The organism is Streptomyces sp. NPDC002574 (assembly GCF_042889545.1).
In the GTDB taxonomy this organism is placed as follows: domain Bacteria; phylum Actinomycetota; class Actinomycetes; order Streptomycetales; family Streptomycetaceae; genus Actinacidiphila.
In genome coordinates, this window is sequence record NZ_JBIARB010000016.1 from 1 (window position 1) to 55,857 (window position 55,857).

The 55,857-nt window shown below is 73.1% G+C and carries 50 protein-coding genes (1 of these 50 only partly in view); 26 read left to right on the forward strand and 24 right to left on the reverse strand.

The window, feature by feature from the left end:
* A partial coding sequence (locus ACFYXS_RS32630) for an electron transfer flavoprotein subunit alpha/FixB family protein (RefSeq protein ID WP_389254778.1) occupies positions 1 to 771 on the forward strand: 771 nt, incomplete at its 5' end.
* A gap of 137 nt (positions 772 to 908) precedes the next feature.
* Positions 909 to 2,189, forward strand: coding sequence for a DUF6986 family protein (locus tag ACFYXS_RS32635; RefSeq protein WP_389254780.1), 1,281 nt, complete (start codon positions 909 to 911; stop codon positions 2,187 to 2,189).
* A gap of 37 nt (positions 2,190 to 2,226) precedes the next feature.
* Here ACFYXS_RS32635 and ACFYXS_RS32640 read toward each other — a convergent pair whose 3' ends face one another.
* The 3 genes from ACFYXS_RS32640 to ACFYXS_RS32650 form a co-directional block, all read right to left on the reverse strand.
* Entirely contained in the window at positions 2,227 to 3,069 is an 843-nt protein-coding gene (locus ACFYXS_RS32640; protein ID WP_389254782.1) for a hypothetical protein, read from the reverse strand.
* 62 nt (positions 3,070 to 3,131) lie between these two features.
* On the reverse strand, positions 3,132 to 4,121 hold the full coding sequence (locus ACFYXS_RS32645) for an acetylxylan esterase (RefSeq protein ID WP_389254784.1): 990 nt from the start codon (positions 4,119 to 4,121) through the stop codon (positions 3,132 to 3,134).
* Between the two features lie 148 nt (positions 4,122 to 4,269).
* A complete protein-coding gene (locus tag ACFYXS_RS32650; protein WP_389255070.1) occupies positions 4,270 to 5,256 on the reverse strand; it encodes a LacI family DNA-binding transcriptional regulator in 987 nt (328 codons plus the stop codon).
* An 86-nt stretch (positions 5,257 to 5,342) separates the two neighbouring features.
* On the opposite strand from ACFYXS_RS32650, the gene ACFYXS_RS32655 reads away from it, so the two are divergent.
* Both ACFYXS_RS32655 and ACFYXS_RS32660 read left to right on the forward strand, forming a co-directional pair.
* Positions 5,343 to 6,350, forward strand: a complete 1,008-nt coding sequence (locus tag ACFYXS_RS32655) for an ROK family protein (protein WP_389254786.1) — start codon at positions 5,343 to 5,345, stop codon at positions 6,348 to 6,350.
* A 538-nt stretch (positions 6,351 to 6,888) separates the two neighbouring features.
* Positions 6,889 to 7,929, forward strand: coding sequence for an NUDIX domain-containing protein (locus ACFYXS_RS32660; protein ID WP_389254788.1), 1,041 nt, complete (start codon positions 6,889 to 6,891; stop codon positions 7,927 to 7,929).
* 116 nt (positions 7,930 to 8,045) lie between these two features.
* Here the strand turns inward: ACFYXS_RS32660 and ACFYXS_RS32665 are convergent, their stop codons facing one another.
* On the reverse strand, positions 8,046 to 9,407 hold the full coding sequence (locus ACFYXS_RS32665; protein ID WP_389254791.1) for a dipeptidase: 1,362 nt from the start codon (positions 9,405 to 9,407) through the stop codon (positions 8,046 to 8,048).
* A 101-nt stretch (positions 9,408 to 9,508) separates the two neighbouring features.
* Here ACFYXS_RS32665 and ACFYXS_RS32670 point away from each other — a divergent pair, with 101 nt between their 5' ends.
* Together ACFYXS_RS32670 and ACFYXS_RS32675 are read left to right on the forward strand one after the other, a co-directional pair.
* Complete coding sequence (locus ACFYXS_RS32670; RefSeq protein ID WP_389254793.1) at positions 9,509 to 10,792, forward strand: geranylgeranyl reductase family protein; 1,284 nt, start codon at positions 9,509 to 9,511, stop codon at positions 10,790 to 10,792.
* A gap of 75 nt (positions 10,793 to 10,867) precedes the next feature.
* Positions 10,868 to 11,521, forward strand: a complete 654-nt coding sequence (locus ACFYXS_RS32675; RefSeq protein ID WP_389254795.1) for a DUF4230 domain-containing protein — start codon at positions 10,868 to 10,870, stop codon at positions 11,519 to 11,521.
* On the opposite strand, the gene ACFYXS_RS32680 is transcribed toward ACFYXS_RS32675, so the two are convergent.
* A complete protein-coding gene (locus tag ACFYXS_RS32680; protein WP_389255072.1) occupies positions 11,514 to 11,963 on the reverse strand; it encodes a nitroreductase family deazaflavin-dependent oxidoreductase in 450 nt (149 codons plus the stop codon). The genes ACFYXS_RS32675 and ACFYXS_RS32680 overlap by 8 nt on opposite strands.
* A 136-nt stretch (positions 11,964 to 12,099) precedes the next feature.
* On the opposite strand from ACFYXS_RS32680, the gene ACFYXS_RS32685 reads away from it, so the two are divergent.
* The 3 genes from ACFYXS_RS32685 to ACFYXS_RS32695 are packed head-to-tail and all read left to right on the forward strand — an operon-like array spanning position 12,100 to position 14,823.
* On the forward strand, positions 12,100 to 12,822 hold the full coding sequence (locus ACFYXS_RS32685; protein WP_389254797.1) for a TetR/AcrR family transcriptional regulator: 723 nt from the start codon (positions 12,100 to 12,102) through the stop codon (positions 12,820 to 12,822).
* Positions 12,823 to 12,880: 58 nt separating this feature from the next.
* Positions 12,881 to 14,161, forward strand: coding sequence for a sensor histidine kinase (locus ACFYXS_RS32690; RefSeq protein ID WP_389254799.1), 1,281 nt, complete (start codon positions 12,881 to 12,883; stop codon positions 14,159 to 14,161).
* A complete protein-coding gene (locus ACFYXS_RS32695) occupies positions 14,158 to 14,823 on the forward strand; it encodes a response regulator (protein WP_389254802.1) in 666 nt (221 codons plus the stop codon). Before ACFYXS_RS32690 ends, ACFYXS_RS32695 begins: the two co-directional genes overlap by 4 nt.
* A gap of 57 nt (positions 14,824 to 14,880) precedes the next feature.
* On the opposite strand, the gene ACFYXS_RS32700 is transcribed toward ACFYXS_RS32695, so the two are convergent.
* Positions 14,881 to 16,374, reverse strand: a complete 1,494-nt coding sequence (locus tag ACFYXS_RS32700) for an MFS transporter (protein ID WP_389254804.1) — start codon at positions 16,372 to 16,374, stop codon at positions 14,881 to 14,883.
* Between the two features lie 86 nt (positions 16,375 to 16,460).
* On the opposite strand from ACFYXS_RS32700, the gene ACFYXS_RS32705 reads away from it, so the two are divergent.
* Positions 16,461 to 16,853, forward strand: coding sequence for a MarR family winged helix-turn-helix transcriptional regulator (locus ACFYXS_RS32705; protein ID WP_389254806.1), 393 nt, complete (start codon positions 16,461 to 16,463; stop codon positions 16,851 to 16,853).
* A 36-nt stretch (positions 16,854 to 16,889) separates the two neighbouring features.
* On the opposite strand, the gene ACFYXS_RS32710 is transcribed toward ACFYXS_RS32705, so the two are convergent.
* The 4 genes from ACFYXS_RS32710 to ACFYXS_RS32725 form a co-directional block, all read right to left on the reverse strand.
* The gene (locus tag ACFYXS_RS32710; RefSeq protein ID WP_389254808.1) at positions 16,890 to 17,357 is read right to left on the reverse strand and encodes a DUF4442 domain-containing protein; all 468 of its coding nucleotides are present in this window, start codon (positions 17,355 to 17,357) and stop codon (positions 16,890 to 16,892) included.
* Positions 17,358 to 17,415: 58 nt separating this feature from the next.
* Positions 17,416 to 18,162: a maleylpyruvate isomerase family mycothiol-dependent enzyme gene (locus tag ACFYXS_RS32715; RefSeq protein ID WP_389254810.1), complete on the reverse strand. Its 747-nt coding sequence runs from the start codon at positions 18,160 to 18,162 to the stop codon at positions 17,416 to 17,418.
* Positions 18,163 to 18,210: 48 nt separating this feature from the next.
* Positions 18,211 to 18,567, reverse strand: a complete 357-nt coding sequence (locus ACFYXS_RS32720) for an SCO4225 family membrane protein (RefSeq protein WP_389254812.1) — start codon at positions 18,565 to 18,567, stop codon at positions 18,211 to 18,213.
* An 84-nt stretch (positions 18,568 to 18,651) separates the two neighbouring features.
* Positions 18,652 to 19,893: an MFS transporter gene (locus ACFYXS_RS32725; protein ID WP_389254814.1), complete on the reverse strand. Its 1,242-nt coding sequence runs from the start codon at positions 19,891 to 19,893 to the stop codon at positions 18,652 to 18,654.
* A gap of 17 nt (positions 19,894 to 19,910) precedes the next feature.
* On the opposite strand from ACFYXS_RS32725, the gene ACFYXS_RS32730 reads away from it, so the two are divergent.
* Positions 19,911 to 21,134, forward strand: a complete 1,224-nt coding sequence (locus ACFYXS_RS32730; protein ID WP_389254816.1) for an ROK family protein — start codon at positions 19,911 to 19,913, stop codon at positions 21,132 to 21,134.
* Between the two features lie 19 nt (positions 21,135 to 21,153).
* On the opposite strand, the gene ACFYXS_RS32735 is transcribed toward ACFYXS_RS32730, so the two are convergent.
* Entirely contained in the window at positions 21,154 to 22,050 is an 897-nt protein-coding gene (locus ACFYXS_RS32735; RefSeq protein ID WP_389254818.1) for a DUF2797 domain-containing protein, read from the reverse strand.
* Between the two features lie 149 nt (positions 22,051 to 22,199).
* On the opposite strand from ACFYXS_RS32735, the gene ACFYXS_RS32740 reads away from it, so the two are divergent.
* From ACFYXS_RS32740 to ACFYXS_RS32750, 3 genes are read left to right on the forward strand one after another with little or no spacing between them, the layout of a single operon-like run.
* Positions 22,200 to 22,505 carry an SHOCT domain-containing protein gene (locus ACFYXS_RS32740; RefSeq protein ID WP_389254821.1) on the forward strand — a complete coding sequence of 102 codons (306 nt, stop codon included), beginning with the start codon at positions 22,200 to 22,202 and terminating at the stop codon, positions 22,503 to 22,505.
* Positions 22,502 to 23,272, forward strand: coding sequence for an ABC transporter ATP-binding protein (locus ACFYXS_RS32745; RefSeq protein ID WP_389254823.1), 771 nt, complete (start codon positions 22,502 to 22,504; stop codon positions 23,270 to 23,272). Before ACFYXS_RS32740 ends, ACFYXS_RS32745 begins: the two co-directional genes overlap by 4 nt.
* Entirely contained in the window at positions 23,269 to 25,836 is a 2,568-nt protein-coding gene (locus ACFYXS_RS32750; RefSeq protein WP_389254825.1) for an ABC transporter permease, read from the forward strand. The genes ACFYXS_RS32745 and ACFYXS_RS32750 overlap by 4 nt, the downstream gene beginning before the upstream one ends.
* A 66-nt stretch (positions 25,837 to 25,902) precedes the next feature.
* Here the strand turns inward: ACFYXS_RS32750 and ACFYXS_RS32755 are convergent, their stop codons facing one another.
* Together ACFYXS_RS32755 and ACFYXS_RS32760 are read right to left on the reverse strand one after the other, a co-directional pair.
* Positions 25,903 to 26,454: an ATP-binding protein gene (locus tag ACFYXS_RS32755; protein ID WP_389254827.1), complete on the reverse strand. Its 552-nt coding sequence runs from the start codon at positions 26,452 to 26,454 to the stop codon at positions 25,903 to 25,905.
* Positions 26,455 to 26,656: 202 nt separating this feature from the next.
* On the reverse strand, positions 26,657 to 26,968 hold the full coding sequence (locus tag ACFYXS_RS32760) for a hypothetical protein (RefSeq protein WP_389254829.1): 312 nt from the start codon (positions 26,966 to 26,968) through the stop codon (positions 26,657 to 26,659).
* 113 nt (positions 26,969 to 27,081) lie between these two features.
* On the opposite strand from ACFYXS_RS32760, the gene ACFYXS_RS32765 reads away from it, so the two are divergent.
* From ACFYXS_RS32765 to ACFYXS_RS32775, 3 genes are all read left to right on the forward strand, one after another.
* Positions 27,082 to 28,233 (forward strand): PLP-dependent cysteine synthase family protein, encoded by a 1,152-nt coding sequence (locus ACFYXS_RS32765; protein WP_389255074.1) that lies wholly within the window; start codon positions 27,082 to 27,084, stop codon positions 28,231 to 28,233.
* Positions 28,234 to 28,325: 92 nt separating this feature from the next.
* Positions 28,326 to 29,708 (forward strand): hypothetical protein, encoded by a 1,383-nt coding sequence (locus ACFYXS_RS32770; RefSeq protein WP_389254831.1) that lies wholly within the window; start codon positions 28,326 to 28,328, stop codon positions 29,706 to 29,708.
* Between the two features lie 136 nt (positions 29,709 to 29,844).
* A complete protein-coding gene (locus tag ACFYXS_RS32775; protein WP_389254833.1) occupies positions 29,845 to 31,008 on the forward strand; it encodes a hypothetical protein in 1,164 nt (387 codons plus the stop codon).
* A gap of 71 nt (positions 31,009 to 31,079) precedes the next feature.
* On the opposite strand, the gene ACFYXS_RS32780 is transcribed toward ACFYXS_RS32775, so the two are convergent.
* Positions 31,080 to 31,952 (reverse strand): DeoR/GlpR family DNA-binding transcription regulator, encoded by an 873-nt coding sequence (locus ACFYXS_RS32780; protein WP_389254835.1) that lies wholly within the window; start codon positions 31,950 to 31,952, stop codon positions 31,080 to 31,082.
* Positions 31,953 to 32,335: 383 nt separating this feature from the next.
* Here ACFYXS_RS32780 and ACFYXS_RS32785 point away from each other — a divergent pair, with 383 nt between their 5' ends.
* Positions 32,336 to 34,564 carry a hypothetical protein gene (locus ACFYXS_RS32785; RefSeq protein ID WP_389254837.1) on the forward strand — a complete coding sequence of 743 codons (2,229 nt, stop codon included), beginning with the start codon at positions 32,336 to 32,338 and terminating at the stop codon, positions 34,562 to 34,564.
* Here ACFYXS_RS32785 and ACFYXS_RS32790 read toward each other — a convergent pair.
* The 4 genes from ACFYXS_RS32790 to ACFYXS_RS32805 form a co-directional block, all read right to left on the reverse strand.
* On the reverse strand, positions 34,534 to 36,969 hold the full coding sequence (locus tag ACFYXS_RS32790; protein WP_389254839.1) for a right-handed parallel beta-helix repeat-containing protein: 2,436 nt from the start codon (positions 36,967 to 36,969) through the stop codon (positions 34,534 to 34,536). The genes ACFYXS_RS32785 and ACFYXS_RS32790 overlap by 31 nt on opposite strands.
* Before the next feature lie 111 nt (positions 36,970 to 37,080).
* Positions 37,081 to 37,686, reverse strand: coding sequence for a hypothetical protein (locus tag ACFYXS_RS32795; protein WP_389254841.1), 606 nt, complete (start codon positions 37,684 to 37,686; stop codon positions 37,081 to 37,083).
* A 148-nt stretch (positions 37,687 to 37,834) separates the two neighbouring features.
* Positions 37,835 to 38,671: an MOSC domain-containing protein gene (locus ACFYXS_RS32800; RefSeq protein ID WP_389254843.1), complete on the reverse strand. Its 837-nt coding sequence runs from the start codon at positions 38,669 to 38,671 to the stop codon at positions 37,835 to 37,837.
* A 63-nt stretch (positions 38,672 to 38,734) separates the two neighbouring features.
* Positions 38,735 to 39,265 (reverse strand): DUF6643 family protein, encoded by a 531-nt coding sequence (locus ACFYXS_RS32805; RefSeq protein WP_389254845.1) that lies wholly within the window; start codon positions 39,263 to 39,265, stop codon positions 38,735 to 38,737.
* A gap of 348 nt (positions 39,266 to 39,613) precedes the next feature.
* On the opposite strand from ACFYXS_RS32805, the gene ACFYXS_RS32810 reads away from it, so the two are divergent.
* Entirely contained in the window at positions 39,614 to 40,729 is a 1,116-nt protein-coding gene (locus ACFYXS_RS32810) for a glycosyltransferase (RefSeq protein ID WP_389254847.1), read from the forward strand.
* On the opposite strand, the gene ACFYXS_RS32815 is transcribed toward ACFYXS_RS32810, so the two are convergent.
* On the reverse strand, positions 40,702 to 41,937 hold the full coding sequence (locus ACFYXS_RS32815; RefSeq protein ID WP_389254849.1) for a glycosyltransferase: 1,236 nt from the start codon (positions 41,935 to 41,937) through the stop codon (positions 40,702 to 40,704). The genes ACFYXS_RS32810 and ACFYXS_RS32815 overlap by 28 nt on opposite strands.
* Before the next feature lie 77 nt (positions 41,938 to 42,014).
* On the opposite strand from ACFYXS_RS32815, the gene ACFYXS_RS32820 reads away from it, so the two are divergent.
* Positions 42,015 to 42,809 (forward strand): glutamate racemase, encoded by a 795-nt coding sequence (locus tag ACFYXS_RS32820; RefSeq protein ID WP_389254851.1) that lies wholly within the window; start codon positions 42,015 to 42,017, stop codon positions 42,807 to 42,809.
* A 66-nt stretch (positions 42,810 to 42,875) separates the two neighbouring features.
* Positions 42,876 to 43,403 carry a hypothetical protein gene (locus tag ACFYXS_RS32825; protein ID WP_389254853.1) on the forward strand — a complete coding sequence of 176 codons (528 nt, stop codon included), beginning with the start codon at positions 42,876 to 42,878 and terminating at the stop codon, positions 43,401 to 43,403.
* Positions 43,404 to 43,461: 58 nt separating this feature from the next.
* On the opposite strand, the gene ACFYXS_RS32830 is transcribed toward ACFYXS_RS32825, so the two are convergent.
* Together ACFYXS_RS32830 and ACFYXS_RS32835 are read right to left on the reverse strand one after the other, a co-directional pair.
* Positions 43,462 to 44,862: a GH1 family beta-glucosidase gene (locus tag ACFYXS_RS32830; RefSeq protein WP_389254855.1), complete on the reverse strand. Its 1,401-nt coding sequence runs from the start codon at positions 44,860 to 44,862 to the stop codon at positions 43,462 to 43,464.
* A gap of 83 nt (positions 44,863 to 44,945) precedes the next feature.
* The gene (locus ACFYXS_RS32835) at positions 44,946 to 45,992 is read right to left on the reverse strand and encodes a LacI family DNA-binding transcriptional regulator (RefSeq protein WP_389254857.1); all 1,047 of its coding nucleotides are present in this window, start codon (positions 45,990 to 45,992) and stop codon (positions 44,946 to 44,948) included.
* Between the two features lie 254 nt (positions 45,993 to 46,246).
* Here ACFYXS_RS32835 and ACFYXS_RS32840 point away from each other — a divergent pair, with 254 nt between their 5' ends.
* Positions 46,247 to 46,672, forward strand: coding sequence for a hypothetical protein (locus tag ACFYXS_RS32840; RefSeq protein ID WP_389254859.1), 426 nt, complete (start codon positions 46,247 to 46,249; stop codon positions 46,670 to 46,672).
* Between the two features lie 36 nt (positions 46,673 to 46,708).
* Here the strand turns inward: ACFYXS_RS32840 and ACFYXS_RS32845 are convergent, their stop codons facing one another.
* Entirely contained in the window at positions 46,709 to 47,776 is a 1,068-nt protein-coding gene (locus ACFYXS_RS32845) for an O-antigen ligase family protein (protein ID WP_389254861.1), read from the reverse strand.
* A gap of 164 nt (positions 47,777 to 47,940) precedes the next feature.
* Between ACFYXS_RS32845 and ACFYXS_RS32850 the strand changes: the two genes are divergently transcribed.
* The 3 genes from ACFYXS_RS32850 (at position 47,941) to ACFYXS_RS32860 (ending at position 51,301) form a co-directional block, all read left to right on the forward strand.
* A complete protein-coding gene (locus ACFYXS_RS32850) occupies positions 47,941 to 48,426 on the forward strand; it encodes an NUDIX domain-containing protein (protein WP_389254863.1) in 486 nt (161 codons plus the stop codon).
* 85 nt (positions 48,427 to 48,511) lie between these two features.
* Positions 48,512 to 49,306, forward strand: a complete 795-nt coding sequence (locus ACFYXS_RS32855) for a 3-hydroxybutyrate dehydrogenase (RefSeq protein ID WP_389254865.1) — start codon at positions 48,512 to 48,514, stop codon at positions 49,304 to 49,306.
* Between the two features lie 96 nt (positions 49,307 to 49,402).
* On the forward strand, positions 49,403 to 51,301 hold the full coding sequence (locus tag ACFYXS_RS32860) for a helix-turn-helix domain-containing protein (RefSeq protein ID WP_389255076.1): 1,899 nt from the start codon (positions 49,403 to 49,405) through the stop codon (positions 51,299 to 51,301).
* Between the two features lie 97 nt (positions 51,302 to 51,398).
* On the opposite strand, the gene ACFYXS_RS32865 is transcribed toward ACFYXS_RS32860, so the two are convergent.
* On the reverse strand, positions 51,399 to 52,775 hold the full coding sequence (locus tag ACFYXS_RS32865; protein ID WP_389254867.1) for an MFS transporter: 1,377 nt from the start codon (positions 52,773 to 52,775) through the stop codon (positions 51,399 to 51,401).
* 302 nt (positions 52,776 to 53,077) lie between these two features.
* Between ACFYXS_RS32865 and ACFYXS_RS32870 the strand changes: the two genes are divergently transcribed.
* A complete protein-coding gene (locus ACFYXS_RS32870; RefSeq protein ID WP_389254869.1) occupies positions 53,078 to 55,297 on the forward strand; it encodes an NADP-dependent isocitrate dehydrogenase in 2,220 nt (739 codons plus the stop codon).
* Between the two features lie 93 nt (positions 55,298 to 55,390).
* On the opposite strand, the gene ACFYXS_RS32875 is transcribed toward ACFYXS_RS32870, so the two are convergent.
* Positions 55,391 to 55,857: the 3' portion of an SRPBCC domain-containing protein gene (locus tag ACFYXS_RS32875; RefSeq protein ID WP_389254871.1), read on the reverse strand. Its footprint extends 265 nt past the window's final position; 467 of the gene's 732 nt are visible here — the last part of the coding sequence; its start codon lies off the right edge, out of view; the stop codon is at positions 55,391 to 55,393.

Here is a 55,857-nt window from a genome sequence, read left to right on the forward strand (position 1 = left end):
GCCGAGTATCTGGTGGTGCCGAAGGTGGATGCGCTGGAGGCGGCTGTGAGGGTGGTGGGTCCGGTGGCGGTGTTGGTGCCGTCGTCGGGTGAGGGCAAGGAGGTAGCGGCGCGTTTGGCGTTGCGGCTGGGTTCGGGGTTGATCACGGACGCGGTGGATGTGGTGGCCGGTGAGCGGGGTCCGGTGGTGACGCAGTCGGTGTTCGCGGCGTCGTTCACCACGAGGTCGCGGGTGACGACGGGGGTGCCGGTGATCACGGTGAAGCCGAATGCGGCGCCGGTGGAGGCTGTGGCGGCGGCGGGTGCGGTGGAGGCGTTGGAGGTGGAGTTCGGTGCGTTGGCGGCGGGGACGCGGGTGGTGGCGCGGACGCCGCGGGAGTCGACGGGTCGTCCGGATCTGACCGAGGCGGCGATCGTGGTGTCGGGTGGCCGGGGTGTGAACGGTGCGGAGAATTTCGCGGTGATCGAGGCGTTGGCGGATTCGCTGGGTGCCGCGGTGGGTGCGTCGCGGGCGGCGGTGGATGCGGGGTGGTATCCGCATACCAATCAGGTCGGTCAGACGGGTAAGTCGGTGTCGCCGCAGTTGTACATCGCGGCGGGTATTTCGGGTGCGATTCAGCATCGTGCGGGGATGCAGACGTCGAAGACGATCGTGGCGGTGAACAAGGATCCGGAGGCGCCGATCTTCGAGTTGGTCGACTACGGCGTGGTCGGTGACCTGTTCAGCGTGGTGCCGCAGCTGACCGAGGAGGTCACCGCCCGCAAGGGCTGACCCCCACGAGCACTCCGACGGAGCCCCGTCGTGCCACCAGGCACCGCGGGGCTCCGTGGCGTCGTTGACGGCCCGGCTGGGTGGCCGTAGCGTTGTTTCAACGGTTTGTTGAAGCGCGGAGCACTGGAAGGCGCCAGATGACCCAGGACGGGACCGTCCGCACCTCACTCGGCGACGCGGTGCGCCAGGACATCGGCGCGTCCCTGGCCGGTGTCGACGCCGAACTCGCCCGCCGCTACCCGGGAGACCCCGGCACCCGGCAGCCCGTGCACACGGTCTACGTGCCCGCCGACGCCTTCGCCGCCGACACCGTGCGGACCTGGGGCGACCGCGCCCTCGCAGCCCTCGACGAGCACGCGCCGGACGCCGCCTCGCTCGCCGGGGTGCTCGGCCTTCCGCCGGAGTCCGCGGCGGCGGTCCACGACCGCGTCCGCGCCAAGCTGCGGCGCGAGCCCGTGGAGGACCTGCGCATCGACTTCGAGGACGGCTACGGTCCCCGGCCCGACGCGGAGGAGGACGCCGCCGCGGCCGCCGCGGCACGCCTCGTCAACGCCGCCGTGGCGGACGGCAGCGCGCCTCCGTACATCGGCATCCGCATGAAGTGCCTGGAGGCGGCGGTCCGGGACCGGGGCATCCGTACCCTGGACGTCTTCCTCACCGGCCTCATGGACGCCGGGGACCTGCCGCGGGGGCTGGTGCTCACCCTGCCCAAGGTGACGTTCCCTCAGCAGGTCACGGCGATGGTCCGGTTGGTGGAGGAGTTCGAGAAGGCCCGCGGGCTGGACGCGGGACGGATCGGCTTCGAGATCCAGATCGAGACGACGCAGTCCGTCCTGGGCCCCGACGGCACCGCCACCGTCGCACGGTTCATCGACGCGGCCGGGGGCCGGGTCACCGGACTGCACTACGGCACCTTCGACTACAGCGCCGCCTGCGGCGTCAGCGCGGCGTACCAGTCGATGGACCACCCCGTCGCGGACCACGCCAAGGCCGTCATGCAGGTGGCCGCCGCCGGCACGGGCGTGCGGCTCTCCGACGGCGCGACGAACGTCCTCCCCGTCGGGCCCACCGCGCAGGTCCACGACGCCTGGCGCCTGCACTACGGGCTCGTCCGCCGCTCCCTCGCCCGCGCCTACTACCAGGGCTGGGACATGCACCCCGGCCACTTGCCCAGCCGCTACGCCGCCGTGTACGCCTTCTACCGCGAGGGCCTCCCCGCTGCCGCCGCCCGCCTCGCGGCGTACGTCGCCCGGGCCGGTGGCGACGTCATGGACGAGCCCGCCACCGCCAGGGCACTGAGCGGCTACCTGCTGCGCGGCCTCGACTGCGGCGCCGTCGACCCGGACGAGGTCACCGCCGCCACCGGACTCTCGCGAAGCGACCTCGACACACTGGCGGGTGTGCCCGGTCGGGGCTAGCCGCCGTTCCGGCCGCGGCCGGCGCTCGCGCGTCCCGCTAACCGAGCTCCCGCAGCACCTCGGCGATGTTGGCCCGGTAGGTCCGGAGGGCCCGCAGTCCGGCCGCGTAGCCGTCGCGGTGCCGGGCGATGTCCGCGGCCTGCTTCCGCGCCCGTACCGCGTGCCAGACCTCGGCCGTACGGTGGCGGCGCTTGCAGGTGACGTCGGCGACGGCGGTGGCCCGTTCCCGCTGCGTGTGCCGGGTGTTGCCGTCGCTTGCCCGGTCCCAGGCGGCGTCCGCGAAGGCCGCGACGGGGTCGGGGTAGCGGGTGAATCCCGCGTCCGCCACGCAGCGGGACCACGCGTCCCAGGCCGCGCGGACCCGTGGGTCGCGCTTGACCGCCTTGTCGACCTCGACCGCCCGCTTGCCCGCGTAGAGCCAGTCGTGCTCGAAGTCGATGCCGCGCAGCAGCCGCCGGGCCGCCTCGCTGTCGCACGCGGGCAGGTCCGCGTACTCGGCGGTGGTCATCCGGCGGCCCTTCGGCTCGGCGGTCGGGTGCCGTGCCGGGTCCCAGCCGTAGCCCCATCGGCGGGCGGTCTCGGGATCGAGTACGCCGTAGTCGGTGGTGACCGCGGTGCCCACGACGGTGGCGCCGGGGTAGCGGGGGTCGAGCGGGAAGTCCGGGTGGCCGCGGTCCGCCATGCACCGCCGGACCAGCAACGCCATGGCCCGCTCGTACTGTTGGTTGTCCTCCGGCGTGCTGCCGTACCGCTCGGCCGGGAGGGGGCCGAGGTCCGACGCCGTGCTGATGGGCTCCTGGCGTTCGGCGCCCGAGGCGCAGACCGCCGCCAGCACCGCCGCCCCCGCCGCGGCACCCGGCCGCCACCCCCGCCTCGCCATGCGAACGGATGCTAGCGGGCGGCGGGTACGCGATCGGCGGCGCCCCCTCCGCGGGCGGGTGACTACCGGGCCGGGCCGTCCGGCGCGAGGCCGAGCCCGCTCAGCCAGCGCATCTGCTCCAGGGGCTGCGAGCCACGGCCACCGGCGTGGTCGCCGAACTGCCAGACCCGGATGTCCTTCTCGCCGGCGTAGCGGTTGTACGCCGCGTACACGGTCGAGGGCGGGCAGACCGGGTCCATGAGGCCCACGCTGAACAGAGCGGGGACGCTCGCGCGCGGGGCGAAGTGGACGCCGTCGAAGTAGGAGAGCGTGCCGAACACCTCGTCGGGGTCGACCCGCCGGTGCACCCCGAGGTACTGCGCGAGCTCGGGGTACGGTCCGTCGGCGGCCGTGTCCGCGCCGCGCCGGAAGTGGCACAGGAACGGCACGTCCACGAGCGCCGCCGCGATCGCGCCGCCCGTCAGCCCGGCGACCGCCAGCGCGAGCCCGCCGCCCTGGCTGACGCCGGAGACGACCACGCGCGCCGGGTCGACGCGCGGGTGCTCGCGCAGGGCGTCGACCGCGCGCACGCAGTCCGCCATCAGCCGTCGGTAGTAGTAGTGCTCGGGGTCCTCGATGCCCCGCGTCATGAAGCCCCCGACGTACTGCGGCCCGGGCATCGCGTCCGGGTCGGGGGTGTCGTGGCCCTGGCCGCGGCTGTCCACGACGAGGTGGGCGTACCCGGCGGCACTCCACAGCAAGTGCTCGTGGTGCAGGCCGCGTCCACCGCTGTAGCCGATGTACGTGACGACGCCGGGAAGGGGCTCGGTCGCCCCGCGCGGCAGCAGCAGCCACGCCGCGACGGGCTGCCCGCCCCAGCCGGGGAAGCGCACGTCGAAGACCTCGACGGTCCGCAGCGGTGAATCCGCGACGGGCCGGAACTCGGCGGCGCCGCCCGCCGCCTCCCGGGCGGTGGCGATCGTCTTGGCCCAGAAGACGTCGAAGTCCTCCGGCTCGGCTGTCTCGGGTGCGTAGGTGCGTAGTTCGTCCAACGGCAAATCGGTGAGCGGCATGACGGTACGTCCCCTCCTTGATCGGCGGCCATCGAACCGCTCGGTACCCCCGGTGTCAACGGGCCGTCGTGGCAGCGCAGTCCGAAGCGGGTCGGGTGCCGATGTCCCGGGCCGCCGGGGACGACGGCCCGGGGACGTGGCGAAGCCGTCAGGCCATGGGCGGGAGTTCGCCCGAGCCGCGTGCGACGAGCCGGCAGGGGAGTTCGAGGCGGTCGGGCGCACCGGCGGCGCCGTCGAGCCGCTGGAAGAGCAACCGCGCTGCCGTGCGGCCGAGTTGTGCCGGGTCCTGGGCGACGACGGTGATCGCGGGCCGGAGGAGGTCCGCGAGTTCGAAGTCGTCGAAGCCGACGAGCGCGACGAGCTGCGGGCGGTCCGCCAGTACGCGTACCGCGGTCACGGTGATCCGGTTGTTCCCCGCGAAGATCGCCGTGACGGGTTCGGGCCCGGCCAGCATCCGGTCGAGCTCCGAGCGCACCCGGTCCGGCGCGGTCGTTCCGCAGGAGATCCAGCCGTCGTGGACGGGGAGCCCGGCGTCGGCCATGGCCTCGCGGTAGCCGCGCAGGCGCTCCGCGGCCGTGTGGATGCGGGGGAGGTCACCGATGAAGCCGATGCGCCGATGGCCGTGGGCGATGAGGTGGGCGACGCCTTCACGGGTGCCGCCTGCGTTGTCACTGACGACCACGTCCGCGTTGATGCCCCCGGCCGGCCGGTCGACGAAGACCGTGGCGACCCCTGCCGCTATCTCCGGCTCCAGGTAGCGGTGGTCCTCACTCGCCGGGACGATGACCAGTCCGTCGACACGCCGGGCGCAGAACGCCAGCACCAGCTCCTGCTCGCGGTCGGAGTCCTCCGCGCTGGACCCCGTGAACAGCAGCGTGCCGTGCGCCCGGGCGAGGTCCTCGACGGCCCGGCTGAGCGGGGAGTAGAAGGGGTCGGCGAGGTCCTCGAGGACGAGCCCGATGCTGGCCGTCCGGCCCTTGCGCAGCAGGCGGGCGCTGTCGTTGCGGCGGAAGCCGAGGGCGTCGATGGCGGCCTGCACGCGGGCGATCGTGTCGTCGGTGACCCCCGGCTCCTCGTTGACGACGCGGGAGACGGTCTTCAGGCCGACACCGGCCCGAGCGGCGACGTCCTTCATGGTGGGCCGGGCGGTACGCGGAATATCGGTCACGCCCGGATCCTATGGGCTGGACAACGTTGTCAACAAAGGGCGACACTACGCCCATGCCGTTCGAGAGCACAGCTGAACCCACCGCACCGCCGTTGCAGGCCGCAGACCGGGGTCCCCTGGTCGCCGCCGTGGACGTCGGGGGCACGAAGATCGCGGGCGCCCTGGTGGATCCCCATGGGCGGCTGCTGCTGCGCGCCCTGCGTCCGACGCGAGCCGACCGGGACGCGGAGACCGTGATGGGATCGGTCGCCGAAGTGCTGGACGAGCTGCGCGCGGCGGCCGAGTGGCCGCGCGTCGTCGCCGTCGGCATCGGCAGCGCCGGACCGATCGACGCCTCGCGCGGCACGGTCAGCCCGGTCAACATCGGCGCCTGGCGCGACTACCCGCTGGTGGCTCAGGTCGCGGCGCGGGTGGACGGACTGCCCGTGGTGCTGACCGGCGACGGTATGGCGATCACCGCCGCCGAACACTGGCGGGGCGCGGCTCGCGGCCATGACAACGCGCTCTGCATGGTGGTCTCGACCGGCGTCGGCGGCGGCCTGGTCCTCGGCGGCGCGCTGCACCCCGGACCGACCGGCAACGCGGGCCACATCGGCCACATCAGCGTGGACCTCGACGGCGACCTGTGCCCTTGCGGCGGCCGGGGCTGCGTCGAGCGGCTGGCGAGCGGCCCCAACATCGTGCGGCGTGCCCAGGAGGCGGGCTGGCTCCCCGCGGCGGGGGAGGCTGCCGACGCCGCCGCCGTGGCGCGTGCCGCCCGTGCCGGGGACGCGGTGGCGCTGGCGTCCTTCGACCGCGCCGCGCAGGCGCTGGCCGCGGGCATCGCCGCGACGGCGACGCTGGTGGAGATCGACATCGCCGTGATCGGCGGAGGCGTCGCCGGCTCGGGCGCGCTGCTCTTCGATCCCCTGCGCACTCATTTGCGCCGCTACGCCACGCTGTCGTTCGTGGCCGGGGTGAAGGTCGTGCCCGCGGTGCTCGGCACGGACGCGGGCCTGGTCGGCGCCGCCGCGGCGGCCGGCGAGGCGCTGGGCCTGGAGGCGTTCGGGGCGGTGCGCTAGGCCCAGCACTTGTCCGCGGGCGTCCGGCCGCCCCGATCCGCTGGACGCCCGGGCCGGCGGGCGGCACGCCGCCCCGCCCGGCCGCATGTCGTGGCGCTCACCCGCCGCGCAGGGGCGGCGGGTCCGTACGTCCGGGAGAGTGCGACGGACCCGCCGCCGTGGTGGACGCGGTCGCGTGACGGGCGTCGGCAGCGACCAGGCGCGCGTGGACCCGTGGAACGCGGGACCGCGCGCGGTTCGTCATGCCCCCGGTATGTGCCCTGTCCCGGGACACCCGGAGCGGTCCGGATCGACGTCCTCCGACACGTCCTGCTCGTGGCCGGATCGGTGCTCTTGACACTGTCGGCGGTCCTGGCCGACCCGGTGCCGCGTGAACCGTTCACGGCCCTGCTCACCCGGGATGCCAACAAGAGCTGAGCTCGGGGTACGCGGGTTCCGAGGCCACCGGTATGCGCCGATGGCCGGGTCTGTGCGTTTGCCGACGCCGATGATCCGGGCAATTCGTAGGGGGCTACCGGGCAACGGAAGAGGGGGCACCGTGATCGTCTGGCTCAACGGCACGTTCGGCGCGGGCAAGACCACTGCGGCACGCGAACTGCTCGATCTGCTGCCGGGAAGCGTGCTCTACGACCCGGAACTCATCGGCACCGGGCTGCGGCTCATGCTCCCCGAGAAGCGGTTGGGCGAGGTCTCCGACTACCAGGACCTGCCCTGCTGGCGCCGACTGGTGGTCGACACGGCGGCGGCGCTGCTGAGCGAGATCGGCGGCGGGCCGCTCGTCGTGCCGATGGCCCTGCTGCGCCAGGAGTACCGGGACGAGATCTTCGGGGGTCTGGCGGCTCGCAGAATCGCTGTGCGGCATTTCGTGCTCGATGCTGAGGAAACGGTTCTGCGGGAGCGGATCGAGCAGCGCGCGGACATCCCCGGCGACCCGGCGGCGAGCGCGGAGGTCCGCGGCTGGTGCCTGGAGCATCTCGCCGCCTACCGTGAGGCGCTGCCCTGGCTCACCGCGGACGCCCATGTCGTCGACACCACCGGCCAGAACCCGCGGGCCACGGCGGAGCGCGTCGCCGAGGCGATACGCGAGGGCGCCGGCGTCTGCGACATCGTGCAGACCCCGGAGCCCACCGCCGAGACGCTCGCCGCGGGCGTGCTCCTCTTCGACGAGGAGGACCGCGTACTGCTGGTCGACCCCACCTACAAACCCGGCTGGGAGTTCCCCGGCGGGGTCGTCGAGCCCGGTGAGGCCCCCGCCCGGGCCGGGATGCGCGAGGTCGCCGAGGAGCTCGGCCTGCACCTGCCGACCGTTCCCCGGCTGCTCGTCGTCGACTGGGAACCGCCCCTGCCGCCCGGCTACGGGGGCCTGCGGCTGCTCTTCGACGGCGGCCGCCTCGGGGCCGCCGAGGCCGAACGCCTCCTCCTGCCGGGGGCCGAACTGCGCGGCTGGCGCTTCGCCAGCGAGGACGAGGCCGCCGCCATGCTCCCGCCGGTCCGCCTCACGCGCCTGCGCTGGGCCCTGCGCGCCCGCGAGCGCGCCACCGTCCTCAACCTCGAGGCGGGCGTGCCCGTGGGCAGCTGACCGCGTAGGGCGCGCGGCCTGCCCGGCCGGTCGACCGGCCGGGCAGGCCGCCGGGGCGGCGTGCCGGGGCCGGCCGGGGTGTCAGACGGCCCGGGCGTCGGACGGCGGCCGGGGTGTCAGAGGGCCTTGCTCTCGGCGTAGCCGCGGAGGAACAGCGCCTCGGCGAGCGAGAGCTTCTCCAGTTCCTCGGGGGAGACGCTCTCGTTGACCGCGTGGATCTGCGCCTCGGGCTCGCTGAGCCCGATGAGGAGCATCTCCGCCTCGGGGTAGAGCGTGGCAAGGGTGTTGCAGAGGGGGATGGAGCCGCCCATGCCGGCGATCTCGAGCTCCTTGCCGTAGGCGGCGCGCATGGCGTCGGCCATGGCGGAGTACGCCGGGCTGGAGGTGTCGGCGCGGAAGGCCTGCCCGCTGCCGGTCTGGGTGACCTCGACGTGGGCGCCCCAGGGGGCGGCCGCCTTGAGGTGGGCGATGAGGAGATCGGCGGCTTCCTGGGCGTCCACGCCCGGCGGGACCCGGAGGCTGACCTTGGCGCCCGCGGTCGCCTGGACGGACGGGGTGGCGCCCACGACGGGCGGGGCGTCGATGCCGAGCACGGTGACCGAGGGACGGGCCCAGACGCGGTCGGCGACCGTGCCGCCGCCGACGAGGGAGACACCGTCCAGGACCCTGGCGTCGCCGCGGAAGTCCTCCTCCGGGTACTGCAGCCCCTGCCACGAGGCGTCCATGGCGAGCCCCTGGACCGTGGCTGCCCCGGTCTCGTCGTGCAGGGTGTGCAGGATACGGATCAGGGCGCTGAGCGCGTCGGGCGCGGCGCCGCCGAACTGACCGGAGTGCAGGTTGCCCTGCAGCGTGCTCACCTTCACCTCGACCATCGCCATGCCGCGCAACGTGGCCGTGGCGGTGGGCAGCCCGCAGCGGAAGTTGCCCGTGTCGCCGATGACGATCGCGTCGGCCGCGAGCAGCTCGGGGTGCTCCTCCGCGTAGCGCTCGAGGCCGCCCGTGCCCTGCTCCTCCGACCCCTCGGCGATGATCTTCACGCCCACCGGCACCCCGCCGTTCTCACGCAGCGCGCGCAGCGCCGTGAGGTGCATGATCAGGCCGCCCTTGCAGTCGGCCGCGCCGCGCCCGTACCACCTGCCGTCGCGCTCGGTCAGCTCGAAGGGCGGGGACAGCCAGCCGGCCTCGTCGAGCGGCGGCTGCACGTCGTAGTGCGCGTAGAGCAGCACGGTGGGCGCGCCCTCCGGGGCGGGCAGGTAGCCGTAGACCGACTGCGTGCCGTCCGGGGTGTCGAGCAGCGCGACGTCCTGGAAACCCTCCCCGGTCAGTGCGTCCGCGATCCACTGCGCGGCCTTCTCGCACTCGCTCTTCGGGAACTGCCTGGGGTCCGCCACCGAGCGGAACGACACCAGCTCGGCCAGCTCGGTCCGGGCCCGCGGCATCAGGGCGGCGACGGTTGCGGCGAGTGGTGCGGCGGACATGGGCGCTCCTGGTGGGTGCGTGTTCGGTCGAACGCGTGGTTCGGGTACTGGTGCTCGGGATCGATGGTGCCACAGCCGTGCCCGCGCACCCGCGGATTAGTATGCGGCTGAGCAGGGGTGACAGCAGCCTGCGGGTCGGACGGGAGCGGGAGCACGTGAGCAGCGAGTACCAGGCGCAGGACGGCGGTTCGGCGGACGGCGTCGAGGACGCATCGGTGTGGGATGTCGTCGTGGTCGGGGCGGGGCCCGCAGGGGCGTCTGCGGCCTATGCCGCGGCCGCGGCCGGACGCAGCGTCCTGCTGTTGGAGAAGGCCGAGCTGCCGCGCTACAAGACGTGCGGCGGCGGCATTATCGGGCCGTCCCGCGACGCCCTCCCACCGGGCTTCGAACTTCCGCTCCGTGATCGCGTGCACGCGGTCACCTTCAGCCTCAACGGGCGCCTCACCCGGACCCGCCGGTCCCGGCACATGCTCTTCGGCCTGATCAACCGGCCCGAGTTCGACGCCCAGCTCGTCGACGCGGCCGTGGCCGCGGGCGCCGAACTGCGCACCGGCGCCGCGGTCTCGCGGGTCGAGCAGCACGGCACCTCCGTCCCCGACCGGCGCACGGTCGCGGTGGTCCTCAACAACGGTGAGACGGTGCTCGCGCGGGCGGTCGTCGGCGCCGACGGCTCCGCCAGCCGCATAGGCGCCCATGTCGGGGTCAAGATGGACCAGGTCGACCTGGGCCTCGAGGCCGAGATCCCGGTCCCCCCGGAGGTGGCCGAGGACTGGGCGGGCCGCGTTCTGATCGACTGGGGCCCGCTGCCCGGCAGTTACGGCTGGGTCTTCCCGAAGGGCGAGACCCTGACCGTCGGTGTGATCTCCGCGCGCGGCGACGGCGGCGCCACCAAGCGCTATCTGGAGGACTTCATCGGCCGGCTCGGTCTGGCCGGGTTCGAACCGAGCATCTCCTCGGGGCACCTGACGCGTTGCCGCGCCGACGACTCCCCGCTGTCCCGCGGCCGCGTGCTGGTCTGCGGGGATGCCGCGGGCCTGCTGGAGCCGTGGACCCGCGAGGGCATCTCCTTCGCCCTGCGCTCGGGTCGTCTCGCGGGGGAGTGGGCGGTGCGGATCTCCGAGTCGCACGACGCGGTCGATGCCCGCCGTCAGGCGCTCAACTACGCCTTCGCGGTCAAGGCCGGTCTCGGTGTGGAGATGGGGGTGGGCCGCCGCATGCTCGGCATCTTCGAGAAGCGCCCCGGTGTGCTGCACGCCGTCCTCACCACCCTTCCGCCGGCGTGGAACACCTTCGCCCGGATCACTCGCGGTTCGACCTCGCTCGCCGAGATCGTTCGCACCCATCCGCTGGCCCGTCGTGCGCTAGAGTCATTCGACCGCTCCTGATCTTCATCTGTCCATCTACTGCCTGCCTTAAAGAGGGTGTTGAGGGGCAGACACCTTCTTGGAGGTAGCCCTGACATGCCGTTGAGGAATGAAGAAGGCCGACTGCCCTGGTGGGCCCGGTGGTTGACCGGGCTCATAGTGCTGGCGGGCCTGCTGCTGCTGGTCGCCAAAGCCGACCTGATACCCGGCCTGCCCAACCCCTTCGCCGAGGAGACCAAGGACCGCACCGGCCCCGTGGTGCTCAAGGCGATCCAGGACATGAACCGCTTCGAGGGAGCCAGCGGCGACTTCCAGGTCGTCGTCGACCTGGAGAAGGACGCCAAGTTCCTTCCCGACGCCCTGCGTGGCCGGCGCACGCTCTACGTCGGCGCCGGCAGCGTCGACGCCTATGTGGACCTCGGGGACGTGGGCCCGAAGGGCGTCCAGGTCACCGACGACCGCAAGTCGGCGGTACTGACCTTGCCGCACGCCCAGTTGGAGCGCACCTCGCTCGACCCGGACCGCTCCTACATCGTCGCGGAGGAGCGGGGCTTCTTCGACCGCCTCGGCGACTTCTTCTCCTCGCACCCCGACGACGAGCAGCAGATCCAGCAGCTGGCCGCGAAGAAGATCCAGGACGCGGCCAAGAAGACGGAGCTGGCGCAGCGGGCTGAGACCAACACCCGCGCCATGCTGGAACGTCTGCTGATCTCGCTCGGCTTCGAGCGCGTGGAGGTGCGGTTCAGCTGACGGCCGTGATCCGGAAGACGGGGTGCTTGGGGGCTATCGCCCGCAGCTCCTCGTCCGTGGAATCGGGGCCGACGCCTCCGAAGAACACGCCGACCTCCGCCTTCCAGCGCTTGAGGTAGGCACGGAGCACCTCGGGCTTGGCGTCGTCGCCCACCTCGGCGGCGGTGAACTCCTCGACGCGCTTGCCCAGCAGGAGTTGACCGCCGCCGGCGGCCCGCATGTTGTGGGTCCACTGCACGTGGCCGCGGGGAGCGACGAGAAAGCGCTCCCCGCCCACGGTGAGCAGGTTCACCGGTGTGCGGCGCCACTCCCCGCTCTTGCGGCCCTTGACGGCCAGTACGCGGGAACCCCACACGCTCACACCGCGCCGGGTGAGCCAGGCGACGAAGCGGTTGAAGACGTTGACGGTGAACCAGCCGGGCTTCTTGACGTGCTCCGACATCTCGGACATGGGGACCCCTCCGTAAAGTGTGAGCGGTGCTCTCGCTTGAGAACAGTGTGCGGCATTGAAGGCTCCGAAAGCAAGAGCAGTGCTCTCGATCTTGGTCGGTCACTCCGATCCGCTTACACTGATCCTCATGAGCGTGATCAGGACGGCCAGGGAACGGGCCCGCGGTGAAGTGACCGCAGCCATCAAGGAAGAAGCGCGCCGGCAGCTCGCGGACGAGGGCGCGGCGCGCCTCTCCCTCCGCTCGGTGGCCCGGGAGCTCGGCATGGTCTCCTCGGCCCTGTACCGCTACTTCCCCAATCGGGACGAGCTGCTGACCGCGCTGATCGTCGATGCCTACGACGCGGTCGGCGCCGCCGCCGAGACGGCGTTCGAGGGGGTGGGGGACGCCGACCCCGTCACGAGCTGGATCGTCGTCAGCCGGGCCGTGCGCGGCTGGGCGCTGGAACACCCCCATGAGTACGCCCTGATCTACGGATCCCCGGTGCCCGGGTACAGCGCGCCGCTCGACACCATCGGCCCGGCCTCCCGAGTCGCGCTGGTGCTGCTCACGGTGGCCGAAAGGGCCCACGCCGGCGGCCGCCTGGCCCTGCCCGCGCCGGACGCGCCGCTGGGCGAGGGGGTGCACGCCGACGCGTGGCGGCTCGTCAAGGACCTCGACCAGGAGCTGCCGCCGCAGGCGCTGCCGGCGTTGATCGCCGCGTGGGCGCAGCTCTTCGGCCTGATCGGCTTCGAGCTCTTCGGCCAGTTCAATAATGTGGTCGAAGCACGGGACGAATTCTTCGACCACGCCATGGCAGGCCTGGCGCACCAGGCCGGTCTGCGCCGCGATCCCGTACTCCCGGGGGAGTAGACGAGGTCACCGCCGTGATCGGACGCCGACCGCCGGTCCGCCGTTCTAGCGTGGCCGCATGAATGACGACGCAGCCGGACCCGCGCCGCAGGGCGGCCCCCGCTGGGGTCCGCCATGGGAGCGCCACGGCGGACACGGGCGCGGTGGCGGCGACGGTCTTCCACGCCGACCCTGGATCGCGTCGATCGTCCTCGCGTTCGTCCAGGTGGTCGGCACGACCGCCGCCTCGCACAACGGCACCGGTCATGTCCCGCTCGACCACTTCGGCTACCTGCTGCTGTTCGCCGGCCCTGTCGCCCTGCTGTGGCGCCGGCGGGCGCCCGTCGTGGTCGCCGCCGTCGTGTCCGCGGTGACGCTGGTCTACCTCGCCGCGGGCTATGCCTACGGCCCGGTCTTCCTCAGCGTCGTCGCCGCCTACTTCTCCGCGGTGGCCGCCGGGCGGCGCCGATCCGTCTTCGTCGTCGCGGCCGGCCTGTACACGGCGTATGTGCTCGTCACGCTGTGGCTGTACCGCTACCTGCCGCCCGCCGGGGACGAGCGGGCCTCGTGGGCGCAGGTGTCCGGCGCCGCGGCATGGCTGCTGGCCATCCTCGCCGTGGCCGAACTGTGGCGGCTGCGCCGCGAGCAGTACGTGCGCGAGCGACGGGAGCGGGCCGAGGCCGAGCGCCGCCGGGCCGACGAGGAGCGGCTGAGGATCGCCCGCGAACTCCACGACGTCCTCGCGCACAGCATCTCGGTGATCAACGTGCAGGCCGGGGTCGCCCTCGCCCTCATGGACGAACGACCCGAGCAGGCCCGCCAGGCCCTCACGACCATCAAGGCAGCCAGCAAGGAGGCGCTCGGCGAGGTCCGCCAGGTCCTCGGCACGCTCCGCTCCCCGGGCGAGGCACCCCGTTCCCCGGCGCCGGGCCTGGATCGCCTGCCGGAACTGCTCGATCAGGCCGCCGGCGCGGGTCTCGGCGTCGACGTGACGCGTGAGGGAACCGCTGTCCCCCTGCCTCCCGGTGTCGACCTGGCGGCGTTCCGGATCGTGCAGGAGGCACTGACCAACATCATCCGGCACTCGGGGGCGCGCACGGCACGCCTCGGGATCGTCCACCGCGCGCGGGAGGTCGAGCTGTGCGTCGAGGACGACGGTCCCGCCACGGCCGCCGCAGGGCAGTCCCCGTCCACGGAGACCGGCGGCGGCAACGGGCTGCTCGGCATGCGGGAGCGCGCCGCCGCGCTGGGCGGCGAGGTGGTGGCGGGACCCCGTGCGGACGGGGGCTTCCGCGTGCTGGCCCGGTTGCCCTTCGACGCCGTCGCGGCGACGGCCGTCCTCGACAAGGAGATCCGATGATCCGGGTGGTGCTCGCCGACGACCAGGTGCTGGTACGCGCCGGCTTCGCCGCGCTGCTGGACGCCCAGCCCGACATCGAGGTCGTAGGGGAGGCTCCCGACGGCTCGGAGGCCCTGCGCCTGGTCCGCGAACTGGCCCCGGACGCCGTGCTGATGGACATCCGCATGCCGGTCATGGACGGTCTGGAGGCCACCCGCCGGATCACCGACGACCAGGCGCTCGCGGAGGTCAAGGTGGTCATCCTCACCACCTTCGAGCTGGACGAGTACGTCTTCGAGGCGATCCGTGCCGGCGCCTCGGGCTTCCTGGTGAAGGACACCGAGCCCGAGGAACTGCTGCGCGCGGTCAGGGCGGTGGTGGAGGGCGACGCGCTGCTCTCACCGGGCGTGACCCGGCGCCTGATCGCGGAGTTCGCGGCCCGCTCCAAGGCACCCGCGGTCGCGACGGAGCTGGAACGGCTCACCGAGCGTGAACGCGAGGTGATGGCCCTGGTGGGGATCGGTCTGTCGAACGAGGAGATCGCCCGGCGCCTGGTGGTCAGCCCGCTCACCGCCAAGACGCACGTCAGCCGCACCATGGTCAAGCTCGGCGCCCGCGACCGGGCCCAACTGGTGGTCCTGGCCTACGAGTCCGGCCTGGTGCGGCCCGGCTGGCTCGGCTAGACCGTCCGGACCCGCGCGCCCCCGTTCGCCGCGCGGGTCCGGACGGCGGTCCGGGTCTCAGTCGCCCACGGTGACCCGCTCGGCCTCGGCGGCCTTCCGCGTGCCGTCGGACGAGGCGACGACGAATCCGTACGAGGCCCGGCGGCGCACTCCGGTCAGCGTGATCAGCAGTCCGGCCAGCGCGATGACGCTGACGACGACGAGTCCGGGCCGGAAGCTGTCGAGCACCGCCTGGGGGGTGGCGGCGGCGTGCCCGTCGCCTGCCGTGATCGCCGCCGTCACGACGGCCAGGAAGATCGCGCCGCCCACCTGGAACGAGGTGTTGAGGAGTCCGGAGACCATGCCCTGTTCCTCGTCGCGCACGCCGTTGGTGGCCTGGATGTTGAGCGACGGGAAGACCAGCGCGCAGGCCGCGCCGAGCAGCAGCATCGAGGGCAGGATGACGGCGGCGTAGTGCGGGGTCAGGTCGATCCGCAGGAAGAGCACGTAGCCGATGAACAGCAGGGTGAACCCGGTGGCGATCACCCGGGGCGTGCCGAAGCGGTCCACCAGCCGTCCGATGCGCGTCGAGGCGAGGGCGACGAGCGCGCCCGCGGGAAGGAACGCCAGTGCCGTCTGCAGCGCGGACCAGCCGAGCAGGGACTGCATGTACTGGGTGACCATGAACTGGAAGCCCACGTACGAGCCGAAGAACGCGGCACCGCCGAGGTTGGCGCGGATCTGCTGCGGGGAGCGCAGCACGCCCAGCCGGATCAGCGGGTGACTGCTGCGGTGCTCGATGACGCCGAACGCGGTGAGCAGGACGGCGACGGCGGCGAACGAGAGCAGCGTGCGGGCCGAACTCCAGCCCGCCTCCGGGGCGGAGACGACCGTGTAGACCAGCAGCAGCATCGAGGTGGTGCCGGTGAGGGCGCCCGGCAGGTCGTAGCCCCGGCCGTCGCCCTTCTCCCGCGGACTCGACGGGATCAGGCGCAGTCCCGCGACCAGCGCCAGGATCGCGACCGGGGCGGGCAGCAGCATGGTCCAGCGCCAGCCCACTTCGGTGAGCAGGCCGGAGAGCACCAGGCCCATGGAGAAACCGGTCGCACCGCAGGTGGTGTAGATGCTGAGGGCCCGGTTGCGGACGGAGCCCTCGGGGAAGGTCGTGGTGATGATCGACAGCCCGGCGGGGGCGGTGAACGCCGCGCTCAGGCCCTTGATGAACCGGGTGGCGATGAGCAGTTCGCCGGAGTCGACGAGGCCGCCCAGCAAGGAGGCGGCGGCGAAGACGCCCAGCGCGATCAGGAAGACCCGGCGCCGGCCGAGCAGGTCGGCGGCGCGGCCGCCGAGGAGTAGCAGGCCCCCGTAGCCGAGGATGTAGCCGCTGACGACCCATTGCAGGGACGAGGTGGTCAGGTCGAGGTCGTGGGCGATCGACGGCAGGGCGACGCCGACCATCGAGACGTCCAGGGCGTCGAGGAAGAGCGCGGCGCAGAGCACGAGCAGGGTGCCCCACTGGCGAGCGCTCCAGCGGCCTTCCGTACCGGGGACGGTGGTGTCGGGAGAGGTCATGCCGAGGACAGTACATGCATGTGCATCAAATGCAAATGCATTTAATGTGTGTACATGGATTGGCGGATTTCTGCTATCCTGCGCCCATGACCGGCGTGAAGAGTGAACATGCGCTCGTGGAGCGGTGGCGGGAGGTCCTTGCCCTGCACGCGCGGACCGCGTGCGAGCTCGACCGCGAACTGCACCAGCTGGGCCTCGGCGCGAGCGACTTCGAGGTGCTCGACATCCTCGCGGAAGGCAGCGTGGTCGAGGGCTGCACCTTCCGCGTCCAGGAGCTCGCCGACCGCGTGCACCTCAGTCAGAGCGCCCTGTCCCGCCTGGTCGGCCGGCTGGAGAAGGAAGGGCTGGTCAGCCGCGGGAGTTGCAGCGAGGACCGGCGAGGGGTCCGGGTGGGCCTGACGGACGCAGGGCGCGCACGCCACGAAGAGGCCAGGCCGGTCCAGCGTGCCGTCCTGGAGCGGATCCTCGGCGAGTCCTGACCTCCGGCGCGCCCGCTCGCGGCAGGCCCTCGGGGTTCAGCGGGCGGCGGGCTTGCGCCGGACGTACAGCTGCTTGCGCACCTTCGCCACGATCGTGCCGTCGTCCGCGACCACGTCGTTCTCGAACCACATCAGCGCCTTGTGGCCGTGCGCGGTGAGCTCACGCATCTCGTCCAGCCGGTCCTCGGTGAGCTTGAAGTCGGCGAAGACGTCGCCCCGGCCGGGCGAGACGAACTCGATCTCGGCGGCACGGTCCCACACCAGGTAGTCGCGGCCGAGCCGGTTCATCGTGAGCAGCATCCAGAACGGGTCGGCCATCGAGAAGAGCGAGCCGCCGAAGTGAGTGCCCACGTAGTTGCGGTTGAAGCGGTGCAGGCGCAGGCGGACCCGGGCCGAACTCCAGTCGTCGGCGATGTCGAGCACCCGGATGCCCGCGAAGAGGTAGGGCGGCCACCAGTTGATCGCGCGGCGCAGGCGTGCGGGGGCGAGGGAGCGTCGTGCCATGGACGTGACGGTAGCACGCGAAGTTACCCGCCGGTAATGCCCCTCCTGCAGGCGTCCTTCAGGTGATGGCCCCCGTGCGCCGCCACAGCTCCAGGAGCGAAGAGTCGCCGGTGACCTCGAGCTTCTCGTACGGAGCCCGGTTCCACAGGGCGAGGTACAGGTCGGCGGCGGTGCCGCTCACCGTGCAGTCCGCGTCGTCCTCGACGGCGTGCTCGACCACCAGGGGATCCGCCGACACGTGGGCCAGCCAGTCCCCGCGCTCCGCGGGCAAGTCGACGGCGCGCACGCGGAGCGTTCCCGGTGCCTCGTTGCGCACACGGCTCTTCGATCGCGCGTGGAAGCCGGTCAGCAGTTCGTCGATGCCGTCGGCCGCGAAGACGGGGTCGACAGCGGTGGGCGCGCGGCCCGCCGCGATCTCCGCGTCGACGCGGTGCACGGCGGTCTCGTGCGCCTGCCGCCGCGCCCAGAAGCCCAGCGGGGAATCGGCCCGCAGGAAGTGCCAGCACTCCAGGTCCGGCGGGGCCGACTCCAGTGCGGACACGAGACGCTCGTGCCCGTCCCGGAACCAGCCGAGCAATTCCGCGTCGTCGGCCGGCGTCCCGGCGGCGATCGGCTCCGGCCGCATCCGTCCCTCGGCGACGAACCGGGTCGCCCAGCGGTGCACGATCCCCTGATGAAGGACCAGATCGCGCACCCGCCAGTCCGGGCACGGCGGCACGGCGCCCTCCAGACCGGCCCGCTCCGCCGCGTCGGCCAGCAGTGTGCCGTCCCGGCGGATCGTCTCGATGAACTCGGCGGTCTCCATGAGGTGATTGTGGCACCGGGGTCGGACAACGACGCCGCGCCGCGGTGATCAGCGCGGCTGCGGACGCCGCTTCCTGGCCCGGGCGATGATCCCCAGCACCGCGGCGTTCAGCACGGCCGACAGCAGTGCCGCGAGGACGGCCGTCCACCAAGCGCCCCAGCCGTACGCGGCGTTCGCCGCCTCCTGCCCGCCGGCCTCGGCGAACAACCGCCAGAACATGGGCATCCACGGCAGGGTCAGCAGTACGAGCCAGACTCCGGAGAACGTCGCGTCCTCGTGCGAGACGAAGGCCGTGTCGACGAGCAGGAACACCATGGCCGCTGTCACCAGGCCCAGGTAGACGCGCGAGACGCGCTCTCGGTACACCGACCGGGCCGCTGCCCGGAGCCGGTGAGGAATCGACATGTCTCCTCCGGCGGCTGCGTGCGATCCACAGGGCTGACGACCACCATGGCCCTCCCGGCCGTCCTGATGGGTGGAGATGACGCGTCAGTTTCCGTCGGATCCCGCGAGGTGCCGTGCCGCGCCGGCGATGACGGCCGCCGTCGCGGCGAGCACGGCGACCGTGGTCAGCGCGACGGGCAGACCGAAGGCGTCGGTGAGGAAGCCGATCGCCGGTGGACCCAGCAGGAAACCGCCGTAGCCCAGGGTCGAAGCCGTCGCGACACCGCTCGGGCCGCCCAGGGCACCCGCCCGGGCGATCGCCACGGGGAAGATGTTGGCCAGGCCGAGGCCGGTCAGTGCGAATCCCGCCAGTACCAGCCACACCGCCGTCGCGAGCGCCCCCACCAGCATCCCGGCGCACGCCGTCAGCCCGCCCACGACGACCGCCCGGGTCGGGCCGAGCCGCATCAGCAGGGCCGTTCCCGACAGGCGGCCGATCGTCATGGCGAGCGCCACCGCCGCGTAGCCGGCCGCGGCGAGTGCGGGTCCGGTGTGCAGGTCGTCCTGCAGGTGCAACGGGCCCCACTCGGCGAGGGCACCCTCGCCGTAGGCCGTGCAGAGGGCGATCAGCCCGAACACCGCGACCGGCCAGCCCGTGCGTGCGTGGGACGGCCCGGCGCCCGTGTCGCCCGTGGCGGTCCCCTTCCCGTCGGCCGGACCGTCCGCGGGCCGCACCAGGGGGTACGCAAGCAGTGCCCGCCCGAGGAACGCCGTCGCCACCAGGCCGAACGTCGCGACCGCGAAGAGGTGCTGCACGGGCGTCAGGTGCGCCGCCAGCGGCCCGCCCACGCCGGCACCGATCAACGCGCCGAGGCTGTACGCCGCGTGGAAACCGGGCATGATGGGGCGCCGCAACGCGGCCACCAGGTCGACCGCGAGGCTGTTCATCGCCACGTTCATGCCGCCGAAGCCCACGCCGAGGAGCAGCAGCACCAGGCCCAGCGCCAGAGGGGAGTGGGTCATCGGAGGCAGCGCCACGCTCAGTGACAGGACGACGGCCGTGGCGATCGTGACCGGAGCCGCGCCGAAGCGCCGGCACAGCCACCCGCTCGGGATCATCGTGCCGAGGGCGCCCGCCGATACACCGAGCAGCGCAAGGCCGAGCGCGCCGGCGGACGCGCCCACCTGCTCCTTGACCGCCGGGATGCGCACCACCCATCCGGCGAAGACGAAGCCGTCGAGGGCGAAGAAGGCCGTCAGCGCGACGCGAAGCCGCCGAAGAGGAACCGGGGAGGTTGTGTGATCTTGCCCTGCGAGTACGCTCCGTATTTTGTTTAGGCTCGGCACAAAGTGAGAATAGGACTGTGACCCAGACTCGGACAAGGTTGGAGAGAGGCCGGGGCGCGCTCGGTCCCGCGCTGTCGCTCGTGCACACGGGACGTGCGCCCACCCGCGCCGTCCTCACCGCCGAACTCGGCGTGACGCGCGCGACCGCGGGTGCCGTCGCCTCCGAACTGGAGGCGTTGCGGCTGATCCAGGTCGACACACGGCCGGGCGGTCCGGTCGGTGCCCAAGGCCGCCCCTCGCATCGGCTGGCGGTCAACCCCGAGGGCCCGGTCGTACTGGCCGCGCAGATCCACACCGACGGATTCCGGGCGGCGCTCGTCGGGCTGGGCGGTCACATCGTCGCGACGGCGCCGGTCAGCATGGCCGTGCCCGCCGACCCAGCGCACGTGCTCGCCGACGTGGTCGCGGCCGGCGCGCGGCTGTTGAGCGAGCACGGGCGGATCTGCGTCGGGGCCGGCCTCGCCGTGCCCTCCGCGGTCGCCGAGCCCGAGGGCACGGCGCTCAACCCGTTGCACCTGGAGTGGCCGGCCGGCGCGCCGGTGCTGGACATCTTCAGGGAGCAGGTCGCCCGCGGCGGGATCATCTCGCCCGCGGGCACGCCGCCGTTGTGCTTCGTCGGCAACGACGTCAACGTCGCCGCGCTCGCCGAGCACCGCCATGGTGCGGGGAGCGGCGCCGAGCACCTCCTGGTCGTCGCCACCGGCCACCGCGGCGTCGGCGGCGCCCTGGTGCTGCATGGCAAGCTGCACACCGGAAGCTCCGGGCTCGCCCTGGAGGTCGGGCACCTCACCGTCAACCCCGAAGGACGCGGCTGCCATTGCGGCAGCCGTGGCTGCCTCGACGTCGAGGTCGACCCGCTGGCCTTCCTGGAGGAGGCCGACCGCGCTCCCGGGCCGGAGGTCTCGCTGCTCGAGCAGTCGGTCACCCTGCTCCGTGAGGAGTACGACGACCCGGCCGTCCGCCGTGCCGCACACAGCCTGATCGACCGACTGGGCCTCGGTCTGGCCGGTCTGGTCAACGTCCTCAACCCCGACCGGATCCTGCTCGGAGGCCTCCACCGCTCGCTGCTCGACGCCGATCCCGAACGGCTGCGGGCCGTCATCGCCGACCGCAGCCTGTGGGGACGCAGCGGCAGCGTTCCGGTACTGGCGTGCGCCCTGGACCACAACAGCCTGGTCGGCGCGGCGGAACTGGCCTGGCAGCCGGTCCTCGACGACCCGCTGACGGCGCTCGGCGTCTAGGTCGCGGACCGGGCAGCGGTCAGAAGAGCGGCTCGGGGGGCTCGTCCGCCCTGCTCAGCGGCCGCATCGGCGGGGCGGGCCGGCCCTGGGCCGCGGCCGTGAGGGGCCAGCCCGACACCAAGTGGGCATCCAGGAGCACCACATCACCGGGTGCCCCGGGCGTCCGGACGTAGAGGTCGGCGCCCGCCACCGCCTCCACCGTGCCGCCGAGGGCGGTGCCGGGCTGGAGGCCGGTGACCGCGGCCGTGGCCCGCGGCGGATCGGGTTCCAGCCCGAACACCGCCGCGTGGTCGACCACTTCGAAGGAACAGGGCGTCAACGTGTCGCGCCAGTCGGGCACGGCGAAGGCCGCGTCGCGCACCGCGCGCAGTTCCGCGTGCCGTACCTCCGGCGGTGACAGCACGTCGCGGGCCGTGCGCTTGGTGGCGGCGGCCACCCGGTCGGGCACACCCAGGGCCGTGCCGAGGACGGACTCCGCGCGCCGGGCCGCCATCAGCGGCCCGCGGCCGAGGAACGAGAAGCACACGGCGGCCTGTTCGAGCAGCCGGGCGGAGCCGCGCTCGTCGGCGGTGATGCCGACCTTGCACAACCCGGAACCGAACCAGGCCAGATACAGCGCGTAGGGCCGGGGGTCGTCCAGGCGGGTGTCGGCCGCCACCGACCGCGAGCGGTCCAGCGCCGCGCACTCCTCGCACTGGTCGCGCCGGGCCTGGGGCGGCAGCCTCCGCGCCCGCGGGCACGGCGTCCACCGGCCCGCCCGCCACACCCCTAGGCACACGCGTTCCGCGCCCGGTTCCACCGCGAGGGCCAGCGGATCGCCCAGGCGCACCGGACTGCTCCGCTCGCCGTGGCCCGGGTGCCACCACGCCCAGGCCGGGGCCCCGGACCGCCACCGCAGACCTGTGCACCGCCACATGATCCGCATGCTAGGCGCAGCCACTGACAGCCCGCGTACTCCCCGCGGGGTAGCCGCAGTGCCGCTGGCCGTACGACGACCCGGAGCGCTCCGCCGACCAGGCTCGGAGATGGCACACGATCCCGCCGTCACCAAGGAGATGAGTCCGCATGGACACCACCGCACTGATCCCGCTCGCCGACCACTGGGGCGGCGGCGGTCCCGGCCCCTGGGTGCTGTTCTTCCCCCTCGTCTGGGCGGCCGTCATCACGGGTGTCATCCTGCTGCGCCGCACCCTGTGGCGTACGTCCGGCCGCGGACCGTGGCACCCCAGGGCCGCGCTCACCGAGCACTCGCCCATCGCGGTCCTGGGCCGACGCTTCGCCGCCGGGGAGATCGACGAGGACGAGTACTGGCGCCGCCTGTCCGTCCTGGACGAGCAGTTCGGCCGCAACGCCAAGGGCGGCGACCGATGACCGCCGCCCGCGTCGTCGACGCGGTCAAGACGTACGGAACGGGCGACGCCCGTGTCCGCGCCCTCGACGGGGTCACCGTCGACTTCCCCGCGGGCCGCTTCACCGCGATCATGGGGCCGTCCGGTTCCGGCAAGTCCACGCTCATGCACTGCGCGGCGGGACTGGACACCCTCAGCTCCGGCAGTGCCTTCATCGGCGACACGGAACTCGGCAGCCTGGGCGACCGGCAGTTGACGCTGCTGCGCCGCGAACGGATCGGTTTCGTCTTCCAGGCGTTCAACCTCGTGCCGACGCTCGACGTCGCGGAGAACATCACGCTGCCGCTGGACCTGGCCGGCGCCCGGCCCGACCGCGAATGGGTGGACGCGCTGATCGACGTCGTGGGACTGCGTGACCGCCTTCGGCACCGGCCGGCCGAGCTCTCCGGCGGTCAGCAGCAGCGGGTGGCCGTCGCCAGGGCACTCGCGGGCCGGCCCGACGTCGTCTTCGCCGACGAGCCGACCGGCAACCTCGACTCCCGCTCCGGGGAGGAGGTGCTGCGGCTGCTGGGCCGGGCCGTCCACGAGATGGGCCGCACGGTCGTCATGGTCACCCACGACCCGGTCGCCGCCGGCCACGCCGACGAGGTGGTCTTCCTCGCGGACGGGCGCCTGGTGGACCGTATGCCCGACCCAACCGCGCAGAAGGTCCTGGACCGGATGAAGGCGTTCGACGGCACCAGGGACGCGGCTTCCGGCCTGCCACTGGTCCAGGGAGCGGCGTCATGAGCGGCACCGCACCTGCCGCCCTGCGCCTGAGCCTGTCGTCCCTGCGGGCCCACAAGCGGCGCTTCGCGGGCACCTTTGCGGCGGTCTTCCTCGGCGTCGCCTTCCTCGCGGGCACCATGGTCATGGGCGACACCCTCAGGGCGAGCTTCGACACCCTGTTCGCGACTGCCAACACCGGCACAGCGGTCGTCGTGCGCAGCGCGGACGTCGTGACCGTGCCGGGCGAGGGCCTGGGCACACGGGAGCCTGTCGACATCGCGCTCGTCGATCGGCTGCGCGGCGTCCCGGGCGTGGCCGCCGCGGTTCCCGACATCGAGGGCGCGGGTCAGCTGATCGGCCGCGACGGGGAGCCGATCGGGGGACAGGGGCCGCCCACCCTCGCGGGGAACTGGATCGACGACCCGGGACTCAATCCGTACGCCTTGGCCGAGGGCCGCGCCCCCAGGACGGCCGGAGAAGCCGTGGTCAACCGGGGAGCCGCCAAGGCGGGCGGCCTGCGCGTCGGTGACACCACGGTGCTGCGCACACCGGATCCCCTGCGGGTGAGGATCGTGGGCCTGGTGACGTTCGGCGGTGAGGACGGCATGGGACAGACCACCTTCACCGGCCTCACCCGGAGCGACGCCGAGCGGTATCTGATGCCCGCGCCGGGCAGGGCGTCCGCCATCAAGGTGCGCGCCGGGCCGGGGGTCGGTCAGCAGCAGCTCGCCGACCGGGTGACACGCACGCTGCCCGCAGGCGTGGAGGCGATCACGGGACAGCAGGCGACCGACGAGAACCTCGACCAGGTCTCCGGCCGCTTCCTGTCGCTGTTCACCACGCTGCTCACGGTGTTCGCCGGCATCGCGCTGCTGGTGGCGACCTTCAGCATCCACAACACCTTCGCGATCGTCGTGGCCCAGCGCACCCGGGAGAACGCGCTCCTGCGGGCGCTCGGGGCCTCCCGCCGCCAGGTGGTCGGCGCGACGCTCACGGAAGCCGTCGCCGTTGCCTGTGCCTCGTCCCTGGCCGGGCTGCTCGGCGGGATCGGCATCGCCGCCGGGCTGCAGGCGCTGTTCCCCGCGGTCGGCTTCCCGTTTCCCGACGGGGGACTGGTCGTCCACGCTGCCGCGCTGGCCGTGCCGTTCGCCGTGGGACTGGTCGTCTGCACCGGCTCGGCGCTGGTGCCGGCCGTCCGCGCGGGCCGCACCGCCCCGCTGGCCGCGCTGCGGGAGACCGCTGTGGACCACTCGGGCGCCTCGCGGAGCCGGGCCGTGCTGGGCGCGGTCCTCGGCGCCGCCGGTGTGGCCCTGACGGTGGTGGGGGCGACCGGCGCACCGAACGTGTGGCTCACAGCCGCGGGGGCCTCCTCGGCCGTGGTCGCTTTCGTGGTGCTCGGCCCGGTCGCCTCCTCGTACGCCGTACGGGTCCTGGGGGTCCCGGTGGCCCGGCTGCGGGGCGTGACCGGCGCCCTGGCGCGACGCAACGCGCTGCGCAGTCCGAAGCGCACGGCGGCCACCGCGACCGCGCTCATGATCGGCGTCGCCGTGGTGTCGCTGTTCACGGTGTTCGGCGCCTCGCTCAAGGCGACCATGGACCAGACCGTTTCCCGCACCTTCGCCGGCGATGTCGCGGTGACGGCGTCCGGTTTCGGAGCGGGGGCCAACGGGCTGAGCCCGGGCCTCGCGCCGGCGGTGGCCGCGCTCCCCGAAGTCGCGACCGCGGTCGGGCTCGGCAAGGGTGTCGCCGAAGTCGACGGCGGTGGGCGGCAGCTGACCGTCACCGACCCCGGCGCGCTCTCCCGCGTCCTGGACCTCGGCGCCGTGGACGGCTCGCTCGGCACCCTGGGACGCGACGGCATCGCCGTCTCCCGCCGTGAGGCCGACCGGCGCGGATGGGCGCCGGGCAGCACCACGGTGCTCGCCTTCGCCGACGGCGACCGGCAGACGTTCACGGTGCGTGCGGTCTACCAGGAGGCGGGGCTCACGGGTGACTACGTCATCTCGCGCGCCGCCTGGGCGCCGCACAAGGTGCAGGACTCCGACGACCTCGTCGCGGTCGCCTTCAAGGACGGCGTCACCACGGACCGGGGCAAAGCGGCGGTCACGAGGCTCGCCGACCGCTACGGCAACCCGCGGGCGCAGACCCGCGACGAGTACGCGGACTCCGCCGCCTCGGGGGTCGACATCATGCTCACCCTGGTCTACGCCCTGCTGGCGCTGGCCGTGCTGATCGCGCTGCTCGGCATCGCCAACACACTCACCCTCGCCGTGCACGAACGCACCCGTGAGCTCGGGCTGTTGCGCGCGGTCGGCCAGACCCGGGCACAACTGCGCGCCATGGTGCGCTGGGAGAGCGTGCTCGTCGCCGCCTTCGGCACCGCGGGCGGCCTGGCCCTCGGCGCCTTCCTCGGCTGGGCCCTGGTCAGGGCCTCCGACAGCGCCGGCACCGGGGCCTATGCGGTGCCCCCGGTGCAGCTCGCCGTCGTCCTGCTGGTGGGGCTGGTCGCCGGCGTTCTGGCCGGCTGGCGTCCGGCCCGCCGGGCCGCCCGCCTGGACGTACTGCGGGCCATCGCCGCGGAGTGACTGCGCGGGCGACAGCCTTGTGGTCCACGGCCGCCGTGCCCACCGGGGGTGCGGCGGCCGCGCGGGTCAGACGAGCAGCGGCACGGCGTCCGCGGCCTCGCGCTCGACCTCGGGGGTCCAGCGCTCCGACGGCTCCGGCAGGGCCGTCTCCGCACGCGGCGAGACCTTGCGCGCGGTCACCGACGAGGGCTCGGCGACCTGCCGTGCCGGGACCGTGGCCTCCGCGCGCAGTGTGAACCACACGACCTTGCCGCCGTCGGGCAGCGACTCGGTCCCCCAACTGTCACTCATCGAGACGACCATTGCCAGGCCGCGGCCACAGGTGGCCAGCGGCTCGAAGTCGCGGACCCGCGGCAGGCGCGGATCGTTGTCCGAGACGGCGATGGTGAGCCACCCCGACGCGAAGCTCAGCTCCACGGAGCAGCGCTTGTCCGGCCGGGCGTGCCGGTGGACGTTCGCGAGCAGTTCGGTGATACCCACCAAGGTGGGGTCTATCAGAGGATGCAACCGCCAGTACCGCAGCTGAGCGGCCACGATACGGCGGACCTGCTGGATCCGGGACGGCAGTGCCTCCAGCTCCAGAGCGCACTGCCTTTGGTTTCCTTCGGTGCTGATCACGGCTGCGACTCCCTCCGCGGGAGAGCGCGGCCCCTTTGACCGGGGCCGTGCCCCGCCCCGCATGGAATGGGAACACCTTTGCGGGATTGCTGTGAGTGACTGCTGCAGTGACTCCGTGATGCCCCTACAGGGTCACCCCGATGGATGCGGTCCGCAACTCCGTGTACGCGGAGAGTCCCATTCCGTTCCTGGCGAGTTCCGGTCAGCGCCGACCGGTGACCCTTTGCCTGGCAGTGTGCAGCGCTTCCATGAATCGGCTCGCCGAAGTGGCGCCCTGCTGGCGCAGAGTGAGCAGATACCCCGTTCCGTTGAGCCTGGCCAGGGTCCGGCGCTTCACCGCGAAGCGTGTGGTCAGGGCCCGCACGTCCTCCACCGGGGCGCTGTCGATCTCGCGGCCGCGACTGGTGAGCAGCACCAGCCGGCCGTCGCGGATCAGGACCTGCCCGCCGCGGGTCAGCGAGCGCAGCCGCCGCCCGATGCGCACTCCCGTCGCGGTGAACTCCGCCTCGGCCACGGTGATCCCCCTCCTCGGTCCGATCGCAGTCTGCCCGGCCCGGGCTGCCGCGCACCAGGGGCTGCCTATGATCGGCACACGGGGACCGAGGGAAGGGCGAGCGGGTGAGCACCATCGAGACGGGCGACGAGGGCGCGGGCACGGCGACGGGAGCGGGCGTGCCGTCGGCGTCCACGCTCGATGTGGACCGCACCGATCCCGCGTACCGGGCGTGGCTGAAAGACGCCGTGCGCAAGGTGCAGGCCGACGCCAACCGCTCGGCCGACACGCACCTGCTGCGCTTCCCGCTGCCCGAGGCGTGGGGCATCGACCTGTACCTCAAGGACGAGTCGACCCACCCGACCGGCAGCCTCAAGCACCGGCTCGCCCGCTCCCTGTTCCTCTACGGCCTGTGCAACGGCTGGATCCGGCCGGGCAAGCCGGTCATCGAGGCGTCCAGCGGTTCGACCGCCGTGTCCGAGGCGTACTTCGCGGCGCTGATCGGAGTGCCCTTCATCGCGGTCATCCCGCGCACCACGAGCTGGGAGAAGCAACGGCTCATCGAGTTCCATGGAGGGCAGTGCCACCTCGTCGACGATCCGCGGACGGTCTACGAGGTGTCCGCCCGACTGGCGCAGGAGAGCGGTGGACACTACATGGACCAGTTCACCTACGCGGAACGCGCCACGGACTGGCGCGGCAACAACAACATCGCGGAGTCGATCTACCAGCAACTGCGGCTGGAACGGAACCCCTGCCCCGCGTGGATCGTGGCCACGGCCGGCACCGGCGGTACCTCCGCGACCATCGCGCGGTACGTGCACTACATGCAGTTGGACACCCTGGTGTGCGTCGCGGACCCCGAGAACTCGGTCTTCTTCGACGGCTGGGTCAGCGGTGACGACTCCGTCGCCTGTGAACGCGGTTCGCGCATCGAGGGCATCGGCCGCCCCAGGGTGGAGCCGAGTTTCGTGCCCGGTGCCATCGACCGGATGATGAAGGTGCCCGACGCCGCCTCGGTCGCGGCGGTGCGCACTCTGGAAGCGGCCATCGGGCGCAAGGCGGGGGGCTCCACCGGCACCGGGCTCTGGAGCGCCTTCAAGATCATTTCTGAGATGGTCGCGGACGGACGGACCGGAAGCGTCGTCACCCTCATCTGCGATCCGGGTGACCGTTATCTGGACAAGTATTATTCCGACGCGTGGTTGGCCGAACAGGGGCTCGACATCGCGCCGTACTGCGCCACTATGGAGACGTTCCTCGCCACGGGTGCCTGGCCGGGCTGAGGCTTACGTCCGTTCCGTTCTGTGACGTCGTGGTCACCTGAGCGCCGCCGGAGTTCCGTATTCCCTTCCCCCTGCGCTTTTAGTTTCCGTGTATGACGATCTCTCAGGCGGCACCTCCGGCGGTCGTCCCACCGTCCTCCGTCGTTGCAGGGGCGGCACCCGCGCCGGCCACCCGGAACGGGCGTCGGCGCATGCCGCCGCCGGTGCGGCTTCTGGTGCAGACCTGCGTCACGCTGGTCGCCCTCGTCGCGCTGTGCGCGGCCACGGTGGTCGGCGCCCTCGCCGTGCGGTCCGACGCGCAGGAGTTGCGCGACTCCTCGGCGCACCGCGCGGCCGCCGCGGCCGAACTGCGCTTCTCTCTGGCCGACCTGGACGCGCAGCGGGCCAATCAGCTGGTGCCCGGCTACGACCCGACCGACAAAAACGCGCTGGTCGGCAACCGGCTGGTGGCCCTCATCACCGCCCACGAGCGCCGCGCCGAGATCAGTGACCTGCTGCGGCAGCTCGGCGGCGACGACGCGCACGCCGACCAGGTGCGCGAACTGCTGGACGCGCTGGGACGCTACGACGACGCCAGCGGCCGTGCCGCGTACCTGGACGAGAAGGAGCCCGATCGCGCGGCGGGCCACCCGCCGAAGGTCGCCCTGAACTTCTCGGCGGAAGCCGGCGAAATCATGCACAGTCAGCTGCTCCCCGAGGCCTCCACCTTGGCGAAGGACTACGACGAGCAGGCCGCCGACGCCGCGCGCGCGGCCAAGGACACGGCACTGCGCTCCGCGCTCACCGTCGGCGGACTGGGCCTGGTCACCCTGCTCGTCCTGCTGTGGTGGCAGCGCGACCTGGCCCGCCGCCACCGTCGCCTGTTCAACCCGGCACTCGTGGTCGCCACCGTCGCTGCCCTGGCCGTCACCGTCGCCGGGGCGGTGTCCTTCACCTCCTCCGCCGGCGACCTGGAGTCGGGAGTGTCCGAAGGTCTGCGGCCGTGGTCCCGGCTGGCCCAGGCGCGGGCCGTCGCGGCCGAGTCCGCCGCCGCGCAGAGCCGCTGGGTGGTCAACGACGCCGATCCCGAGCGCCGGGCCGAACTGGACTCCCTCATGAAGGGCCTGGACGGTCTGCTGGCACCGGGCACCTACGCCTCCGCCGCGGAACGCCCCGCCTATGCCGACGTCTCCACGCGGTACGGCCACTTCCGGGCCGACGACCAGAAGCTGCGCGAGCACATGGCCCGAGGGGAACTCGACGGAGCCGTGGACATCCTGACCAATGTCGGCGGGGGGAAGGTCGGATTCGACTTCTGGGACTTCGCCACCACCCTGGAGCGACTCACGCAGGCGCAGCAGGCCGACTTCGCCTCCCGCACCTCCGACGCCCGCTCGGAGCTGGACGGCTGGCCGGCGATCCCGTTGGGGGCACTGGGACTTGCCGCGGCGCTCGTCCTGGTGGGTGTCCGTCCGCGACTCGCGGAGTACAGGTAAATCCCCGGAGAACATCGTCGTCGTCGCTTGTGGGGAACGTGTGTTCGTCGGTACAAAGTGCTGAGCATTCTGTATTCGATCACATGAAAGGGCGCCGGTGTCCGCCTCGCCTCCTCACCCCGACGACGTTCCCTCCGTGCCCGACGACGTCTGGGACCGGTTCGTCGAAGACTCGGAGGCCGCCATCAGGGCTTCCGCGCCCAAGGAGCCGTCGGCCCGCGCCCGGATGGTCACCGAGCGCCTGCGGCAGCAGGACGCCCTGGCCGCGCGCGAGGCCAAGCGCCGCGGCCGCGCGGCGAAGGCCGCCGCACGGCGGCCGCAGGCGCAGCCGGAGGTGTGGCGTGCCGGCCCCGATCCGTTCGCCGAGGAGGTGCGCAGGCCCAGGCGCCGCAGGGGACTGGGCATACTCGGTGTCCTGGTCGCGGTGGCCGTCCTGCTCGTCGCGCTGAATCCCGGCGCCGCGCTGTCATGGTTCCGCGGTGGCGACCGGGCGGACTCCTCCGGTCCGGGGCCGTTGGCCTTGGAGACCGAGCGCCCGACGGCCCCGCCTTCGGAACAGTCCTTCCCCGGAAGGCCGACGGTCGACGCCCCGTTCGCGGGATCTCCCGCCGAGCGCTATGCGGAGGGCGCCGCGGGAATCGTGCCCCCCGAGGCCAAGGCGGTCGGCTGGATGACGCGCGAGCAGGTCGCGACGTCGCTGAAGCAGGCGAAGGCCTTCCTGGTCAGTGGCAACATCGACCCGTCCACGCTGCGCGGGGCGCGTCCCGAGGCCGCCCTCGCGCTCGTCGACCCGCGACAGGGCGGTATCCAGTCGCTGTACGACGTGGCCTTCAAGAAGCCGGACAAGAAGCACGACCCGCTGTGGATCGCCTCCCGCTTCGACCCCTCGGAAGTGCGGGTCCTGGGGAACGCCGTGCGGACCCGCGGGCGTATGACCTTCGAGGAGGGCGAGCACCGGGCGTTGGCGGTGCACGCCGACTACACCTTCGTCTACCCGCTGATCAAGGCGGAGGGCGGTTCGCGTGAGGTGGCCCGGACCATCGTGCGGCGCGTGATCGACTTCGAGGTGCCGGACCCCACGCGGTACGGGGTCACGAAGGGCATGTTGTACATCAGCCACTACAACCAGGAGATGTCCAACTCGGCCTGTTATGTCGACGACGGTTTCCTGCACCCGGAGTTCGGCTCGGATGCCAGGACCGGCGCGCGGGCGACCGGCGCGCCCGTCGACCCGTACGACCGCAGCAGGGACCTCGTGTCGGGCCCGGGTGAGGGGTGCCGGCGGTCCTCGCGGACCTGAGGCGGCGCCGAAGGGCCACCGCTGCTGTTCGCGGCCGCCGACGATGCCGTCGGCGGCCGACCGGCGATCCGTCAGCCGTCCGCGGCGTGGGCTTCCGTGGCCGGGCGATCGGAATTCTCCGGGTCGCCGGCGACGATCAGGTGCGAGAGGTGCTCGGAGATCTCGGCGCGCAGCACCTCGGGGATGCCCGCGTCGGTGACCAGGGTGTCCACGTCCTCCAGAGCCGCGAACGAGCTCAGGCCCACCGTGCCCCACTTGGTGTGGTCGGCGATCACGACCACCCGGCGCGCGGAGCGCACGAAGCGGCGGTTGGTCTCCGCCTCGGCGAGGTTGGGCGTCGACAGGCCGGCCTCGACGGAGATGCCGTGCACCCCGAGGAAGAGCAGGTCGAAGTGGAGCGAGCCGATCGCCTGGTCCGCGACCGGGCCGACCAGTGAGTCGGAGGGCGTGCGCACACCTCCGGTGAGCACGACCGTCGCGGCGCCCTCGCGGCCCGCGCCGCCCGCCGTCCCGGTGCTCCGGGCGGCGGAGTGGAAGACATCGGCGACGCGCACCGAGTTGGTGACGACGGTGAGGTCGGGAACGTCGAGCAGATGATGCGCCAGTGCGTACGTGGTCGTACCGCCCGAGAGCGCGATGGCGCTGCCGGGCACGACCAGGCGGGCCGCCGCGCGCGCGATGGCCTCCTTGGCCCCGAGCTCCAGCCCGGCCTTGGCCTCGAATCCCGGCTCGTGGCTGCTGGCGGGCGCGACGGGGACGGCGCCGCCGTGCACCTTCTCCACCACGCCCTGACGGGCGAGGGCATCGAGATCGCGGCGGACGGTCATGTCGGAGACGTTGAGTTTCCGGGTCAGTTCGTTGACCCGGGCACCGCCGCGCCGCCGGACCTCGTCCAGGATCAGCGCGCGCCGCTGTTCCGCGAGCAGGTTCTGGTTGTCGCTCACCCGAGGTCCCGTCCCATCCTCCGTCGTCCCGCGCCGTCCTGTACCTGTCCTGTCCAGGCACCGGACCTGTCCTGTCCAGGCACCGGCGGACTCGTCATCCTTCCACGCCGGCCCGCCGATGCGTGGGGGCGAGTCGCTCGGCGTGATGGGTCACACACACAACGCGCGTAACTCGATCGGGTGGGATCGGGGCATACCCCTGTCCAATTCGCGTACGCGTGCCCGATTCTGAGTACGCGCGTTGCCGTACACGCATGACGGGGAAAGTACGGGAAAATACGTGAAAGTACGGGGAGGCGATCGCCATTCGGTCGGATGCGGTAAGAGCCGAGCTCTCGCTCGAACTGCTGGTGCACGGCGTCGGGGGTACGACCCCGCAGACCATGCTCAACGACCCACGGATCACGCGGGTCTGCGGCGACGACACCGCCGGGATATACCGCCGTGCCGACGACGCCGACGCCGAGAGCCGCCCCGGCGACTACGCGGGCGTCCCCGTGCCCGACGCCTACTCGTGGTGCAACCTGACCTCGGGGGACGGCAGTCGCGCCCTGTGGCTGCTGCTGCTCCCCTTCATGGTCGCCAATCTCGCCCACTGGATGCGTCCACCGGTCGACCGCGGCCGGTTGGACCGGGCCTACGACGTGCTGGTGCGGCTGCTCGCCCTCTCACTCACCGTGCTGCTGGTGGCCGCGGCGTGCGAGGTCGCGATGGATCTGGTGGCCTGGCAGTGCGCGGGCAACGCGGCGTGCGTGGGCGGGAAGAGCTGGCTGACCTTCCTTGCCAGCGGCGAGCCGGGGCGTCGCGTCGCCGCGGGCGCCGCGCTGCCGGTCGGCCTCACGCTCCTGCTCTGGTGGCTCTCCCGGCACACCTGGTACGCATACGAGTCCCAGCGCCCGCTGCCGCTCCCCCCGACGGCCCAGGCCCCACCGGCGACCGCGGACGTCACCCCGCTGTCCCGGCGCGGTTTCTGGTACGGGCGGCGGCTGGTGGCCCGGCTGCGAGCCGCGCACACCGCGGCGGGACTGCTCACGGTGGCGATCGCCCTCGTCGTGCCCGCGCTGCAGCACGACATGGCGCCGCGGGGCGGCACGGTCCTCGCGGTCCTGGGATGGCTGCTCACCGGGGGCCTGGCCGGGCTGACGGTCGCTGTGGTCGCGGTGACCTGCGGGATGGGCCGCAGCGAGCACGCGCCGGACGAGGCGCTGGACCCCCGACTGGCCCGGGCGATGATGGGCGGCACGGCCGCCGCGCTCCTCACCGCGGCCCTGTACGCCTGCTGGCACCGTCCGGACTGGGTCTCCACCGGCAGGCTTCCCGTCGGGGACGCCTTCGCCTGGATCGCGCTGCTCCAGGTGTCACTGCTGGCCGTCCTCGGCGTCGTCTCCCACCGGATGTACCGGGTCGGAGGCGGGCCCGGGGAACTGAGCGGACTAGCGGGCCCCGTGGTGGCGCTGCTGGCCTGCGCCCTCGGCGGCGTGCTCAGCGGCGGCGTCGCCCAGCGCGTGGCGGACTGGCTGGACCGGGGCGGGATGCCGGGCGCCGCGGGCAGCACCGTGGCCGGGCCACCGGTGCTGCTCTCGTGGCAGGCGGCGGTCATTCCGGTGCTGCTGCTCGTGCTGACCGTGGTCGTCGTGCTGCGGTTGCGGCGGCTGTGGCACCGTGCGCGGGAGTTGACGCCCTTGGTCGAGGCAGACTACCCGGGCGAGGAGCACGAGCCGGCACGCACCCGGCAGATCGCCATGGCCCGCGCACGGGCCGAACTCACCGATCAGGCATCGGTGTTCATCGGGGTCACCGGAGTGGTGTCCTTCCTGCTCGGCGCGGGCGCGCTCGCCGGGGCATGGCTGAGCGACGCGGTGCCGGGCGACGCGAGCGACGGCGCGCCCGCGGTGGTGCGTACGGCCGCGCAGACCGCCCAGGCCCTGGGCTCCTGGCTGGTGGGCGCCGGCGTGGTCGCCCTGATCGCGCTGGGCCGCAGGGCCTATCGCGACGCGGGGGCACGCCGGACGATCGGGATCCTGTGGGACGTCGGCACCTTCTGGCCGCGCGCGGCACACCCCTTCTCCCCACCGTGCTACGCCGAACGGGCCGTCCCCGACCTCACCTGGCGCATGACGACCTGGACCGAGGCACACCGCGGCCCGATCATCCTCTCCGGGCACTCCCAGGGCAGCGTGCTGGCCGCGGCCGCGGTGTGGCAGCTCGATCCGGCGACCAGGGGCCGGATCGCCCTGCTGACCTACGGATCGCCGCTGTCCCGGCTGTACGGGCGCTGGTTCCCCGCGTACTTCGGGCCCGGGGCGCTGACCGCCCTCCACCGGGACCTTCAGGCATGGCGGAACCTGTGGCGCAGCACCGACCCGATCGGTGGCCCGGTCCACCTGGACGAACCCGGGCCGCCGGTCGACCGCGGGCCGCTGCCGGACCCGGCGGCGTACGGGCGCACGGAGCAACATCCGCTGCCCGCACCGTTGCTGACGCACTTCGACTACCAGGCCGACCCCGCCTTCGCGGCGGAGCGCGGCGCCCTGCTCGCATGGGTCTCGGAGCACCGGAAGGAGGCGGTGCCCGCGCAGGCTCAGGGCAGCGCCGGCAAATCCTCCGGGTAGAGGAGCTGCAGCTCCTCGTGGCTCGGCTCGCTCACCTGCGCGAGGCGGCCAGCGTGGCGCTCCACCATGGCCTCGAAGGTCTGCCGCGCGGTGCGTCCGTTGCCGAACGCCGGGCCCTTGGGGATGGCGGTGAAGTACTTGTACAGCGCCTCGGCGGCGTCGTCGGCGAGTTGGTACTCGTGCTCCTCGGCCTGCGACTGCACGATGCGCAGGAGCTCGACCGGGGTGTAGTCGTCGAAGGTGATGGTGCGGGAGAAGCGGGAGGCGACACCAGGGTTGGCGGACAGGAAGTGCTCCATCTCCGCGGTGTAGCCGGCCACGATTACCACCACGGCCTCCCGGTGGTCCTCCATCAGCTTGACCAGGGTGTCGATCGCCTCGCGCCCGAAGTCACGCCCGGAGTCCTCGGGGGCCAGCGCGTAGGCCTCGTCGATGAACAGCACACCGCCGCGCGCCCGGTCGAAGGCCTCCTGCGTGCGGATGGCGGTGGAGCCGATGTGCTCGCCGACCAGGTCGACACGGGCGACCTCGACCAGGTGCCCGCGTTCCAGGACGCCGAGCGCGGCCAGGATCTCCCCGTAGAGGCGGGCGACGGTGGTCTTGCCGGTGCCGGGGGAGCCGGTAAAGACCAGGTGCCGGCGCGGCGAGGGGGCCTTGAGCCCGGCCTTCTGGCGGCGACGGCCCACGGCGATCAGGTCGATGAGCGAGCGCACCTCGCGCTTGACGCTGTCCAGGCCGACCAGGGCGTCGAGTTCGCCCAGCACCTCCTCCGAGGGCCGGCTGTCGGGAGCCGGGGCCCCGGGCGCCGAGGACGCGGGTGTGGTGAAGGTGGGCCGTACGGGCACACCGCCGAGCAGCCCGAAGGACTGTGTCGCGGGCTGCCGTTCGGGCGCGGGCGAGGCGCCGGAGGGGATGGTCTCGCCGGTGGTGCCGAGCTCGCCGCTCTGGTCGCTCGTGCAGTCCTCGGTGACCGGGCCGGGCTCGGCGAACTCGTAACCGCCGCGTGCGCAGCGTTCGGTGCGGCAGCGGGTGAGGGTGGAGCGGCACCCGTCGATGATGTGGAAGCCGTAGCCGCGACTGCCCGTGACCCGGCACCCGGTGAAGGTGCCGCGGCCGCCCGCGGAGACGTAGAAGCCCGCTTCCGCGGGGTTGGTCACGACGCACCGGTCGATGGAGGGGTCGGCCCCCTTGGTGACGATGACGCCCGTGGCGGTGTCGTCGATGGTGCAGCCGGAGAGGGTGCCGCCGCTGCCGTGGTCGCGGAACCAGGCGCCGGTAGAGGCCTCACGGATGCGGCAGTCGTCGAGCTGGACGGTGGCGCCGTCGCTGACCGAGACGGCGGTGTTGCGGACCTGGGTGATGTCGCTGTCGACGACGTCGGCACGCGAGCCCCGGTCCAGGACGAACAGGGCGTCGGGCACGTCGTGGACGCGGCAGGACTCGAGGACGGCCGCGGCGCCGTCGCTGACCCAGACCGCGGGGTAGTCGCCCTGACTGTCGTGGATCTCGCACTGGTTGGCGTCGGCGCGGGTGCCGGGGTCCCAGACGGACAGGCCGTTGCGGCCGAAGCGGCGCACCGCGGTGCGGGTGAGGGTGAGCACCGAGCGCGAGCGCAGGTCGATCGCGTTCTCGGGGATGTCGTGGATGTCGCAGTCGGAGAGGGTCAGCACGGCGTCGGTGTCCAGCGTGATGCCGTCGCCGGTGGTGCGGTGCACCTGGCAGTCGGTGAGATGCCCGGCCGCGCGGGAGGCGACCTGCACGCCCGTGCCCTTGACCTCGTAGATCTCGCAGCCGATCGCCTCCGCGGTGGTCCCCTCGCCGGTGAGGGCCAACCCGGCGCCCGAGGTGTTGCGGATCCTGCAGCGCTCCAGCCGGGGGGACGCCCCACCGCGCACGGAGACGCCGCTCTGGCCGGCCGCGACGACCTCGCAGTCCTCGAAGAGCCCGCCCGAGGCGTCCAGCACGCTGATGCCGAGCCCGGCGGGGTTGTCCACCGTGCAGCGGCGCACCGTGGGGCGGGCGCCGCCGCGCACCTCTATGCCCACCGCGGAGCGGGTGCTGACGCGCAGTCCGGACAGTTCGGGAGTGGCGGAGCCCTCGATCAGCAGGGCGGCCGCGGAGATGTCCTGGCCCTCGACCGACAGGTCCTGGACGGTCGCCGACGCGCACACGGTGAGCGCCACACCCGAGGGCGGGGCGATCCGCACCGACCCGGCGCCCTCGGCTCCGCGCAGCGTTATGGCCTTCTCCACGACGAGGTTTTCCCGGTAGGTGCCGGGGTTGATCGACAGCACGTCACCGTCGGCGGCCGCTTCCAGGGCGGCAGCCAGGCTTTCGTACTCTCCCGTGCGGCGGCGCCACCGTGAGCTGCTGGTATGCGTCACCTGAACCACGCCTTGTGCCATGGAGATGCTGTGCCCCGTCCTCTTGCGCTGCGCCGACCTGGGGGCCTCCACGGTAGCGTGCGCCGGGTGCCCGTCAGCACCGAGATGGAGATGGATCACCTGCCGGATACGTCAGCCGCCGGCGCCGGCCCGGCCCCAGCTCTGTCCGGCCGCGGCCCACTCCCGCTCCCACTCCGCAAGGCGCCGTCGCATCAGGTGCCACATGAGTGACTGGCGTGCCATGAGCCCCAGAACGCACGCGGCGAGGAAGGTGCCGATCCCGGCGAGCGTCGCATGGGTGTCGGCGGTACCGGCGTCCAGAGGGGCGGGAGCCGGTGCCCGCCCGGCCCGGTCGGTCCAGAGGCTGATGCGGTCGCCCTTGCCCCGGTCGGCCGAGATCAGCACGTTCGCGGTGTGGGGCCGGCCGTCGGCGGCCGTCCAGCGGACGACGGCGAGGCGGCGCTCCTCGCGCACCTGGCCGGACTCGGGGTCGCTGTCGGACACTTCGCGGGGACCGGCCCTGAGGACCACCGCGGGACGCTGGGTCCGCTGCGCGTGCTCGGTGCGGACGGTCTCCCGCAACGTGCTGCCGACGGCGGCGCCCGCGGCCCAGCCGGCGGCCGGCGCGCCCAATGCGATGACGCAGGCGGTGGCGAGCCCTGCCCAGGCCTCGAAGACATCCGACCGGCGGCGCAGCGGATTGCTCCGCCACCGCCATGCCAGCACGCTCCTGGCCATCGCACCGCACTCCTTCACCGTCCAAGTACCGCACAAGGCACGGGACTTGTACGGCACCGATCGGGTCGGAGAGAGCCATCTCACCCTCAGTCCGTCCGCAGCCGGTCCGCACACATCCCCGGACAGCGCCGCAATCACGTGACGCGCATCACTCCATGATGGACAACGCGTCGCCGACCCGCAGTGTTCCGGTCCCGAGGGGCACGACATTCTGTCCGAACACCAGGCCGGCGCCGATCCTGCGGTGCCGGGCGAGCGACCGCAGAGGTTCCTTGCCGCGCTCCGCGGTCCGCTGGTCGGTCGTGGTGACCACACAGCGCCCGCACGGTTTCACGACGCGGAATTCGACTTCCCCGATACGGATACGCCGCCACGTGTCCTCGGCCCATGCCTCCGTACCCGTAAGGACGGCGTTGGGGCGGAATCGGTTCATCGGGACCGGCCCCTCATGCGCGTGATCGCCTCCCGCGATCAGCCCGTTGAGGGCGTCCAGCGACGCCTGCGTGGTCAGCAGCAGCGGAAACCCGTCCGCGAAACTCACCGTTTCCCCGGGGCGGCCGAAGTCCGGGTCGACCGGTCGTCTGCGGGCCGGGTCGTCGAGGTGGACAAGGGTGACCTCCATGCCCAGGTACGCGCCGAACCAAGCGGCGGCCGCGACCCCCGCGGTCACGGCCTCCACCTTGTCGCGCCAGATCGTCACCGGCACGGTCGCCCCCGGCGTGGGCACGTCCACGACCAGCGGGTCCTGTCCCGGGGCGTGCAGCAGCAACCCGCCGTGCGGCAGCGACTCCGCGCGTGCCAGAGCCAGCCGGGGCTGCTCCCGCTGGGTGACGAACTTCCCCGCAGCGTCCACGAGCATCCACCGGCGGTCCCCGGCGAGCCCCCACGGCTCCACCGTCGCCCGGGACAGCGGCACGCCCCCGGCCGACTTGACCGGGTAGACGTGCAGCGCGCTCAGGCGTGGTGGCGGCGTCGGCGTCGTCATGCCGCCATCGTGCCAGTCGGCACGGTCACCCGTCGGCGGGCAACCGGCCGTTCGTTGTCATGCTCAGCCCGGGTAGTAGCCCTGGCCGAGGTTGCGCCGCTGCTGGTAGGGCTGCTGCTCGTCGTAGCCGCTCGGCGCCGCCATCTGGCGCGGGGGCACGGGGCGGGGCGCCACCGGACGGGCCTGCTCGTAGCCGGCCGGGCCCTGGTACTGCTGCGGGGCCGGCTGCTGCTGCGGGTATCCGCCGTTGAACGCCGCGGGCCGGGGAGCGGTGGCCTGCTGCGGGATGTACGGGGCCGGTGTCTGCTGCAGCGGGGGGTGCTGCTGGTAGCCGCCGGGGGCCTGGTAGCCCGAGTACGTGCTCTGCTGCGGCGCGCTCGGGGCCTGGTGGTACGAGGAGGGTCCGGCGGGCAGCGCGGGGAGCGCTGCGGGCAGGGCCGGGAGATTGCTGCCGACGTCGTACGCGGACGGAACGCGGATCGGCGCGATCTGGGGGGTGCCCCGCTCCGCGACAAGACTGTCGTAGATGGGCGTGTCGGGAAAGAACGGCGACGTGTAGTAGCCACCGCCGTAAGAACCGCGGGGGGAGGTCATAGCCCATAAGTTAAGCCCACGATGTGCTGGTTGGGGAGACCGATTAGCGGGTCATTTCATGTGCAGCGAGTGACGAGTGAAGCCGATTGTGAGCGAATGGGAGAAAAACGGGCCGCGGTCGTCGTTTCGATCCCGTAAAAGCCCTGGGCCTGGGGTGTTACCGGCTGTCCGGGCGACGGTGGGAGCGGCCTCCCGCGGCTTTTCCGTAAGCGTTTCCGCCCATTGCCCTGCGTGACGGAACGGCCACTCATTCGGTCCAACAGCTCACCCGCACGAGGGAGCGTCAAGGCCTTCCGCTGACTCCGGCGAACTCCCCCGGGCCCCGCGCCCGGTGTGCCACAGTGGGCCATGCGCGTCGCCATGTTCTTCGGGCAGGCACGTCCCGTCAGGCCGGAGGAGTGGCACAAGGCCGCCGCCACCGTCGCCGAGGTCGTGGACGTGGTCGCGGTGCGGGAGCTGAGTCTCCCCTCCGTGCCGGGGCTCCCGTACGCCGGCCGCGATCCGGAACGGCCCCACCACTACCAAGTGGCCCTTCCCCTGGGCGGACTCGCCGCGCGTCGCGTCACCGTCGGGCGGATCGAAGGCGTCCTGCGGCACGAGACGGCCGAGTGCGGCCGCGTCGACGTCCTGCACGGTCATGTCCCCGGAGCCGACGACCTCTTGCCGTGGGTCGCGCGCGCCACGCGGCTGCCCTACGTCCTCACCGAGGACGACGCCCGCTGGTTCGACAGCCCCTCGCGCATGCGCCGCGGGCGGGCCCGTGCCTACCGCGAGGCCGCATCGGTGCTCGCGGTCAGCGACGCGCTCCTGCTGCGCCTCGGCGAGCAGCGGATGCCGGGGCGCCACCGGGTCGTGCCGCACCCCGTCGGCCCCGACACCCTGCCCCGCGTCCCGGCCCGCGCCCGGATCAGCCAGGACCCGGTGCGGATAGCCGCCGCGGGGAGCTTCGGGCCGCACGAGGGGTGGGAGACGCTCGTCCACGCCTTCGCCGCCGCCCGGTTGAAGGACCCGCGGCTGCGGCTGGACATCATCGCGGAGGGGCACGCCGAGGTCCCCACCGAACTGCGCGGCCTCCTGCGCAGATGCGGGGCGGCGTCCGCCGTCACCGTACGCCGGGCGCGCGGGCGTGCCGAGGCGCTGCACGCGGTCGCCCACGCCGATCTCTACGCGGTCGCCGACGCCGTCGAGAGCTTCTGCCTGCGGGCCCTGGACGCGCTGGGATGCGGCACGATGGTGGTGGGCACGCGGACGGGTGCCCTGCCCGAACTCGTCGGCCACGACGGGGGATTCCTCGTGGACCCAGGGGACCCGGCGGCCTTCGCGCACGCCCTGGTGGAGGCCGCCGCGGCGCTGCCCCGGCATCAGCCCGCCGCCCTCGCCGACCGCACCTTGCGCAAGTTCGGCACCGCCGCGGTCGGTGCCCGCCTCGCCGTCGCCTACGCCGAGGCGTCGGGCCGCGCATAGGTGCGGCCCTTCCAGGCCGCGCCGCGGCCGCGGTGGTGCTGCACGGCGGAGTCGACCGTCATCAGCAGATAGAGCACCGCCGTGAAGGGCAGCAGCGGGGCGAGCCACAGCGGCTGCCGGTAGTAGCGCAGCATCGGCCCGTAGGTTCGGCACATCACCGCCCATGCCGCCGCCCCGGCGGCGCACTGCCACCACGCCCCGGCGAGCGCCCCGCCGACGGCGGCGACCGGGGGCAGGACGTAGATCAGCAGCAGCCCCAGCACCGTGCCCGTGAGCAGGGCCGCGCTGTGCCGCAGTTGGGCGTACGCGCTCCGCGAGACCATCCGCCACAGCTCGGACAGCCCGGGGTAGGGGCGGACGCTGTCCACCTCGTCGGCCAGCCCGAGCCAGATCCGGCCGCCGGTGCCCTTCACCGCCCTGGCCAGCGCCACGTCGTCGATCACCGCGTGCCGGATCGAGGCCGGGACACCGGCCCGCTCGACGGCGCTCCGGCGGATCAGCACGCAGCCGCCCGCCGCCGCCGCGGTCCTCGCCCGAGCGCGATTGACCCAGCGGAACGGGTACAACTGGGCGAAGAAATAGACGAAAGCGGGCACGATCAGCCGCTCCCACGGTGTGGCCACCCGCAGCCGCGCCATCTGCGACACCATGTCGAGCCCATTGGTCCGCGCCGCGGCCGTCAAGTGGCGTAGCGAGTCCGGGGCGTGGGCGATGTCGGCGTCCGTGAGCAGCAGGAACTCCGGCGCCACGGCGGACTGCATGGCCACCTCGATGCCGTGCCGGACCGCCCACAGTTTGCCCGTCCACCCGGCGGGCGGCGGCCCGGGCGAGACCACCCGCAGTGGCAGTCCGCCCGTCTCCTCCGCCAGCCGTTTCGCCAGTTCACCGGTGCCGTCCGTGCTGCCGTCGTCCACGAGCACCACCTCGGCGCGGCCCGGATACCGCTGCCCCAGCACGCTCGGCAGGCTGAGCGGCAGCACCCCGGCCTCGTCCCGTGCCGGTACGACGACGGCCACGTCGGGCCACTCCTCACCCCCGCCGGCGTCCTCCGGAGGGGGCGGCGGGGGCGGAGGGAGCCGCACGTCGGTCCGCCAGAACATCCCCTGCGCCAGCAGCAGCCACAGCCATGCCAGCAGCGACACCACGGTCGCCCACGTCAGCCACGTCACCCCCGCAGTCTGCCGCCACGGCCCCCACCTGCGCGGCATTTCCCCGGGGCACCCGACAGGGCCCCGCACCCGCCGGGCCGTCGGTCCGACAATCGCATCACGTAAAGTGGTGCTCCGTGAAGATCGCGCTGATGGACTCCGGAATCGGGCTGCTCGCCGCGGCCGCCGCGCTCCGCCGGATGCGGCCCGACGCGGACCTCGTGCTCTCGAGCGACCCCGACGGCATGCCCTGGGGCCCGCGCACCCCCGAGGACGTCACCGACCACGCGCTGGCCTGCGCACGCGCGGCCGCGCTGCACGGCCCCGACGCGCTGATCGTCGCCTGCAACACCGCGACCGTGCACGCGCTGCCCGCGCTGCGCGCCGAACTGGAACCCTCGATCCCGGTCATCGGCACCGTGCCCGCGATCAAGCCGGCCGCCGCCGGTGCCCGCACCGTCGCGATCTGGGCGACCCCGGCGACCACCGGCAGCCGCTACCAGCGCGATCTGATCCGGGAGTTCGGCAACGGCGCCTCCGTCACCGAGGTGCCCTGCCCCGGTCTCGCCGACGCCGTGGACAAGGCCGACGCGGCGGGTACCGCGGCCGCCATCGCCGCCGCGGCGGCGCTCACGCCCTCCGACGCCGAGGCCGTCGTGCTGGGCTGCACCCACTACGAACTCGTCGCCGACCGCATCCGCGCGGCCCTGGACACCACGGCCCCGCTGTTCGGCTCCGCCGACGCCGTCGCCGCGCAGACGCTGCGCCGGATCGGAGCCGCGCCCGCCCCGGCCAACGCACCGACGGGCGGGCTCGCGGTCATCCTCAGCGGCCGGCCGGGCGCGGTCACGCCGCAGGCGCTGGCCTATGCGGAGGGACGTTTCCTCGCGGACGCCGCCTCCGCCGCGTCCGGCGCGGCGCGCGTCCTCTGACGGCCCACCGCCCCCGGTCCCGTTCGCACGGCTGCCATCCGCCCCGCGGATGAGTACCCTGCTCACATGACGGACGCGCAGCGTGACGACGCGCGTACGCCCCAGGTGTGGACGGGCCACGCCAGCAACCGATTCCAGTGGCTGCTGGCGGGCGTGGGTGCTGCCTGCATGGCGCTGGGCATCGAACTCGCCGTGGACTCCGCCTACACCTCCGGCGTCGCGCCGCTGATCATGTCGGTGGTGGGCTGCATCGCGGCGGGGCTCCTGGTGCTGTTCGGCACCGTCGCCTTCACGCATGTGCGCGTGAAGGTGGACCGGGACGGGCTCCAGGTGCGCTGCGGCCACATCGGCGTGCCGCGCCGCAGCATCCCGTGGAACGAGATCAACGACGCCCACCTCGCACCCCTGGTGAGCCCCCGGCACTGGGGCGGCTGGGGCTACCGCTGGCGCCCCGAGCAGGGCACGGCGGTGGTCGTCCGGCGCGGGCCCGGCGTGGTGATCGACCTGGGCAACGGGCGGCACTTCACCGTCACCGTGGACGACGCCGAGGGCGCCGTCCGGGCCATCCGCACCCGGCTGGGCCTGCGCCCGTAGGCGGGCGGTTGCCCGCCCACGGGTTCACCCCGGTGGCCCAGCGGACCTCCGGCGCCTGTCAGGACTGCTGCTTCCCGGTCCGCGCGCGGTGGGCGGCGATCAGGTCGCGGTACCAGGCGTAGCTCGACTTCGGGACCCTCTCGGCCCCGTTGCCGTAGTCGACGTGGACGATGCCGAAGCGCTGCCCGTACCCGCGGGCCCACTCGAAGTTGTCCAGCAGCGACCAGACGTAGTACCCGCGCACGTCCATGCCCGCGTCGATCGCGGCGGCCAGCGCGTGGAGGTGGTCCGCCAGGTACGCCACCCGGTCCGGGTCGTCGACACTCCCGTCGGCGGCGCGGACGTCGGCCTCGGCCGAACCGTTCTCCGTGATCAGGGCCGGGGGCAGCGACGGGTAGCGGTCGCGCAGTTCCAGCAGGAGCGCCGTGAACGCCTGGGGTACGACCGGCCAGCCCATGGTGGTGTGCCGCGTCCCGTACGGGTCGGTCTCGCGCACACCGATGTCGACCGCGGTGCGGCGGGCCGGGTCGGCCTCGCGGTGCGGCGCGTCCTCGACGGTGAGCGGGCGGTAGAAGTTCAGGCCCACGAAGTCCAGCGGGGCGCCGATGACCTGGAGGTCGCCCTCGCGGCGGTACGAGCCGTCGGCGAGCGCGCCCCACGTCTCGGCCTCGCCGGCCGGGTAGCGGCCGGCGAACAGCGGTTCCGTCCAGGTGTCGTTGTGCAGCGTCACGGCCCGGCGCAGTGCGCCCTGGTCGGCCGCGGAGCCGCTCGCGGCCTCGATGCGGTCGAGGTTGAGGGTGATGCCGATCTCGCGCGCTCCCGCGGCGCGCAGGGCCGGCACCGCGAGGCCGTGGCCGAGCAGCAGGTGGTGCGCGGCGGCCAGCGCGCCCGTCCCCTCGCGGGCGCCGGGGGCGTGCCGTCCCTCGGCGTAGCCGACGAAGGCCGAGCAGTAGGGCTCGTTCAGGGTGATCCAGCGTCCGACGCGGACCCCGAGGCGGTCCGCGACGATCCCCGCGTACGCGGCGAAGTGCTCGGCCGTCGCGCGGCTGCGCCAGCCGCCCTCGTCCTCCAGGGCCTGGGGCAGGTCCCAGTGGTAGAGGGTGACGGCGGGGGAGATGCCGGCGGCCAGCAGATCGTCGGTGAGGCGGTCGTAGAAGTCCAGGCCCTTGTCGTTGATCCGGCCCCGGCCCTCGGGCAGCACGCGCGACCAGGCGACGGAGAAGCGGTAGGAGTCGACACCGAGGCCCTCGAGGAGCGCGACGTCCTCGGCGTGGCGGTGGTAGTGGTCGCACGCGACGTCACCGGTGGCGCCGTCCGCCGTGCGGCCGGGGGTGTGACTGAAGGTGTCCCAGATGGACGGCCCGCGGCCGTCCTCGTCGTGGGCGCCCTCGATCTGGTAGGCCGCGGTCGCGGCGCCGAAGAGGAATCCGGGCGGGAAGGACGGGAGTTCGGTGGGCATGCGAAGGGGCTCCCTCGGCTCGGTGTGCGGTGCGGCGGGACGGGACGGGACGGAACGGAACGGGGCGGGACGGGCGGGGTGGCTCAGCGCCCGGCGGGGCGCGGACGTGGACGGGGCGGCGCGACACGCTCGCGCGCCAGCAGGACGGGGGCGATCAGCCGCCCGCCGGGAGCGAGGCCGGACGGGACGACGCCCTGCGCATGGGCGTCGATCGTCTCCACGGCCAGCCGCACGACCTCGGCGGACATCTCCTCCACCGGCAGCTCGATGCGCGGCAGTTCGCGTCCCCCGACATCGTCCGCGAGATTGCCGACCGCCACGACCGACAGGTCCTCCGGGACCCGCAGCCCCTCCGCGGTGACGGCGGCCAGGATGTGCGGCAGCGCGGCGACGTGCTGCACGACCAGCGCGGTCGGCGGCCGTTCGCCGCAGAGCAGGGTGCGGAGCACGTGCGGCAGCCGCGGCATGTCGCCGGTCGACTCGCGGACGGCGACGTCCGCGCCCGTCTCCGCCGCGGCCCGGCGTGCGCCCGCGACCCCGCGGACCGCGTAGCCGCGCCGGGCCCGCAGTTCGTGGTCGGTGGTCGCGAGGAAAGCGACGTCGCGGTGCCCGGCCGCGACGACCGTACGGACCGCCAGGGCGGTCGCGGCCTCCCAGTCCAGATCGGTCCACGGCTGCGAGTCGTCGGCCGACCGGCCCAGCAGGGCGGTGGGGAAGGCGAGTTCGCGCAACGCCTCGATGCGGGGGTCCTCCATCTCGACCGCCATGAGGATCGCGGCGTCCGCCTGCCGGCCGCCCGCGATCCGGCGCAGCCCCGGGACGCCCTCCCGCGCCGTTGTGAGCAGGACGTCGTACCCGTGCGCGCGGGCCGCGTCGCTGATGCCGATGGCGAAGCGCCCGTCGACCGCCCGGTAGCCCCCGGCGACCCGCGGCAGCGCGAGGGCCAGCACCTGCGTCCGTGTGCTCCGCAGCGTCCGCGCGCTCGCCCGCGGGTGGTAGCCCAGCTCGTCGATCGCCTGCCGCACGGCGCGGCGCGTCTCCTCGGAGATCTTGCGGGACCCGCTCAGGACGTACGACACGGTGCTCGGCGCGACTCCCGCGCGCTCCGCGACGTCCTTGATCGTGGCCATGCGGCTCCTCCCGGCGGCGGTGTGTCGTGGTGCCGATGCTGTCGAATCGATTCGAAGCGCCACCGATGGTAGATCGCCCTTCCGATCCGCAGCAAGTGCCTGCCGTCGGGTCGTCGGCCGCCTAGGCTTGAATGCCTCGATTGCGCGGTTGGGGGGGCGGGATCATGATGTGGTCGGCGGCTGGGGACACGTCCCTCGCAAGTGAATTGGTCATCGCGGTGGTCGGATTCGCCGCGGGTGTGGTGCTCGCGTCCGTGAACGCGCTCCATGCCCGCCGCAACGAGAACCGCCGCCAGCGGGCCGAACGCGCCGGCGACGCGCTGGTGGACTTCATGCGTGGCATCGCCGAGAACGCCCAGTACCGCGGACGTCTCCACGGCGCCGGACACGCCGTGACGGCGGAACGCGCCGCCGTATTGGAGGACCGGATCACCGAGTCCCTGGTCCTCGTCTCCTCCGCGAAGGCGCGCCTGGCCACCTACGGCAATGCCGAGGCCGGCCGGATACTGGCCGCGATCGAGCGGGACGGCGGGTTCGTGGGCTCCGATCCCGTGGTCCAGCGCCGCCTGTCCGAACTCGTCACGGCGTTGCGCGCGGAGCTGCGGCTCAGCGGCAACCTCGAGGCGGAGGAGATCCGCGTCATCCTCTTCGGCGCACGGCCGGGTCCGTCCCCTGCCTGAGCGGCCGTGCCGGCCCCGCAACGTCCGTGCGCGCGCTCAGTGCCCGGTCGGCGGTCCGTCGCGGGTCGGGCGGGAGGTGGCGAGGCCCGCGAGGAGGCCCGCGCCGGCGGTGACGGCGGCGTAGCTGAGGACGTGGTCCACGGCGGACTGCATGGCCAGGCCGGTGAGCGCGGCCGCGGCGGTGAGGACGACGGGCGTGGTGCGGGGGGAGCGGCGCAGGGCCCACAGGATCCAGGCGTAGGAGGCGGCGAGGAGGGCGACGCCCGGGACGCCCTGCTCGGCGGCGAGCTGGAGCGGGGCCGACCGGGGTTTGCCGCTGCCGGCGGTGACGTCGGTGTCCGACGTGTCCCCGGTGTCCTCCACGTCCGCGAACCGTCCGGGACCGACACCGCGCAGCGGGCTGGTCCCCGCGATGTCCAGGGCCTCGTGCCAGAGCCTGACGCGCGCGGGGGTGAGCTGGCCGGACAGGGACGCGGACAGTCCCGGCGGCAGGGCGTCCACGGCGACCGCGTACGTGCCGCCGACCGCCACGACGGTGGCCAGCGCCAGTCCGGCGAGCCCGACCACCCGCGGCGTGCGGTCGGCCGCGAGTGAGCACAGGAGCACGCCGAGCGAGGCGGCGAAACCGGCTGCCGAGCCGAGGCCGAGGGCGAGCAGCGCCGCCAGGGCGCCGAGCAGCCGCAGGCCGAGCCGCAGCGGGCCCGGGCGGGCGGCCCACGCGGCGCAGCACGCGGCGCCGGTGGCGAGCACCATGAGGGCGGCGTCGGCGTTGACGTATCCCAGCGGCGGGGTGTGCGGTCCGCGCGACAGACGTCCGGGCAGCAGCAGTGTCAGCGCGACCGCGCCCACGGCCGCGGTGGCGGGCACCGCGACCGGACGCAGGGCCCCGCCGATCCGCCCGGCGGCGAAGCCGGCGGCGACGGCGAGCACCGCGAGCAGGACGCCCTCGGGCCGTGCGGGACGGCCGACCGCCGAGACCAGCGCCCACACCGCGCTCGCGGCCAGGAGCGCCGCTCCGACGGCGTCGCCCCGGCCGGATCGCGGGCTGTCGGGCGGGGCGTCGTCGCCGGCGATGCCGGCCGCGTCACCCGTTGTCGTGTTCATCCCCGAACCCCCTGACGCCACCCCGCGCGGGCGGGATCCCCCGGGGCTCACGGTAACCGCTGTGACGTGGTGGTGTGGATATGTCGTGCGGTAACACCGTGGCACTCGCGGCGGCCCGACCGCCACGGCGGACATGATCCACGCGAGCACGTAGGCTCGAGGGCGTGCCGATTCCCGAATTCATCCGCGAGCTGCGCGCCCTCGTCGGCCACCGGCAGCTGCTGCTGCCCGGTGTCACGGCGGTCGTCCTCGACGACGACAACCGCGTCCTGCTCAACCGCCGTGCCGACAACGGGCGCTGGTCCCTGATCGGGGGGATCAGCGAACCCGGTGAGCAGCCCGCCGAGACCGCCGTGCGGGAGGTGCTGGAGGAGACCGGTGTCCGGGCGGTGGCCGAACGGGTCGTCCTGGTCCAGACGATCAAGCCGGTGCTCTATCCCAACGGCGACCGCTGCCAGTACGTCGACATCACCCTGCGCTGCCGTGCCGTGGGCGGCGAGGCGCACGTGGCGGACGACGAGTCGCTGGAGGTCGCCTGGTTCGGCATGGACGAGCTGCCCGAGCTCGGCGGCCACGGACAGCTGCGCCTCAAGCACGCGCTCTCCGAAGGACCCACCTGGTTCGAGCCGGCGGGGCCGCCGGAAGAGTGAGTGTGGGGTGCGCCCACCGGCTCGGACGTGACTGTGGGCGTTGCCCACATCGGTGCGGGGGCCGTCGTTGCCTAGCCTCGTGGCCATGACGGACTCCACCCCCCAGCCGGGCGTCCCCGACCTGGGCGGCCGCACCGCCCTGGTCACCGGAGCCGCGGGCGGCATCGGACGCGCGTGTGTGCTGCGGCTGGCCGCCGCGGGCGCCAAGGTGCGTGCCGTGGACCGCGACGCCGAGGGCCTGGCCGCCCTCGTCGAACGGGCCACGGGCGACGACCTCCCCGGCACGGTCGAGGCGCTCACGCTGGACCTCACCGACCTCGACGCCGCCGAGCACGCCGGGGCAGGCACCGACATCCTCGTCAACAACGCCGGGCTCCAACTGGTCCGGCCCATCGAGGACTTCCCGCCGCAGGTGTTCTCCACGGTGCTGCGGGTGATGCTGGAGGCCCCGTTCCGGCTCATGCGCGGCGCGCTGCCGCACATGTACGGCCAGGGCTGGGGCCGCATCGTGAACATCTCCTCGGTGCACGGACTGCGCGCCTCGCCGTACAAGAGCGCCTATGTCGCCGCCAAGCACGGTCTCGAAGGGCTCTCGAAGACGGCCGCGCTCGAGGGCGCCGCGCACGGCGTGACCTCCAACTGCGTGTGCCCCGGCTACGTACGCACCCCGCTGGTCGAGCGGCAGATCGCCGACCAGGCGGCCGCGCACGGCATCGCCCCCGAGCGGGTGGTCGGCGAGATCCTGCTCGCGGACTCCGCCGTGAAGCGGCTCGTGGAGCCGGAGGAGGTCGCCGAGATGGCCGCGTATCTCTGTTCCCCGCAGGCGTCCTTCGTCACCGGCGCGTCGTTGACCATGGACGGCGGATGGACGGCACATTGATCTGCCGGTATCCCTGACACCGTGCCCGACCTCCACGACGCATCCGACCGCCACGACCCATCCGCCCGGGACGACCACGAGGACACCAGCGGACCCATGCCTCCGTACGGACCCGCCGACGCGCCCTACCTGCGGCTGCTGGCCCGGGGTGCCCCGGCGGAGGAGTACGAACGCCCGGTGCTGGCCGCCCGGGCCGAGGGCGCGGCGCCCACCGTGCTCGCCGAGTTGGAGCAGGCCAAGATGCTGGCGCTGCGGGTGCGCGCGGAGATGGAGGGCCGGCGACGGCGCGAGGCCGAGCTGTCGGCGCTCTTCGAGACGGCCGGCGACCTCGCGGGGCTGCGCGACCTGGACTCCGTGCTGCAGGCCATCGTGCACCGCGCCCGCTCGCTGCTCGGCACGGACGTGGCCTATCTGAGCCTGAACGACCGCAAACTCGGCGACACCTACATGCGGGTCACCGAGGGCTCGGTCTCGGCGCGCTTCCAGCGTGTGCGGCTCGGCATGGGGGAGGGGCTGGGCGGGCTGGTCGCCCAGACCGCGATGCCCTACGTCACCGAGTCCTACTTCGACGACGAGCGGTTCCGCCACACCTCCCCGATCGACTCCGCGGTGCACGACGAGGGCCTGGTCGCGATCCTCGGGGTGCCGCTGGTGCTCGGGACCGGGGTCATCGGCGTGCTGTACGCGGCCGACCGGCGGGCCCGGGTCTTCGAGCGGGAGCAGATCGCCCTGCTGGCCTCGCTCGCCTCGCTCGCGGCCGTCGCCATCGACACGGCCAACCTGCTCGAGGAGACCCGTTCGGCCCTCGCCGACCTCGGCGCGGCGAACGAGACCATCCGCACCCACAGCGCGGCGCTGGAACGCGCCTCCGAGGTGCACGACCGGCTGACCGAACTCGTGCTGCGCGGCGGCGATGTGGACGACGTCGCACACGCGGTCGCCCAAGTGCTCGCCGGAACGGTCCGCGTGGTGGGCCACGACCACGAGCCCGTCCCCGGCGAACTGGCCGACGCCGTCGCCCGCTCCCGCAAGGACGGCCGCGCCGTGCGCCAGGGCGGCACCTGGGCCGCCGCCGTCACCGCGGGCGGCGAACTGCTCGGCGCGCTGCTGCTGCGGGGCCACCCCGAACTCGATCCCGTCGACCAACGCACCCTGGAGCGGGCCGCGATGGTCACCTCCCTGCTGCTGCTCGCCCGCCGCAACGCGGCCGAGGCCGAACAGCGCTTCCGCGGCGAACTGCTGGACGACCTGCTCGACGCCCCGCACCGCGACCCCCGGTTGCTGCGGGAACGCGCCGGACGGCTGCGCGCCGACCTGGACGCCCCGCACATTGTGCTGGCCGCGCGCATCGACGACGAGACCGACGGCAGTTCCGACCGGCTCCGCCTGTGGTCCGCCGCCACGCACATCGCGGCCACCCACCGTGGCCTGGCGGCGGCGAGGGACGGCGGCACCGTGCTGCTGCTCCCTCTCGAGCCGGACGCCGACGCCTCGTCCACGGCGCGCCGCATCGCCCGCCAGCTCGGCACCGCCGTCCAGGCCGCCGTCACCGTGGGGGCGTCCAACCCCGTTGCCGCTCCGGCCGGCCGTCCCGGATCGGTGGCACTCGCCTATGCCGAGGCCCAGCGCTGCGGCGACGCCCTGCGCGCCCTCGGCCGCGCCGGAGAGGGCGCCGCGGGGGCCGACTTCGGATTCCTCGGCCTGCTGCTCACCGACGCCCGGGACGTCGACGGCTTTGTCCACCGCACCATAGGGACCGTCGCCGACTACGACGTACGACGCGGCACCGAGCTCGTCCGCACCCTCGACGCCTACTTCTCCAGCGGCATGAGCCCGGTGCGCACCAAGGACGCCCTCCACGTGCACGTCAACACCGTCGCCCAGCGTCTGGAACGGATATCCCACCTGCTCGGCCCGGACTGGCAGTCACCGGACCGGGCATTGGAGATCCAGCTCGCGCTGCGCCTGCACCGCCTTTCCTCGGGCCAGGACTGATCCACGCCCCCCTTGTCGTCGACGGCGACGGCAGACCCCGCCACCGACGACGGTGGCGGGGTCTGCGCCGGGCTGCGGACGTCCGGTCCCGGCGGCCTCAGCTCGCGGGCGCCGAACGGGCGAGGGGCGCCTCGTCCGCGGTCTCGGGTTCGACGGCCGCGAGGTCGCGGCCGCGGGTCTCCTTGGCCACGGAGACCGCGACCAGGGTGATGACGGCGGCGAGGATGACGTAGAGGGCGATCGGGGTCGCGCTGTCGTAGTCGGCGAGCAGCGCCGTCGCGATGAGCGGTGCCGGGGCGCCGGCCGCGACCGAGGCGAACTGGGCGCCGATCGAGGCGCCCGAGTAGCGCATCCGGGTCGCGAACATCTCAGAGAAGAAGGCGGCCTGGGGCGCGTACATGGCGCCGTGCAGGATCAGGCCGACCGTCACGGCCAGCAGCAGCGCCGGGAAGCTCTTGGTGTCGATCAGCGCGAAGAAGGGGAACGCCCACAGGCCCACCCCGGCCGCGCCCAGCAGGTAGACCGGCTTGCGGCCGATCCGGTCCGAGAGCGCGCCCCAGGCCGGGATCACCGCGAAGTGCACGGCGGAGGCGATGAGCACGGCGTTGAGCGCGGTCTGCTTGCCGAGGCCCGCCTGTGTGGTCGCGTACACCAGGACGAAGGCCGTGATCACGTAGTAGCTGATGTTCTCGGCCATGCGCGCGCCCATCGCCACGAGCACGTCGCGCCAGTGGTCGCGCAGCACGGCCACCAGCGGCATCCGCTCGACCGCCGCGGTCTCGGTCTTGCGGGCCTCGGCCCGCGCGAGGGCCTCCTTGAAGACCGGGGACTCGTCCACCGAGAGCCGGATCCACAGGCCGACCATGACCAGGACGCCGGACAGCAGGAAGGGCACGCGCCAGCCCCACGAGGTGAAGGCGGCATCCGACAGCAGGGCGGTCAGCGCGGACAGCACACCTGTGGCCAGCAGCTGTCCGGCGGGGGCCCCGGTCTGCGGCCAGGAGGCCCAGAAACCACGCTGCCGGGCGTCCCCGTGCTCCGACACCAGCAGCACCGCGCCGCCCCACTCGCCGCCGAGCGCGAATCCCTGCACCAGGCGCAGCGCGGTGAGCAGTACGGGCGCGGCCGCGCCGAGGGTGGCGTGGGTCGGCAGCAGGCCGATGCAGAAGGTCGCGCCGCCCATGAGCAGCAGGCTGAGCACCAGGAGGCGCTTGCGCCCGAGGCGGTCCCCGTAGTGCCCGAAGACCAGCGCGCCGATGGGCCGCGCGGCGAAGCCCACCGCATAGGTCAGGAACGACAGGAGGGTGCCGACCAGCGGATCCGAGCCGGGGAAGAACAGCTTGTTGAAGACGAGGGCGGCGGCGGACCCGTAGAGGAAGAAGTCGTACCACTCGATGGTCGTGCCGATCAGGCTCGCGGCGACGATCCGCCGGAGGCCGGCCGGCGGTGGGGGAGCGGTTGCGGGGGAAGCCATGTGCACCACTTCCAGGCGGTTGTCGGGGACGTTTCCGTGTCGGCACAACGTAGAAAGACGCAGGTCACCGGCCCATGTGGTGGGACACCATAGTTAATGTGCCTGATATCCCCGCGGCCACCACGGCCGTGCGTCGGCCGGGGGCGCGGAGGAGCGGGGACGGGGTCGCCAGGAGGTCGTCGACGGAGTCCGGCCGTCGGGCGTCGCCGCCGTGGGCAGGGTCCCGTCGAGACGGATGCGCTCACGAGATATCTTGATGTCGAGCAATGTTGCAATGTTGCAGACGTGGAGCGGAGCACCCGGTGACTGACTCGACCATCATCTATACGCACACCGACGAGGCGCCGGCGCTGGCGACGTACTCGTTCCTGCCCGTGATCCAGGCGTACGCCTCCACGGCCGGAGTCGCCGTGGAGACCCGCGACATCTCCCTGGCCGGCCGGATCATCGCCAGTTTCCCCGAGTACCTGGAGGAGGGCCAGCGCATCCCCGACGCCCTCGCCGAGCTCGGTGAGCTGGCCAAGACCCCCGCGGCCAACATCATCAAGCTGCCGAACGTCTCGGCCTCGATCCCGCAGCTGAAGGCCGCCGTCGCGGAGCTGCAGGAGCAGGGCTACGCGCTGCCGGACTACCCGGACGACGCGAAGTCCGACGAGGACAAGGACGTGCGCGCCCGCTACGACAAGATCAAGGGCAGCGCCGTCAACCCGGTCCTGCGCGAGGGCAACTCCGACCGCCGCGCCCCCGCGTCGGTCAAGAACTACGCCAAGGCGCACCCGCACCGCATGGGTGCCTGGTCGGCCGACTCCAAGACCAACGTCGCGCACATGACCGGTGACGACTTCCGGTCCACCGAGAAGTCCGCGGTCATCGCCGAGGACGGCTCCCTGCGCATCGAGCTGCTCGGCGACGACGGCACCACCACGGTGCTGCGCGAGTCGGTGCCGGTGCTCGCGGGCGAGGTCGTGGACGCCTCCGTCATGCGCGTCGCGGTGCTCCGCGAGTTCCTCGGCGAGCAGGTCGCCCGTGCCAAGTCGGAGGACGTGCTGTTCTCCGTGCACCTCAAGGCCACGATGATGAAGGTCTCCGACCCGATCGTCTTCGGCCACGTGGTGCGCGCCTTCTTCCCGAAGACCTTCGCGCAGTACGGCGAGGCCTTCGCCGCCGCCGGCCTGACCCCGAACGACGGTCTCGGCGGCATCCTCAAGGGTGTCGAGGCGCTTCCCGAGGGCGCGGCCATCAAGGCGTCCTTCGAGGCCGAGCTCGCCGAGGGCCCGGCCCTGGCGATGGTCGACTCCGACCGCGGCATCACCAACCTGCACGTCCCGAGCGACGTCATCGTCGACGCCTCCATGCCGGCCATGATCCGCACCTCCGGCCACATGTGGGGCCCGGACGGCCAGGAGGCCGACACCCTCGCGGTGCTCCCGGACAGCAGCTACGCCGGTATCTACCAGGCCGTCATCGACGACTGCCGCGCCCACGGCGCCTTCGACCCGGCCACCATGGGCTCGGTGCCCAACGTCGGCCTGATGGCGCAGAAGGCCGAGGAGTACGGCAGCCACGACAAGACCTTCGAGATCCAGCACACCGGCACCGTCCGCCTGGTCGACCGGGCCGGCAACGTCGTGCTGGAGCAGGCCGTCTCCGCGGGTGACATCTTCCGCGCCTGCCAGACCAAGGACGCGCCGATCAAGGACTGGGTCAAGCTCGCCGTCACCCGCGCCCGCGCGACCGGCGACCCGGCCGTGTTCTGGCTGGACGCGGAGCGCGCCCACGACGCGATCCTCATCGGCAAGGTGAAGCAGTACCTCACGGAGCACGACACCGAGGGCCTGCAGATCGAGATCAAGTCCCCGGTGGAGGCGACCGCGTTCTCCCTGGAGCGCATCCGCCGCGGCGAGAACACGATCTCGGTCACCGGCAACGTGCTGCGCGACTACCTGACCGACCTCTTCCCGATCCTGGAGCTGGGCACCAGCGCCAAGATGCTGTCGGTCGTCCCGCTGATGAACGGCGGCGGCCTGTTCGAGACCGGCGCCGGCGGCTCCGCGCCCAAGCACGTGCAGCAGCTGGTCAAGGAGAACTACCTGCGCTGGGACAGCCTGGGCGAGTTCCTGGCCCTCGCCGTCAGCTTCGAGCACCTGGCGACCACCACGGGCAACGCCCGCGCCCAGGTCCTGGCCGACACCCTGGACCGCGCCACCGGCACCTTCCTCAACGAGGACAAGTCGCCCAGCCGCAAGCTCGGCGGCATCGACAACCGCGGCAGCCACTTCTACCTGGCCCTGTACTGGGCCCAGGAGCTGGCGCGGCAGACGGACGACCCGGAGCTGGCCAAGGCCTTCGCCCCGCTCGCCCAGACGCTGGCCGAGCAGGAGGAGACCATCGTCGGCGAGCTGATCGCCGTCCAGGGCTCCCCGGCCGACATCGGCGGCTACTACCAGCCCGACCCGGCGAAGGCCTCGGCCGTCATGCGCCCGTCGGCCACCCTCAACGAGGCGCTGGCGACCCTCGGCTGACCGAACCGCGGCCCGTACGACGCGAACCGCCCCGGCTGGAGTCCAGCCGGGGCGGTTCCGTCGTGGTCGTCCGTGCGACGGGCTCCGCGCGCGTCAGGCGAAGACGCCGTCGAGCCAGCGCTGCCAGCGTTCCGCGGCCTCCTCGCCGTCGGCGCCGGCGGAGAAGTCGTGCACGCTGATGCCGACCGGCGCGCCGAAGTGGTTGCGGCCGAAGACCCGGTACATGGCGTCGGCGCTGCGCACGCCGACGAAGTACGGATCGCGGAAGTCCACGACGGCGTCCACGGGGTCCGCCGCGCCGGGCAGTCGCAGGCGGACGCCGGCGCCCTCGCCGGCCTCGTCCGGGACGCCGAGCGCGCGGCTGACGGCCTCCAGGGCGTCCGGCGCGGTGGAGGCGCCGGGGCCGTTCACGGTCGCGAAGGCGGCGGGGCGGCCCGCGAAGTGCGCCAGGTACTGGCGCAGGGTGTGCAGGTAGAAGTCGGTGTGCTTGCTCGCACCGTCGTACTGGTTGTCCCAGTCGTCCACGAAGATGCCGCTGTGCACGTAGCGCACCAGGGAGC

Coding starts and splice junctions, on each gene's coding strand:
- ACFYXS_RS32705 (WP_389254806.1), top strand. CDS start 16,461: ATGACCGGCGTGAAGAGTGAACATGCGCTCGTGGAGCGGTGGCGGGAG.
- ACFYXS_RS32805 (WP_389254845.1), bottom strand. CDS start 39,265: ATGACCTCCCCCCGCGGTTCTTACGGCGGTGGCTACTACACGTCGCCG.
- ACFYXS_RS32700 (WP_389254804.1), bottom strand. CDS start 16,374: ATGACCTCTCCCGACACCACCGTCCCCGGTACGGAAGGCCGCTGGAGC.
- ACFYXS_RS32720 (WP_389254812.1), bottom strand. CDS start 18,567: ATGTCGATTCCTCACCGGCTCCGGGCAGCGGCCCGGTCGGTGTACCGA.
- ACFYXS_RS32640 (WP_389254782.1), bottom strand. CDS start 3,069: ATGGCGAGGCGGGGGTGGCGGCCGGGTGCCGCGGCGGGGGCGGCGGTG.
- ACFYXS_RS32690 (WP_389254799.1), top strand. CDS start 12,881: ATGAATGACGACGCAGCCGGACCCGCGCCGCAGGGCGGCCCCCGCTGG.
- ACFYXS_RS32750 (WP_389254825.1), top strand. CDS start 23,269: ATGAGCGGCACCGCACCTGCCGCCCTGCGCCTGAGCCTGTCGTCCCTG.
- ACFYXS_RS32715 (WP_389254810.1), bottom strand. CDS start 18,162: ATGGAGACCGCCGAGTTCATCGAGACGATCCGCCGGGACGGCACACTG.
- ACFYXS_RS32800 (WP_389254843.1), bottom strand. CDS start 38,671: ATGACGACGCCGACGCCGCCACCACGCCTGAGCGCGCTGCACGTCTAC.
- ACFYXS_RS32790 (WP_389254839.1), bottom strand. CDS start 36,969: ATGGCACAAGGCGTGGTTCAGGTGACGCATACCAGCAGCTCACGGTGG.
- ACFYXS_RS32845 (WP_389254861.1), bottom strand. CDS start 47,776: ATGAACACGACAACGGGTGACGCGGCCGGCATCGCCGGCGACGACGCC.
- ACFYXS_RS32825 (WP_389254853.1), top strand. CDS start 42,876: ATGACGGACGCGCAGCGTGACGACGCGCGTACGCCCCAGGTGTGGACG.
- ACFYXS_RS32770 (WP_389254831.1), top strand. CDS start 28,326: ATGACGATCTCTCAGGCGGCACCTCCGGCGGTCGTCCCACCGTCCTCC.
- ACFYXS_RS32635 (WP_389254780.1), top strand. CDS start 909: ATGACCCAGGACGGGACCGTCCGCACCTCACTCGGCGACGCGGTGCGC.
- ACFYXS_RS32685 (WP_389254797.1), top strand. CDS start 12,100: ATGAGCGTGATCAGGACGGCCAGGGAACGGGCCCGCGGTGAAGTGACC.
- ACFYXS_RS32830 (WP_389254855.1), bottom strand. CDS start 44,862: ATGCCCACCGAACTCCCGTCCTTCCCGCCCGGATTCCTCTTCGGCGCC.
- ACFYXS_RS32860 (WP_389255076.1), top strand. CDS start 49,403: ATGCCTCCGTACGGACCCGCCGACGCGCCCTACCTGCGGCTGCTGGCC.
- ACFYXS_RS32735 (WP_389254818.1), bottom strand. CDS start 22,050: ATGTGGCGGTGCACAGGTCTGCGGTGGCGGTCCGGGGCCCCGGCCTGG.
- ACFYXS_RS32740 (WP_389254821.1), top strand. CDS start 22,200: ATGGACACCACCGCACTGATCCCGCTCGCCGACCACTGGGGCGGCGGC.
- ACFYXS_RS32745 (WP_389254823.1), top strand. CDS start 22,502: ATGACCGCCGCCCGCGTCGTCGACGCGGTCAAGACGTACGGAACGGGC.
- ACFYXS_RS32670 (WP_389254793.1), top strand. CDS start 9,509: ATGCGGCTGAGCAGGGGTGACAGCAGCCTGCGGGTCGGACGGGAGCGG.
- ACFYXS_RS32650 (WP_389255070.1), bottom strand. CDS start 5,256: ATGAAGGACGTCGCCGCTCGGGCCGGTGTCGGCCTGAAGACCGTCTCC.
- ACFYXS_RS32655 (WP_389254786.1), top strand. CDS start 5,343: ATGCCGTTCGAGAGCACAGCTGAACCCACCGCACCGCCGTTGCAGGCC.
- ACFYXS_RS32810 (WP_389254847.1), top strand. CDS start 39,614: ATGCGCGTCGCCATGTTCTTCGGGCAGGCACGTCCCGTCAGGCCGGAG.
- ACFYXS_RS32695 (WP_389254802.1), top strand. CDS start 14,158: ATGATCCGGGTGGTGCTCGCCGACGACCAGGTGCTGGTACGCGCCGGC.
- ACFYXS_RS32665 (WP_389254791.1), bottom strand. CDS start 9,407: ATGTCCGCCGCACCACTCGCCGCAACCGTCGCCGCCCTGATGCCGCGG.
- ACFYXS_RS32645 (WP_389254784.1), bottom strand. CDS start 4,121: ATGCCGCTCACCGATTTGCCGTTGGACGAACTACGCACCTACGCACCC.
- ACFYXS_RS32680 (WP_389255072.1), bottom strand. CDS start 11,963: ATGTCGGAGCACGTCAAGAAGCCCGGCTGGTTCACCGTCAACGTCTTC.
- ACFYXS_RS32835 (WP_389254857.1), bottom strand. CDS start 45,992: ATGGCCACGATCAAGGACGTCGCGGAGCGCGCGGGAGTCGCGCCGAGC.
- ACFYXS_RS32865 (WP_389254867.1), bottom strand. CDS start 52,775: ATGGCTTCCCCCGCAACCGCTCCCCCACCGCCGGCCGGCCTCCGGCGG.
- ACFYXS_RS32815 (WP_389254849.1), bottom strand. CDS start 41,937: ATGCCGCGCAGGTGGGGGCCGTGGCGGCAGACTGCGGGGGTGACGTGG.
- ACFYXS_RS32855 (WP_389254865.1), top strand. CDS start 48,512: ATGACGGACTCCACCCCCCAGCCGGGCGTCCCCGACCTGGGCGGCCGC.
- ACFYXS_RS32785 (WP_389254837.1), top strand. CDS start 32,336: ATGCTCAACGACCCACGGATCACGCGGGTCTGCGGCGACGACACCGCC.
- ACFYXS_RS32675 (WP_389254795.1), top strand. CDS start 10,868: ATGCCGTTGAGGAATGAAGAAGGCCGACTGCCCTGGTGGGCCCGGTGG.
- ACFYXS_RS32710 (WP_389254808.1), bottom strand. CDS start 17,357: ATGGCACGACGCTCCCTCGCCCCCGCACGCCTGCGCCGCGCGATCAAC.
- ACFYXS_RS32795 (WP_389254841.1), bottom strand. CDS start 37,686: ATGGCCAGGAGCGTGCTGGCATGGCGGTGGCGGAGCAATCCGCTGCGC.